This is a genomic window from Gemmatimonadota bacterium (assembly GCA_016713785.1).
GTDB lineage: Bacteria > Gemmatimonadota > Gemmatimonadetes > Gemmatimonadales > GWC2-71-9 > JADJOM01.
In genome coordinates this window covers 566989-624659 of the sequence record JADJOM010000001.1, presented here as the reverse complement: position 1 = coordinate 624659, position 57671 = coordinate 566989, and the positions used below count along the sequence as shown (strand labels likewise).

Here is a 57671-nt window from a genome sequence, read left to right as displayed (position 1 = left end):
CGGGCTGCTGCCGGGGCGGCACACCGGGGTGGTGGTGCTCGGCAACCTGGACCACGCGGAGTTCCGCCATGCCCTGATGCTCCGGGTCTTCGACCTGGCCATCGGCGGCCCGGCGCGGGACTGGAGCACCGAGCTGCTGGCGCTGTACACCGCGCGCCGGGGCGCGCCGCCCGACCCGGCGGCGGGGCGCGTGCCGGACACCCGGCCCTCGCTGCCGCTGGCGGCCTACGCGGGCCGGTACGTCCACCCGCTCTGGGGTGACATCGTGATCACCCTCGCGGGCGAGGCGCTCACCTTCCGCATGGGGGTCTCGAGCGAGCTCGCCGGGCCGATGGAGCACCTCCACTACGACACCTTCCTGGCCCGGCTGGGGGATGGCCGCGACCCGCCGCCCAGGGTGGTGTTCGGACTCGGCGGGGACGGCACGGTGGCCGAGCTGCAGGTGCCCGACTACGGCCTGGAGGGGTTCCGCCGCGATCCCTGAGGCGGGGGACCGGATATTGCAGCGTTGGGGGGGCGGACCCCTCCCGCGGATGTGCAATGACGTTACGTCGAACGATCTGGCCCGCGCTCGCTGTCCTGGCGTGCCTGGTGACCTCCCTCACAGCCCAGCAGTCCCGTGGTTCCGCACTGCAGGCCTCCGGTTCCGCGCGCGTTCGCTACGAAGGCTGGAGCTGGTTCGACCCCGGCAGTGCGGCGCCCACCGTCCCCGGCGCCAACAGCTACGGCTACGGCGCCGCACTTCTCAAGGGGGGGCTGCGCTTCGACACCCGGCGCTGGTTTGACGCCACACTCGAACTGCAGCACACCACGCTGCTTGGCCTCCCCGAGGATGCCCGCGGTCCGGCGCCCATCGGCGAGATGGGGGGCGGCGCTTCCCACTTCACCCCGCACGCCAAGTCGAACGACAGCCGGATCTTCGTCAACCAGGCGTTCCTAACCCTCAAGCGCCCGGGCCGCGGGGCCACCTACCTGCGGGCGGGCCGCTTCGACTACATGGACGGGACGGAGGCGCCGACCCCCGACCCGACGCTCGAGTGGCTGCGGCGCAGCCGGGTGGCGGGGCGCCTGATCGCCAACTTCGGCTTCAGCCACGTGCAGCGCACCTTCGACGGCGGCGCGGCGGCGCTCGACGGCACGGGCGCCAACCTGACCCTCTTCGCGGCCCATCCGCGGCAGGGGGGCTTCGAACTCAACGGTGGCCAGGACATGTCCGAGGTGGACATCGCCGCCGCCACCCTGACCGTGAAGCCCGCGCGGCTTGGCGGGAAGGCGGAGGCGCGGCTCTTCGCGATGTACTACGCCGACCGGCGCTCCCCCGCCGATTCGGTGGTCATGGTCGACAACCGGCCCGCCCCGGTGCGCAGCGCCGACAGCGCCGGCCTCTCCATCCCGATGATCGGCGGCCACTACCTGCGCCACGGTCCCCTGGGCCGGGGCGAGTGGGACGCGACGCTGTGGGGCGTCTACCAGGCCGGCAACTGGGGCGCGCTCGACCACCGCGCCTGGGCCGTGGCCGCCGAGGGCGGCTACCAGTTCTCCCGGGCGCCGTGGAAGCCGTGGCTCCGGGTGGGCTACAACCGCTCCTCCGGCGATGACGACCCGAACGACGGCACCCACCGGACCTTCTTCCAGGCCATGACCACCGTGCGGCCGTTCGCGCAGTTCCCGTTCTTCAACCTGATGAACACCGAGGACCTCTTCGCGCAGCTGGTGCTCCGTCCGGTGCCGGGGCGGCTCACCCTGCGCACCGACGTGCACCGGATCCGCCTGGCCGAGGCCGGCGACCTCTGGTATGGCGGCTCGGGCGCGTTCCAGCGGCGGGGGTCCTTCGGGTTCGGCGGCCGCCCCAGCGGTGGCCACCAGGACCTCGCCACCCTGGCCGACCTCTCGGTGGACTATGCGGTGCGGCCCTGGTGGAGCCTCTACGGCTACGTGGGCCACGCCTTCGGGGGCGCGGTGGTGCGCGGGACCTACGCCGGCGACGCCGCCACCCTGGCGTATGTGGAGGTCACCTTCCGCCGCCCATGACTTGAGCGTCTCGCCCTGCGGCCCCCGGATCTGGGCAGTCCGGTGGGCCGTCGGTATCATTCAGCCATGATCATTGCCACCCTCTTCCTCGCGGCGGTGCAGCTTCCCGCCGCCGCCCCGCATGCCCCCTACTGGCAGCAGGGCGTCCGCTACGAGATCCGCGCCCGCCTCGATGAGGCCAGCGGCGTGCTCGGCGGCCAGCAGCAGGTGACCTACATCAACCGGTCACCCGACACCCTCACCACCTTTGCCTTCCACCTGCACCTCAACGCCTTCCGTCCCGGCTCCCGGTGGGCGGACGCTGACTCGGTGGAACGGCGGCGCCGGTTCAACGACCTCACGGACCCCGACTTCGCCTTTGCCCACGTCCGCAACGTCCGGATGATGGGGCAGGCGGTGACGCCGGTGTTCCCCTTTGCGCCGGACAGCACCATCGCGCGGTTCACGCTGCCGCGGCCGCTGGCGCCCGGCGACTCGATGGTGGTGGACCTCGACTTCGACGCCCGCCCCTCGACCACGCCGCGCCGCCAGGGCCGCCGGGGCCGGGCCTTCGACTTTGCCCAGTCGTATCCCAAGGTGGTGGTCTACGACAGGCACGGGTGGAACGAGCAGCCGCTGTATCCGGGCGGGGAGTTCTACGGGGAGTTCGCCACCTACCTGGTGGAGCTCGACCTGGCCCGCGACCAGGTGATCGGCGCCACCGGGGTGCCCATCTGCGGCGACCCGGGCTGGGAGTCGGCCAACCAGGTCCCTGACCGGCCCATCCAGTACCAGCGCGATCATTACCCCAACGCCCCGCGATACACCGCGGTGGGCACCGAGTGCGTGCGCGCCGTGGACGGGCCGCCGCGCGACGTGGCGCTGGTGATGGGCCGCAAGCGGGTGGTGTGGTACGCCGAGGACGTCCATCACTGGGCCGCCAGCCTCAATCCCGCGTACAAGTACGAGGGCGCGGCCTTCGGGCCGGTGGCGGTCCACGTGCTGTACCAGCCGGGCGACACCGCCAGCTGGGGCCGCGGGGTGGCCACCCAGCGCACGGTGAAGGCGCTGCAGTGGCTCGACCACATCTTCGGGCCCTTTGCCTGGCCGCAGATCACCAACGTGCACCGCATCGAGGGGGGCGGCACCGAGTTCCCCATGATGATCATGGACGGCTCGGCGGGGCAGGGGCTCATCGTCCACGAGCTGGGCCACAACTACACCATGGGCATCCTGGCCAACAACGAGTGGCGCGAGGGGTGGCTCGACGAGGGCTTCACCAGCTTCCAGACCTCGCTGTTCAGCGCCACCCAGCAGGGGGGCACCGACGAGGACCCGGCCGACGACGCCTTCCTCACCGGCCTCGACCTCGACGGCATGTCCGAACCGGCCAGCCTGGTGAGTGACAAGTACCGCGACTTCACCAGCTACGGCATCAGCATCTACAGCCGGGGGGAGATGTTCTTCCACCGCCTGCGCTACGTGGTGGGCGACGCCGCGATGCTCCGCATCCTGCGCACCTTCTACGACCGCTGGAAGCTCAAGCACGTGGACGAGGCGGCCTTCCGCGCCGTGGCCGAGGAGGTGAGCGGCATGGACCTCGGCACGTTCTTCGGGCAGGGGCTGCATGGGACGGAGCTGGTGGACTACGCCGTCGGCCGGGTGAAGATCGAGGCGTCGAGCCCGGGAGCCGCCGGGGCGTCCGGCTGGGAGACGAGGGTCGAAGTGCTGCGCAAGGCCGACGGCAGGATCCCGGTCGAGGTCTGGGTGTTCGGCGCGTCCGACACCGCGATGGTCCGCACCGACGGGCTCGCCGCCGCCGAGTGGGTCACGGTGCAGACCCGCTCCAAGCCGCGCGAGGTGCGGCTCGATCCGCGGGTCCGCACCGGCGACTGGAACATGCTCAACAACACCTGGCGCAAGGGCTTTCTCGGCATCGTGACCCGGGAGCCGAAGCGGGAGCGGTACCTCGACACCGGGTTCAGCCAGCGCACCGCCCGCGACCGGCGCACCGAAGGCACCATGCCGGTGGCCTGGTACAACGACGCGGCCGGCATCACCCTCGGCCTCCGGACCCGGGAGGACTACTTCGGGCGGTTCGAGCAGAACCTCTCGATGTTCAGCTACGGCACCGGCTGGGAGTCCGATCGCGACGTGAAGGACTCCGACTTCCTGATCCGGATGCGCAACCCCACGGCGCTGCGCGCCCCCGGGCTGTCGCAGACCCTCGAGGGCTACAACGTCGAGGGCCGCTACGGCGCCCGGCTGGCGGTGGAGCAGACCCGCCGGCCGCACCTGAGCTTCGGGCCCACCCACACCATGGGCGCCTCGCTCACCTGGCACGTGCCCGACGACGCCCGCTACCTGGAGCCCGGGTACTACGACGATGCCGGGACGGTGGAGCTCGGGCTGGCCGCGGGCGTCACCGACCAGGTGAACGGCTGGAACCTCGCCAGCCGCTTCGGGGTGGCCGGCGGCCTGGCCTACAACCCGGACGGGCTCGCCGCCGCCACCGGGCGGACCGACCTCGATCCCGTCTACGGCCGTGGCACCCTGGAGCTGGAGGCCCGCCGGGCCCTCGGCGCGGCGGCGCCCGGCCGGCCGGCGCGCTGGAGCTTCGGGTTCCGGCTCTTCGGCGGGGTGAGCACCAGCGGCGCCTCGGCCGTGAAGCAGCGGCAGGTCTACGTCGCGGGTGCCGATCCGCTGGAGCGCTTCGGCAACCCCTTCCTGCGCTCCGACGGCGCGCTGCTGGTGCGTCCCGACGTGAACTACCACGCCCCCGGTGGCGGCAACCTGCGGGGCTTCGACCCGCGGCTCTCCGCCGACGGGCTGGTGGCGGTGAACCTCGAGCTGGAGCGCACCGTGCTGCTACGGCGCGGCGGGCACCTGTTCAACCGCGTGGGAATTGCGCTCTTCGGCGATGCCGGCCACACCTTCGATGACCGGGCCGCGGACCGGCTGCTGGCCGACGCGGGCATCGGGCTGCGGATCGACCATCGCATCGGCCAGACCCGGTTCACCACCCGGGTCGACCTGCCGCTGCTGGTCAACCGTCCCGCGCTGGCGCAGGACACCCACCCGGGATCGGACAAGGCGGGCTTCCGGTGGACCTTCAGCTTCACGCCGGCGTTCTGATCGTGGCTCGGCGGCTCGGCGGCCCGTGCTGATCCCCGGCCTGCCGGACTTCTCCGACCGCCGCGCGCTCTTCCGCGGCACCTTCGGCAAGTGGCTGGAGGATGTCGTGGAGAAGGCGGAGCGGAGGGTGTCGCCGGAACGGCACCTGCGGCCGCCCGGGGCACTGCCGGAGATGGCGTTCCTGGCCGCCTGCACCCGCTGCGGCGAGTGCATCAGCGCCTGCCCGCCGTTCGCGCTGCGGAAGGTGCCGGCCTCCTCCGGGTTCGGGGCGGGGACGCCCTACATCGATCCCGAGCTGCAGGCCTGCACCGTCTGCGAGACCATGCCCTGCGTGGCGGCCTGCCCCACCGACGCCCTGACCCTGCCGCCGCAGGGGTGGGCTGGGTATCGTCTGGCGGCGCTGGAACTGGTCCCGGAGCGCTGCGTGACCTTTGCCGGGACGCCCTGCCGCGCCTGCGCCGACGCCTGCCCGGTCGGGGAGCGCGCCCTGGCCATCGATGCCGATGGGCACCCGGTGCTCAAGGCGGAGGGTTGCGTGGGGTGCGGGGTCTGCGTCCGCGCCTGCATCACCCGACCGTCCTCATTCCTGCTGCACCCCCTGGAGGGCTGATGGCCGAGGTGCCGTACCGCGTGGACAAGCCGTGGGGCTATGAACTGGTCTGGGCCCGCACCGACAAGTACGTGGGCAAGATCCTCCACGTGAAGGCCGGGCACGTCCTGAGCCTGCAGTACCACAACCGGAAGGACGAGACCATGCACGTCCTCTCCGGCGAACTGATCCTGCGCACCCAGCCGGGGGACACTCTCCTCGCGCGGCCCTTCAAGGCCGGCGAGTCGGTGCACATCCCGCCCACCCTGATCCACCAGATCGAAGCCGTGGTGGACACCGACGTGCTCGAAGCCTCCAGCCCAGAGCTGGACGACCTGGTCCGCCTCCAGGACCGCTACGGAAGGAGCTGACGACGATGCAGGTGATCATCCCCCTGGCCGGCAAGGGGACCCGCCTCCGCCCGCACACCCACCTGGTGCCCAAGCCCATGCTCAAGGTGGCGGGGCGGCCGGTGATGGACTGGGTGATGGACAAGCTCGCGGGCCTGTCCGTCTCCGAGATCATCTATATCACGGGCCACCTCAAGGAGCAGGTGGAGCAGTACGCCCGCGCCCACTACAAGTACCCCAGCCGGTTCATCGAGCAGCGGGTCCAGGACGGCACCGCCGGGGCCATCAACCTGGCGCGGCCCTACGTGAAGGAGCCGGTGCTGATCATCTTCGTCGACACGGTCTTCGAGGCCGACCTCACGCTGATCAACCGCACCACCGCCGACGGGATCATCTGGGCCAAGGAGGTCGAGGACTACCAGCGCTTCGGCGTGGTGGTGACCGACGGGGACGGCTTCATGACGAAGATCGTCGAGAAGCCCTCCACCCCGATCTCCAAGCTGGCCAACATCGGGCTCTACTACATCAAGGACACCGCCGCGCTGTGGCAGGGGATCGACCACGTGCTGCAGAGCCCGGCCAACAAGGGCGAGTTCTACCTGACCGACGCCTTCCAGCACATGATCGACCACGGCCGGAAGATCCTCACCGCCGAGGTGGGCGGCTGGTACGACTGCGGCAAGCTCGACACGCTGCTCGAGACCAACGAGATCCTGCTCCGGCAGGGCTCGGCCCGGCGGCGGGAGTTCCCCGGCGTCACCATCCACGACCCGGTGCTCATCCAGGACGGCGTCACCATCGAGCACAGCACCATCGGCCCGAATGTGACCCTCGAGGCCGGCACCCGGGTGGTCAACAGCCGGCTGGAGCACACCATCGTCGGCGAGCGGGGCAGCATCCTCGACAGCACCCTGCGCCACTCCATGCTCGGCGACCGCGTCGCGGTGCGTGGCTTCAAGGGGAGCACCACGCTCGGTGATGATTCCGAGGTCACCGGCGCCAGCTGAGGGGCCCGCGCGGCACGTCCGGGGAGCCGGTCCGGCGCAGGCCGGGCCGGCTCCCCGGCCCGTTCCCCGACGGCCCCCTCCGGTGTAGCCTTAGGCCCATCCATGAGCGCCACCGCCGACCTCTTCCAGGGCTACCTCGACCTTCGCTGGCACTTCGACCCCGCCGCCGCCAGCGGCCAGGGGGTCACCGCGCACGACCACCGCCTGGCCGACTACTCCCTGGACCGGATGCGGGAGCACCTGGTGGCCTTCAAGGCCATCGCGGCGGCGGCGGAGCAGATCGAGGTCGAGGATCCGCAGGAGGAGATCGACCGCACCGCCTTCCTCGACGAGGTGCGGATCACCATTGCGCGGTTCGAGCGGGAGCGCCCCCACGTCCACGACCCGAGCTTCTGGCTCGGCCACCTCTACGGCGCCTTCCAGTCGCTGCTGCGCCGCCGCAACGGCCACACCCGCGAACGCGGCCTCGCCCTGCTCGGCCGCCTCAAGGCCACCCCCGCCTACCTGCGCGCCGCGCGCGAGACCCTCAAGGACCCGCCGCGGGTATTCCTGGAGACGGCGAGCCAGCTCGCCGCCGTGGGGCCCCGGCTGCTGGCCGACGTGGCGGGCACGGTGCGCGACAGCGACCCCGAGCTGGCCGGCCCCGCCGACGACGCGCTGAGCGAGGCGGAGGGCGCCCTCACCCGCTTCTCCATGGCCCTCGGCGGCGACCTCGCCGCCCACCACGACGACCTCTCGTTTGCCATCGGCGAGGACCAGTTCAACCGCCGGCTGCACCACGAGCACGCCCTGCGCGCGGGGGCGCCCGAGCTGTATCGCTACGGCATGCACCTCGCCGACGAGGCCGCGGCCGAGGTGCGGACGCTCGCCGCGCAGATCGACCCGCGGGTCCCGTGGCAGACGGTGGTGGAGCGGCTCCGGGTGCAGTCCGCGCCGGGCCCCGACCTGGTCGGCGCCTTCCGCGACACCGTGGAGCGGGCCCGGCACTTCCTCGAGGCGCGCGACCTCGTCACCCTGCCGCCGCAGCCGCTCGAGGTGATCGAGACCCCGGCCTTCCTCCGGCCGCTCATGCCCTTCGCGGCGTACAGCCCGCCGGCCGCCTTCGGCGACTACCCCACCGGCACCTTCTACGTCACCTCGCCCGCGGCGGGCCAGCCCGCGGCCGCGGCCGGCTGCTCCCTGCACGAGATCGCCTCCACCGTGGTGCACGAGGCGTGGCCCGGGCATCACCTGCAGCTGAGCGTGGCCCGCAACTCCCCCTCCGACGTGCGCCGGGTGAGCTGGACGCCGGTCACGGTCGAGGGGTGGGCGCTCTACTGCGAGGAGCTGATGGCGGAGCAGGGATTCTTCGCGTCGGTGGAGGAACGGCTGTTCCAGCGGCTGCACCTGCTGTGGCGGGCGGTGCGGATCGTGCTCGACGTCGGGCTGCACACCCGCGGCATGACGCCCGAGCAGGCGGCCGACATCCTGGTGGACCGGGTGGCGATGGACCGCGCCAAGGCGCGGGCGGAGGTGAGCCGCTACTGCGCCTGGCCCACCTACCAGCTCTGCTACGCCGTGGGCCGGCGCGAGTTCCTGCACCTGCGCGAGGCCTGGCGCGGCGCCGCCGGCCCCGGCGCCCCCCTGCGGGAGTTCCACGACACGGTGCTCGCGTACGGCGGGCTGCCCGTCAGCCTCATCCGGTGGGGGATGGGCCTCGGCATCGATGAGTAGCCGGGGCGCCACCGCGCCTCCCCCGCCCGCCGCCGGGATCCCGGCCACCGTCAAGGGCCTCGCCCTGGTCTCGCTGTTCAATGACTTTGCCAGCGAGATGGTCTATCCGCTCCTCCCCGCCTTCGTGGTCGGCACCCTCGGCGGCAGCCCGGGCACCCTCGCCGCCCTCGACGGCGCCGCCGACCTCGCCGCCGCCGCCACCAAGTGGGTCAGCGGTGGCCTCGCCGACCGCCCCGGCTGGCGCAAGCCGCTGATCCTGGTGGGCTACGCCTCCGCCGTCCTCATGCGCCCGCTCATCGCCGCCGCCTCCGCCGCCTGGCAGGTGGTGGGCTTCCGGGTGCTCGACCGCGTCGGCAAGGGGCTCCGTACCCCGGCCCGCGACGCGATGATCGCCGACGCCACGCCCCCCGGACTCCGCGGCCGCGCCTTCGGTTTCCACCGCGCCGCGGATCACTTCGGCTCCATCCCCGGCGCGCTCATCGCCTGGTGGCTGGTGAGCCACGCCATGCCGGTCCGCACCGTGCTCAGCTGGAGCATCCTCCCGGGGCTGGTGGCTGCGCTGATCCTCGTGGTCGTGCTGCGCGCCGCCCCGTCGGGCCGAGCCGCGACCGAGCCCCCTTCGGGAGCGCGCCAGCGCGACCCGGGGGCGAGGGAGTCCTCCAGGGCCGCGCCGGTGGGCCACCGCGACTCCGACGCCACCGGCCGGACCTTCTGGGCCCCGGTCCTGGCGCTCGCGCTGCTGGTGCTGCTGCGGCTGCCCGAGACCCTGCTGCTGCTCCGGCTGCAGGACCTGGGCGTGGCCGTGGCCACCATTCCCCTGGTGTGGGCCGGCCTGCACGTGGTGCGGAGCCTCAGTTCCTACCCCGGGGGCTGGCTGGTGGACCACCTCGGCCCCCGCGGCACCGTGGCCATGGGCGGGGGGGCCTTCGGGCTCGCCGCCGCCGCGCTCGGTGCGACGCTCTCCCCCGCAGCGGCCATCGCCGTGTTCCTGTCGCTGGGGCTGGTGGCGGGGCTCACCGAGTCGGCGGAGCGGGCGCTGATCGCCCGGCTGGCGCCGCGCCGGACCGGCCGGGGATTCGGGGCCTACCACGCCGTGACCGGACTCGCGGCCCTCCCGGCGGCCCTCTGCTTCGGCGGGCTCTACCAGGGCTGGGGGGGCGGGATGGCACTTTGGGCCTCCGCCGGGGGTATGCTGGTGGCAACCCTCTGCTGGCTGGCCGCCGCCAAGGAGACCTGACGGATGTCCCGCATGCGCTGCACCGGGCTCGTGTTCACCCTCGCCGCCGCCGCCACGGCGTCGCTCCCCGCGCAGGTGCAGGTCCGGGTGGGCGACCCGGCGCGCACCCTCTACTCCGAGCTGCACGAGGCGCTGCGCGACGGCACCCCCGCCGCCGACTCGGTGCGCCGGATCCTCGGCGCCACGGACGGGGCCCCGCTGTGGGCGCTGCTGCGCGGCGCCGTCGCGGGGAGCGCCCCCTGGAACGACGGCCTGCTGGCCCTCACCCGCCTCGCGGAGCTGCGCGAGACCGCCGGCCGCGACAGCGTGGCCGCCTGGCGCCGCCGCCTCGAGGCCGGGGACCTCCGTCCGCCGCGCCCTGACGTGGACCTCGCCGACCTGCTCCCGGGCCTCCACGCGGTGGAGCTCGAGCTGGACCGCGCCGCCGGCGGCGACCTCCGCGTGCTCGCCGCGCTCCTCCCCCGCATCCCGACCGGCGACTACGACCTCGGCGACGCCTGGGTCTTCGGGCGCCTGGGCGCGGGCGCCGCCGACACCGTGGCCCGCCGCTTCCTCGAGACCCGCGACCGCAACCTCCGCATCCGCTACCTGACGCTGCTCTCGTTCTCGCGGGATACCGCGCTGGTCCCGCTGCTCGGCCGCATCTACTCGGCCCCCGACAGCTTCGACCTTCCCAAGCGCATCGGCATCCGCGCCTCCGACGGGCTACTGTGGATCGGCACCCGCCCCGCGGTCGAGGCGCTGCTCACCGCCCGGGACGCGGCCCGGACCCGCGGCACCTACGCCGATCCGCGCCTCAATCACGCCGAGCTGGACTTCCTGGGGAACGACAGCTCGGTGGTGATCAGCCGGACGGGGAAGTGGCTGACGGAGTGGCGGGGGGTCCTGCCCTGACGTTGAACTGACGGGAAGCGGGAAGCGGGAAGCGGGAAGGCGAGGCGGGCTTTCCCTGCCTTCCCTTTTCCCGCTTCCCGCTTCCCGTTTCCCGTTGTTCGCCCTACTCCCGGCTCACCTCCGCCACCCCCCCCGACACCACGAACGCCATCACCTTGGCGCTGGGCGCGGCCAGCGGCGTCACCCGTTCGCTCGGGAAGAGCAGCAGCTGCCCCGCGAAGCTGTAGGAGAAGGGCAGGTACACCGTCACGTGGTCGGCCATGCCCAGTTCATCGAGCGAGTCCTGGGTGAGGAAGCCGATCGCCTTGGAGCCGGCCACCGGGTCGATGGTCACCACCACCGGCTGGGAGAAGCGCTTCTTCTCGCCCACGAAGGCGCCGGTCACGTCCTTGATGCCGGTGTAGAGCAGCCGGATGCCGGGGAGCCGCTCCAGCATCTCGTCCATCCATTCGAGCAGCCGGCGGGCCAGGAAGTTCGAGGCCAGGAACCCCACCAGGGTGATCAGCGTGAGGGTGGCGAGGAACCCCAGCCCCGGGACGGGGATGCGGAGCCAGCCGTCCACCGTGGTGAAGATCGCCCACAACACGTACAGCGTGAGCGCCGCGGGGGCGGTGAAAATGAGGCCGTTGAGGAAGTACCCGACCAGGCGTTTCATCGAAGGGTTCCGGGGGAAGGGTCAGCAGCAGCGGGTGGGGCCGTCGCCGTAGCGGGCCGTCACGTACAGGGTATAGAACTCCCGCTCGGTGGGGAGCGGCCAGTCGGGGTGCGTCAGGCGCAGGTGGCGGAGGTAGCCCTGGTAGTCGGGCATCCCGGCCACCTGCCGGAAGGTGGAGACGCAGGCGATGGCCTTCTCCCGCAGCTGCACCCACAGCCCCGAGGGGGCCTGGGCCCACCCATCGGCCGGGCCGCTGGGCCATCGCGCCGCCGAGCTACGAGACATACGCCGACTCCACGAACGGGGTCTCCGCGCTCGTCACCGGCGTGCCGCCCCGCAGGATCCGGAGCCACTCGCGCAGCGACGACAGCACCACCGCCAGCACGATCACCACGAAGACCGACGCCATCACCGCGTTGAGCTGGTCGTTGAAGATGAGCCGCCCCCCGCGCACCGGGTCGAGGGTGCCGGCGGCGATCTCCGCCTTGAGCGCGGCGGCGTCGGTGAGGAACCCGATGCGGCGCTCCGGCGAGAAGACCTTCTGCCAGCTGGCCGTGAGGGTCACCACCAGCAGCCAGGCCAGCGGCAGCAGGGTGGCCCAGGCGTAGCGGGCGCGGCCGGCCTTGATGATCAGCGTGGTCCCCACGCACAGCGCCACCGAGGCCAGCAGCTGGTTGCTGATGCCGAAGAGGGGCCACAGGCTGTTGATCCCGCCCAGCGGGTCGAGCACGCCCTGCACCAGGAACCAGCCCCAGCCGAGCACCACCAGCAGCGAGGAGAGCACGATGCTCGGGTACCAGGAGGTGCGGCCGAGGGGCGCCCAGACGTGGCCCGCCAGCTCCTGCAGCATGAAGCGGCCCACCCGGGTGCCGGCGTCGATGGTGGTGAGGATGAACAGCGCCTCGAACATGATCGCGAAGTGGTACCACAGCGCCAGCAGGTGCTCGCCGAACGCGCCGCTGAAGAGCGTGGCCATCCCCACCGCCAGGCTCGGCGCGCCGCCGGTACGGCCCAGCAGCGAGGCCTCGCCCACCTGGCGGGCCAGGGCGTCCATCTGCTCCGGCGTCACCGCGAAGCCCCAGCCGCGGATCGTCTCCGCCGCCGCCACCGCGTTCCCGCCCAGCTTGGCCAGCGGCACGTTGATGGCGAAGTACACCCCGGGGTCGAGCACCGCCGCGGCGCACATCGCCATCACCGCCACGAACGACTCCATCAGCATCCCGCCGTAGCCGATCAGCCGCGCGTCTTCCTCGCGGCGCAGCATCTTGGGCGTGGTGCCCGAGGCCACCAGGGCGTGGAAGCCGCTGATCGCCCCGCAGGCGATGGTGATGAACGCGAACGGGAACAGCTTCCCGGCGAACACCGGCCCGGTGCCGTCGATGAACCGGGTGAGCGCCGGGAGCTTGAGGTCGGGCAGTTCGACCAGGATGGTCACCGCGAGCAGCGCGATCGTCCCGATCTTCATGAAGGTCGAGAGGTAGTCCCGCGGCGCCAGCAGCATCCACACCGGCAGCACGCTCGCCACGAAGCCGTAGGCCACCAGCGCCAGCGCCAGCGTCACCGGGGCCCAGGTGAACAGCGGCGCCAGCGTGGGCGAGGCCGCCACCTGCTGCCCGCCCACCAGCGCGAGCAGCAGCAGCACCACCCCCGCCCCCGAGGCCTCGAGGGTGCGGCCCGGCCGCCACGCCTTCATCCAGAAGCCCATCAGCACCGCGATGGGGATGGTGCACGCGATCGTGAACAGCCCCCAGGGGCTGTCGCGCAGGGCGTTGACCACCACCAGCGCCAGCACCGCGAGCAGGATGATCATGATGGCGAGGATGGCCACCATCGCCGCCAGGCCGGTGAACGCCCCGATCTCCTCCTTGGCCATCTGCCCGAGCGACTTGCCGTCCCGCCGCATGGAGCCCACGAGGATGGTGAAGTCCTGCACCGCCCCCGCCAGCACCACCCCGAAGACGATCCACAGCGTCCCCGGCAGGTAGCCGAACTGGGCCGCCAGCACCGGGCCGATCAGCGGGCCGGCCCCGGAAATCGCGGCGAAGTGGTGCCCGAAGAGCACCCAGCGGCTGGTGGGCACGAAGTCGCGGCCGTTCCCCAGCCGCTCCGCCGGGGTGGCGCGCCGGTTGTCGAGCCCGAAGACGCGGGTGGCGAGGAACCGGCTGTAGAAGCGGTAGGCGATGAGGTAGGTGCCGACCGCCGCGAGGATCAGCCAGGCCGCGCTGACGGTCTCGCCGCGGCCGAGGGCGAGCATCGCCCAGCCGGCGGCGCCGGCCAGGGCCACGAGGGACCACAGGAGGGGGATCATGCGGCTCAATCTAGGGCGCCCCACGCGGGAGGACAGGGCGCGGCCGGCCCGGCGCGTGGGTCCCTCTTCCGCCGCTCCCCCGGGTCCCGTAGCTTGAGCGCTCTATGTTCTCCGCCTACGAGAGCTACGGCAGCGGGGCCTGGGAGCCCGAACAGGAGCACACCGGCACCACGCTGGAGCAGCCCCTGCCCGTGGCCGTCACCCCCGGCTTCGCGGGAAAGGTCGCCGTGGTCACCGGCGGGGCCACCGGCCTGGGCCGCTGCATTGCCATGGAATTCGCGCGGCAGCGCTGCAAGGTGGCCTTCTGCTATGTGGAGCTCCCCGGCCGCGACGTCACCGAGCAGGCGCTGCTCACCGAGACCGCCTGCACCGCGATGGGCGCCGAGGTGTACGCCGCCCGCTGCGACGTCCGCGACCGCGGCTCGGTGGAGCGCTTCCTGGCCGACACGGTGCACCGCTTCGGCACGGTGCACTTCCTGGTCAATAACGCCGGGATCGCGATGGACGGCGCCCTCTGGCGCATGACCGACGAGGCGTGGCACGAGGTCCTCGACACCAACGTGACCGGTGCCTTCAACTGCATCCGCACCGTCTCGCCCATCTTCCGCAAGCAGCACTACGGCAAGATCGTGAGCGTCTCCGCCCACCAGGCCGGGCGTCCCGGCTTCGGAGTGGCCAACTACGCCGCCAGCAAGGCCGCGCTCGAGGGCCTGACCCGGGCCGCCGCGGTGGAGCTCGGCCCGGCCAACATCAACGTCAATGCCGTGGCCCCCGGCTTCATCCGCACCGAGCGCATGTCCATGCTCCCCCGCGAGGTCATCGAGCGGGCCCAGAAGCACAGCGTCCTCGGCCGGGTGGCCGAGCCCGAGGACGTGGCCCACGTCATCGCCTTCCTCTGCTCGGACGAGGCGCGCCACATCACCGGCCAGACATTGGTGGTGGACGGGGGCCTCTCCCTCGAGTAGCGCCCTACCGCCCTACCCCCCTTCCGCCTGACCGCCTGACCGCCTTCCCGCCCGTTCCCCGATCCCCATCGCCGGTTTACAATTCCCCCCGTGCCAAGCCGTCCGTTCCGGTTCTCCCCGCTCGTCGCCCTCGCGCTGCTGACCCTCGCCTGCGGGGGGACGCCCGCGCCCGCCGCGCCGTCGCCTGCGTCCCAGCATCCGACGGAGCCGGTGCGGCCCTTCGCGGCCGCGATCTTCGCCGGTCAGTCCATCGCCGTGCTGCCCCAGACCATGGTGCTGGCCGGGGACACCCTGGGCCGGGTGCCGCCGCTCGGCGACCGGGCCACCGCGCTCGCGTGGGCCGATTCGCTGGTCGGCGCCGAGCTGCTGGCCCGCGGTCCCGAGGTGAAGTGGGTGCTGCCGGCCGAGCTGCGCCGGGTGGCCCACCGGGCGCCCGCCGTGGCCCCCGACCCCGACCGCATGGGGCAGTCCCTGCTCCGGGCGCGCCAGCTGGAGGACGTCCCCGACCCGCTGCGCGGCCAGCTCCGCACCCTGATGGCGCTGCTGGGCGGCCGGTTTGCGCTGGTGCCCGCCGCGATCCAGTTCCTCCCCGAGTCCACCGGCACCATGCGGGCGGAGGTCTCGATGGTGCTGGCCGATGCCCGGACGGGGAAGGTGGTCTGGCGCACGGTCACCTGGGGCACCGGGGCCACGCCCGCCGAGGCCCTCACGCGCGCCATGCAACTCGTGCTTCCCGCTGGCCTGGATATCCGATGACATTCAACGTGACGCTCATCCCCGGCGACGGCATCGGCCCCGAGATCACGGCGGAGACCGTGAAGGTGCTCGAGGCCACCGGCCTCACCTTTGACTGGGACGAGCAGCTGGCCGGCGTGGCCGCCGTGGACGCCACCGGCACCCCGCTGCCCGATTCCACCATCGAGAGCATCCGGCACCGCAAGCTGGCGCTCAAGGGACCGCTCACCACCCCGGTGGGCACCGGCTTCCGGTCCGTCAACGTCCAGCTCCGCAAGGAATTCGAGCTGTTCGCCAACCTGCGCCCCGCCCGCTCGTTCATTCCCGGCGGGCGGTTCAGCGACGTGGATATCGTCCTGGTGCGGGAGAACCTCGAGGGGCTCTACGTCGGGGTGGAGCACTTCATCGCCATCGGCGGCGACCCCCGCGCGGTGGGCGAGTCCACGGCGATCGTCACCCGCGCCGGCTGCGAGCGGATCATCCGCTACGCCTTCGAGTACGCCCTGCGCCACGACCGCCGCAAGGTCACGATCGTCCACAAGGCGAACATCCTCAAGATGGTGAGCGGGCTGTTCCTCGAGGTGGGCAAGCGGATCGCCAAGGAGTACGAGGGCCGGGTGCAGTCCAACGACATGATCGTGGACAACTGCGCCATGCAGCTGGTGATGAAGCCGGAGCAGTTCGACGTCATGGTCACCACCAACATGTTCGGCGACATCCTGAGCGACGAGGTCTCCGGGCTGGTCGGCGGCCTGGGCCTGGCGCCCGGCGCCAACATCGGCACCCACGCCTCGATCTTCGAGGCGGTGCACGGCAGCGCCCCGGACATCGCCGGGAAGGGGATTGCCAACCCCGCCGCCCAGATGCTCGCCGCCGCCATGATGCTGGACCACCTGGGCGAGGTGGACCGCGCCAACCGGATGCGCGCCGCCATCGAGAAGACCATCGTCGAGGACAACATCCGCACCCGCGACCTGGGTGGCAGCGCCTCCACCCGGGAGTTCGGGGATGCGGTCGCCAAGCGGGTGGGCTGAGGTCCCCTGCGCCCGGTGCGGCGCGCGGGTGGCCGGCCTGGGGTGGGGCGAGCTGTGCCGGGAGTGCCGGGCCGAGCGGGCCCGCCGTGCAAACCGCCTGGCCAGTCGCATCTCCCTGCCGGCAACCCTGTTCGTCGGATGGTATGTCGCCTACCGCATGCCCCCGTTCCCCCAGGCCAGGATCTACGGGATCATCGCCGTGCTGGTGACCTACCTCCTGGTGCGGAAGGTCGTGCACCGGGTTGCCCTGGAACTGCTGCCCAGGTGACTACCCAACTCTGGAGTGCACGATGATCTCCCGCCCGCGCGACGGCTCGGCCGCCCAGCGCCTGCCCGCCGCCGCCGCCACCCTGATCGCGGTGACCCTCATGGCCAGCTCCCGGCTCGCGGCCCAGGCGCCGACCAGCCTCACCCTCTACAACGATGGCCGTGCCCTGGTGCGCTGGACCGTCCCGGTCGAGATCCTCAAGGGCCAGTCGCGCCAGCTCGCCGTCACCGGCGCCGCCGAGCCCGGGTCCATCTTCTCCACCGACCCCGAGATCACCGTCCTGAGCGGCGCCTACGACGGCGGCGTGAACGAGGGCGACGTGCTGCGCCGCGCCATCGGCCGCCGCCTCACCTTCCGGATCGGCAAGGACACCGTCGGTGCCACCGTGCTGGGCGTCAACCCCGAGCGCTACAAGCTGGCCGACGGCACCGTCACCTTCGCCGCCCCCGGCATCCCGCAGTATCCCGCCGACCTCGTCACGGTGGATCCCCGCTACGAGCTGCTGGTGCATGCCGCCCGCGCCCGGCGCGGCCTCCCGCTGGCCTACTTCACCAACGGCGCCGGCTGGAGCACCAGCTACCAGGTCATCCTCGGCCCCGGCGGCACCGCTCGCGTCATGGGGCAGGCGGTGGTCGACCCCGGGCCGCTGCGCTTCCCGGAGGCGGAGATCCAGCTGCTGGCAGGGCAGGTGAGCGTGGCCGCCCCGGCCGAGCGGCGGATGCGCGAGGAGGCCGTGATGGTGGCCCGCAGCGCCCCCGCGATGGACAAGATGGGCCCCTCGGAGCAGAAGGTGGGGGAATTCCACCTCTACACCCTTCCCGGGACCTGGGCCCTCGAGCCGGGCATCGTCCGCACCATCGGGTTGTTCGAGCCGGCGGAGGCCAAGGTGGTCCGCAGCTTCGAGCTGCGCGGCCGGATTCCGTACTGGGGCGGCCTGGCCCAGTACGGCGAGGAAGAGGAAACGCCGATCTCCGTCTACTACACCGTGCAGCGCGCCCGCAAGACCGACCTCGGCGACCGGCCGCTCCCCGCCGGCCTGGTGCGTCTCTTCGAGCCCGATAGCGCCGCCCGGCTGCAGCTGATCGGCGAGGCCATGATCGATCACAGCCCCGCCGGCGAGGACCTGCGGCTCAACGCCGGCACCGCCTTCGACCTCACCGCCAAGCGGGTGCAGACCACCTACAACACCCGGCGCGACAGCATCCCCCAGGGCGGCGGCTGGCGCTACACCGCCACCGCCGACTACCGCACCACCATCGAGAACGCCGGCGACGCCCCCGTCACCGTGGACGTGCTCGAGGAGCGCGGGGGCGAGTGGACCATCCTGGCCAGCAGCATCAAGGGCGAGAAGCTGTCTTCCACCCGCACCCGCTTCCGGGTGCCGGTGCCCGCCCGGGGCAAGGCCACCCTCACCTACCGGGTCCGGGTCGTCTGGTGACCGACGTCGTCATCGCGCACCTCTCGGATATCCACTTCGGGGTCCGCTGCGACATGGTCCAGCTGGCGGACCTCGAGGCCTTCCTTCCCAGTCTGCAGCCCACGGTCATCGTGGTCTCCGGCGACGTGGCGCAGCGGGCGCGCCACGGCGAGTTCCAGGGTGCCCGCCGCTACCTCGACGTCCTCGGCCGCGCCGCGCCCTGGCACCTCATCCCCGGCAACCACGACGTGCAATGGTGGCGCAGCCCCCTCGGCGTGCTGGGCCAGCGGGTCAAGTACGGCAAGTGGCGGCGGTACTTCGGCGAGGACCTCACCCCGGTGCTCGAGCTCGACCAGGTGGTGGTGGCCGGCCTGCTCTCCGCCAACGGCTTCTCCTGGGGCTCCCTCACCTACAACCCCAACGACACCACCGTGAAGGGGCACCTCCCCGCGGCGGAGGTGGCGCGGGTCCGCGCCCGGCTGGCGCAGGTGGCGCCGCACAAGGTCCGGGTGGCGGTGCTGCACCACAACGTGCTGCCCGGGGTGGTCTCGCGCCGCTGGGGCCTGGCGCGGCCCCACGCCGCGCAGCGCGCGCTGCTCACCCTCGACGCCGACCTGGTGCTCTGCGGCCACGACCACACCGAGGGGGCGGGGCAGCTCGACGGCCGCCTGGTGGTGAGCACCGCCGGGACCCACTCCGTCCGGACCCGCGGCGGGCGGCCATCGGCCTTCAACCTGATCCGTGTCACGCCGGACCAGGTGGCCATCGAGCACTACGTCTACGCCCGCGAGGCGCACACCTTCCGCCGCGGCGACGTCTCGCTCTTCTCCCGCTATCGCCGTGCAGCTGGCGCTGTGGGCTGAGCCGGCCGCGCTCCCGGCGCCGGCCCGCCGCCTGCCGGGGCCCCGAGCCGTCCCGCCGCGGCCGCCGGTCCCCGCCACCCCCGCCGACACCCTGCATGCCCGCCTCACGGCACTTGGGCTCCCGCCGGTGCCTCGCTTCGAGGTGCACCAGAACCAGCAGCTCATGCTCTCCTGGCTGCCGGGCCGCCGGCTCCGCATCCACGAGGGCTACGCCAGCGCCCCGGACGACGTGCTTCGCGCCATCGTGACCTTTCTGGCGCCCGGCGTGCGGCGGGCGGCGCGCCTCGCGGCGCGGCGGCTCTTCCTGGCCTTCCCGGTGGAGTCGCACGTCCCCGTGCGGCCGGCGCGCCCACCCCGCGTCCGCGCCGCCGACCGCCCGGTCCTCGCGCGGATCACCGCGCTGGTGGCGGAGCTCAACACCGAGCACTTCGACGGGGCGCTGCCCCCGCTGCCGATCCGGCTCTCCTCGCGCATGCGGCGCCGGCTCGGGGAGCTGCGGCTGGAGCGGACCAGCGGCCGGGCGGTGCATATCGGCCTCAACCGGCGCCACGTGCTGCATGACCCGTGGCCCGAGGTGCGCGACACCGTGCTGCACGAGCTGGTGCACCAGTGGCAGGCCGAGACCGGCCGCCCGGTGGACCACGGGGCCGAGTTCCGCCGCAAGGCCCGCGAGGTCGGGATCCAGCCCCGGGCGGTGCGGACGGACTGAGAACCGCCGGGAAGCGGGAAGAGGGAAGCGGGAAGCGGCGCTGAGGTTACATTCGGGGCGCAACCCGTTTCCCGTTTCCCGTTTCCCGTTTCCCGTTTCCCGCCCCAGGCCTATGCCCAACTTCTCCGGCGTCGACTTCTACGACATCAGCGGCCTCCTGACGGAGGAGGAGCGCGCCGTCCGGGACACCGTGCGGCAGTGGGTGGACGACCGGCTGATGCCCATTATCGGCGACTGCTACGTCGAGGGGCGCTTCCCGAAGGAGCTCATCCCCGGGATGGCGGAGCTCGGCATGCTGGGCGCCAACCTCCCCGAGGCCTACGGCTGCGCCGGGCTCAACAGCGTGGCGTACGGCCTGATCATGCAGGAGCTGGAGCGGGGCGACAGCGGGATCCGGTCGTTCGCGTCGGTGCAGGGGGCGCTGGTGATGTACCCCATCTACGCCTTCGGCTCCGAGGAGCAGAAGCGGCGCTGGCTCCCCGCGCTGGCCGCCGGCACCGCCATCGGCTGCTTCGGGCTGACCGAGCCCGACTTCGGCTCCAACCCGGCGGGGATGATCACGACCGCGCGCCAGACCGCCGATGGTTGGGTGCTCAACGGCGCCAAGATGTGGATCACCAACGGCTCGCAGGCCACCGTGGCGGTGGTGTGGGCCAAGACCGGCGACCTCGCCGACGCGAAGTCGGTGCGCGGGTTCCTCGTCCCCACCGACACCCGGGGCTTCTCCGCCCGTGACCAGAAGGGCAAGCTCTCGCTCCGCGCCTCCGACACCAGCGAGCTGGTGCTGGAGGACGTGCACCTCCCGAGGGAGGCGCTGCTGCCCGGCTCGGGCGGGCTCAAGAGCCCGCTCATGTGCCTCACCCAGGCCCGCTACGGCATCGCGTGGGGCGCCATCGGCGCGGCGATGGCCTGCTACGACGAGGCCCTCTCCTATGCCCGGCAGCGGGTGATGTTCGGGCGGCCGATCGCGCAGACCCAGATCCAGCAGGTGCGGCTGGCCGACATGCTCACCGGGATCACCACGGCGCAGCTGCTGGCGCTCCAGCTGGGCCGGCTCAAGGACCGGGGCACCATGACCCCCCAGCAGGTGTCCCTCGCCAAGCGGAACAACGTGGACATGGCCTGCGAGTGCGCCCGGGAGGCCCGCCGCCTGCTGGGCGCCAACGGCATCCTGGCCGAATATCACTCCATGCGCCACCTGGCCAACCTGGAGTCGGTCTATACCTATGAGGGCACGCACGATATGCACTCCCTCATCCTCGGTGAGACGGTGACCGGCCTCGCTGCGTTCTAGTGAATGTGACGGCGGGTGTGGCCGGTTTCGGCACCCCGCCCTAGCTTGGACGCAGGCCCTGGCCCCGGACGGACCCCCTGACCGACGAACCCATCCCCCTCCCGCTCCTCATCGCGGGGCGTTACGCCGTCGAGCGCGAGCTTGGCCGCGGGGGCATGGCCACCGTCTACCTGGCCCGGGATGAGCAGCACTTCCGTCAGGTGGCGCTCAAGGCGTTCCGGCTGGAGTCCGACGCCGGCGACGGCGCCGACCGGTTTCTTCAGGAGATCAAGGTGGTGGCGCGGCTGGCCCACCCCAACATCCTCCCGCTGCACGATTCGGGGCAGATCGACGGCTTCCTCTACTACGTGATGCCCTTCGTGCCGGGGGAGAGCCTCCGGCAGCGGCTGGAACGGGAGGGGGCCCTGCCGATCGCCGATGCCCTGGCCATCGCGGGCCAGGTGGCCTCCGCCCTCGCGTACGCGCACAGTCACGACGTCATCCACCGCGACATCAAGCCCGACAACATCCTCTTCCTCGCCGGCCAGGCGGTGGTCGCCGACTTCGGCATCGCCCGCGCCATCAGCGCCGGCGGCTGGAAGCGGAAGGACCTCCTGGAGGAACGGGTCGGGACGCCGGCCTACATGAGCCCGGAGCAGGCCAGCGGCGGCTCCCGCGCGGTGGACCATCGCAGCGACCTCTACAGCCTCGGCTGCGTGCTGTACGAGATGCTCACCGGCGAGCCGCCCTTCCGCGGCACCACGCCCGAGGACCTGGTGGTCCAGCACCTCGAGGCCGAGCCGGCGCCGGTCGAGACCCGCCGCGCCACCGTGCCCCCGGAGCTCCGGCGGCTGGTGGGGCGCGCCCTCTCCAAGAATCCCGCGGACCGCTACGCCACCGCGCATCAGTTCGCCGAGGCCATCGCGCGGGTGCAGCAGGGGGAGGCCGCCGCCGCCACGCCCGCCGAGCCCCTGCCGGTCCGGCGCGCCGCGATCCCGTGGCGCTGGCTGCTCCCCGCGGCCGCCATCGCGGCGGTGGTGTACGCCGCGTTCGTCACCGCCGCCACGCGGCGCGGGCTGGGGGCGGGCGCCACCGATCCCGGGCACCTGGCCGTGGCGCCGTTCGTCCACCACGAGGGGGCCGCGCCGCTGCTGCTCACCGGGGAGCAGTGCGCCCGCCTGCTGCGCGAGGCGCTGACCCGCTGGGACGACGTCTCGGTGGTGGATTCCCGCTGGTTCGACGACCGGATCGCCCGGCTGCCCGCGCCCGCGGAACTCGACGAGTTGCTGCGGCTGGCCCGCGAGGCCCGGGCCGGCCGGCTGCTCTCCGGCGAGGTCTGGCCCTTCCGCGACTCCGTCCGCATCCGCGGCGTGCTGTACGAGACCGGCCGGGGCGCGCGCGTGCTCCGCGAGCGGACGGTCACGGTGTCCGCCTCGCTCGAGGATCTCGAGGCCCGCTTCACCGAGCTGGCCGACTCGCTGCTGCTGCCCCGGCCTCAGGCCGCCGCCGCCGCCGGTGGCGTGCTCGGCACCCGGCTCATCGCGGCCTGGCAGGCCTACGATTCCGCCCACGCGGCGCTCGCGCGGTGGGACCTGCCGGCGGCGGCCACCGGCTTCACCGAGGCGCTGGACCGCGACCCGGGGTACGGCCTCGCGCACCTCTGGCTGGCGCAGACCCAGAACTGGCTGGGGCGCTCCCCCGACACCTGGAGAGACCACGCGCTCGCCGGCCTCGGCGCGCGGCCGGCCCTCCCGCCGCCGGAGCGTGAGTGGGCCCTGGCGCTCGCCGCCCTGGCCGAGCAGCACTACCCCGAGGCCTGCGATCGCTACGAGGCGATGATCCGCCGTGACTCCCTCGACTATCGGGGCTGGTACGGGCGGGCGGAGTGCCGCTCCCGCGACCCGATCGTCCTGGCCGATGCGGCGAGTCCCTCCGGCTGGCGCTTCCGCTCCAGCTACCAGGCGGCGATCAACGACTATCACCACGCGATGCTCCTCGTGCCCTCGGCGCACCAGGCCTTCCGGGGCGCCGCGTTCGCCCGCCTGACGCGCGTCTACTACGCCGAGACCAACATCTACCGGCGCGGCTCCCGCGCCGATCCCGCCGCGTCCGAGTTCGCGGCCTTCCCGGTGCTGTCGGGCGACACCCTGGCCTTCGTGCCGTGGCCGCAGGACCAGATCGGCAGCGGCGCCACGGCGGCCCGTGGCGGCGCCGCGGTCGACGCCATCGTCCGCAACCGCCGTCGCCTCACCCAGCTCACCGGCGAGTGGGTCCGCGCCTTCCCCGGCAGCGTCCCCGCGCTCGAGGCCAGCGCGCTCGCCCTCGAGCTCTCGGGGGAGTTCGGCGCCACCGGCGGGGCCGGTGATTCCGCGGTGCTGCGCATCCGCGACGCCGCCCGGCGTGCCACCGATCACGGCGACCGGGTGCGCCTGGCCAGCACGGCGCTCCGGCTGCTGGTCAAGCGGGAGCGCTTCACCGAGGCCGCCGCCCTGGCCGACTCCCTGCTCACCGCCACGCCCGATCCCACCACCGAGGAGGCTCCCTACCTCGCCGCCGCCGCCGCGCTGACCGGCCGTGCCAGCCTCGCCGCGGCGCTGGCGCGCCGCGCCGCGCCGGACGAGGTGATCTGGAGCCCCGAGGGGGCGGTGCTCCCGGTGCCCCTGCCGCTGCGCGAGACCGCGCTGGCGCTCGAGGCCTTTGCCGCGGTGGGCGCCCCGGCCGACTCGCTGGACGCCCTCCTTCAGGTCGCTCTCCGGCAACTCTCCGGCTACCTTGCCGGGGCGCGCCGCGAGGCGGCGGATGCCGCCCTCCTCGATCGCACCCGGGTGCTGCTCTTTCCGGACGATCGCTCCCGCCCGACCCCGCGCACCCGGAAGAGCGTGGACTACCTGGTGCTGCTGCACGAGGCCGTGCGGAGCCACCGGCCCGCGGAGGCCCGCGCCATGATGGCCCGCGTCGCCGAGCAGCGCCGCGACCGCCCCTTCGGGCGGGTGGCCGTCGAGGGGGCCATTGCCGAGGCGCTCGCGGAGCTGGGCATGGGAGATACCACCGCGGCGGTGGCACGGCTCGACGGATACCTCGACGGGCTCGGCGGGGCCGGGATCGACCTGACCGAACGCACCGTGGCCGCCGGCTCCCTGGTGCGCCTGCTGGCCCTGCGGGCCCGCCTGGCCGACGCCCAGGGCGACCGGCCGATGGCCCGCCGGCGCGCCGGCGATGTCCTGGCCCTCTGGGGCCGGGCCGACCCCGGGCTGGCGCCGGTGCTCGCCGAGATGCGGGCCCTTCGCGCCCGGCCGTCATGAACCTGCAGGACAACCACAGGAGACCCGGTGTCGCGCCTCATCCCCCGGACGCACGGACTGCTGCTGCTGGCCGCCCTCCTCGCCGGCGGCTGCCGCCTCGAGCGCACGCCACCCCCGGCTGAGACCCTCCCCGAGCCGCCCGTCCCGGTGGGGCTCGAGCCCGACGGCGGCCTCAACCGCAATCGCGTGATCGAGGCCGGCCGCGCCGGGCGCTACGACGTGAATCCCGGCAGCTCCCACCGCGCCATCATCGACGGCATCGCCGACCTGACCCTCGAGCCGCTGGAGGGGGCCTACCGCACCCCCAAGGAGTCCTTCGACAAGGGCGTGGTGGTGGCGCGCCTGGTCAACAACGGCGATTCGGCGCTCGCCCGGCTCGGCATCCAGCCGCGGTCCACCACCTTCTGGTTCGTCTACCGGAAGGATGGCGCATTCTTCTCCGCCTTCATCCCGGATGTGCCCACCGGCAAGTTTGATGTCCTCGACGTCCGGACCATCGGGCATCCCCCGACCCGCCCCTGGCGGCAGTCGGTGTCCCAGTGGCAGCTCCCGGGCGTGCTGGGCGAGAAGGTCGGCATGGGGGCCCTCGGCACGGTCCTTCGGACCGGCACCCTGCCCTGGGTCACCTGCGCGACCGATCTGTGCTGCAAGCCGGAGCCGCCGACCCGCTAGCCCCGCGAGGCGGGAGGTGGACCACCACCCCCCGCCGACTCGGCCCCGGTGTGACGTTTTCCGGCCTGCGGCGTATTATCTCTTCGTGATCCCCCCGCTCCCCGAGACCAGGCCGTCCGTCCGTGCCCCCGCCCCCGAGGCGGAGGGCCCATGGCCCAGGCGTGGTACGAGGCCTATGGCCGGGCCGTCTACAGCTACCTCCGGTTCCACCTCCCCAGCGCCGACGCCGCGGAGGACGTGACCTCGGAGACCTTCCTCAAGGTCTTCCAGGCCGCCGACCGCTACGACCCCGCGCTGGGCGAGCCCCGGACCTGGATCTTCCGGATCGCCCAGAACACCCTCCGCGATCACCTCCGCCGGGCCCGGGTGCGTCGCCACGTCTCCATCGCCACCATGCGCGATCTGGCCTGCTCGGCCCCCTCCCCGGAGGAGCGTCTGCTCTGGGAGGAGCAGGTGGCCCAGCTGCTCGGCGCGATGGCTGGACTCCCCGACCGCGACCGCGAGATCATCGGCCTGCGCTACGGCAGCGGGCTCGACAGCGCTGCCGTGGCCGAGGTGCTCGGCATCAAGGAGGCGGCGGTGCGCACCCGGCTGTGGCGGGCCCTGGCCCGCCTGCGGGGGCTGCTCGATGTCGAGGGGGGCGAGCCATGAGCCAGCCGCCGGAGGATCTCCGCGACCTCGACCGGCTGCTCCGGGGGGTCCGGTTCGAGCCCCGTGCCTCGCTCGGCCCCGAGATCGCCGGCCGATGGCGCCAGGGCGAGCGGCCGGGGCGCGGCACGCCGCACGTGCGGCGCTGGATCGGCATCGCCGCCGCGGTGGCGATGGTGGGGCTCGGACTCTTCATCTTCTGGCTGGCGGCCCTCCAGCCGCTCCGGGCCTACGCCGTCGACCACTGCTGCCAGGACCTCGACGGCGGGGGTGACGCCGATGACGGCCTGATGGTGGTCGCCCGGCGCGGCACCGAGGTACGGCGGCTGGCCATCTACGAGGACCGCGATGGCAGCCGCACCTTCACGCCCGGCGATGCCATCCGCTTTGACCGCACCGGGCGGCCGGTGGTCACCGCGCCGCTCCTGCCGGGCATCATCACCACCGAATTCTGCTGCCTGGACTACGACGGCGGCGGGCCCAGCGACGATGCCCTCGTGGTCATGGGCCTCCCCCCCGACCGGATCAGCATGGCCGCGATCTACGAGCGTGATGCTCTCGGGGAGTTGCGCTAGCGCGACCGATCCTCCATCGCCGCTCCGGCGCGCTCGCTTCCATTTCCCGTTTCCCTCACCCCGGTCCCATGCCCCTGCTCCGTCTGACCAGCGCCACGCTGGCCGTGGCTCTCGCCCTGCCGCTCGCGGCCCAGCAGCCCGACACCACCCGGCGTGACACCACCGCCGCGGTCGTGCTCAAGCCGATCGAGGTCGTCGGCTCGATCCTGGCCCCGACCGGCCCCAAGGTCGGGTCCGGGGTGCCGGCCCGCACCACGATCATCACCCGCGACCAGATCGAGGCCAGCGAGCCCCGGCTGCTCACCGACCTGCTGGTGAACCAGGCCGGCATCTCGAGCTATGACGATCTCGGCGCGAGCTACAAGCTCTCGCTCAGCTCCCGGGGCTTCTACGCCTCGCCGATCGTCGGCCTGCCGCAGGGCATCTCCATCTTCCTCGACGGGGTACGGCAGAACGAGCCCGACGCCGCCCAGGTGAACTTCGACCTGCTCCCGATGGAGCACGTGACCCGGGTGGAGCTGCTCTCCGGCACCGCCTCGCTGCTGGGCCGCAACTCGCTCGGGGGCGCCATCAACCTGGTGACCAACTCCGGCGGCGGCCCCACCCGCGGCGAGCTCGAGGTCTCCGGCGGCAACTACAAGACCTTCGGCGCCGATGGCTCGATCGCCGGCGGGTTCGGCGGCGGCAAGTGGAGCTACTACGCCGGCGGTGGCTACGACCGCGAGGATGGCTGGCGCCAGCTCACCGGCGCGGAGCAGTACAACGGCCTCTTCAACCTGGGCCGCCTCACCGAGACCTGGGGCATCCGCCTCCAGGGCACTGCGGCCAAGTCCCGCGCGGAGACGGCCGGGTCCCTGCCGCAGAGCGTCTTCAAGACCCGCCCGGATTCCAACCTGAGCTCCGGGGACTTCGAGGACCTCAACAACCTGCAGCTCGCGGTGAGCGGCTACCGCCGGTCGGAGCGGGGCCAGTTCTCCGCGACCACGTTCGTGCGGCGGCACCGGGCCGAGCGGTTCAACGTCAACCAGGAAGACGATCCCGACAACCTCGGCAAGTCGCGCAACCTGATGCTCGGCGGCTCGGCGGACTACCGCTGGCAGGCCACCGACCGGCTCGGCGTGCGCGTGGGCGCCGAGGGCTCGTCCAGCCGCACCGAGGTGGAGCTGTTCGCCGACTCCACCAAGTTCAGCGGACCCACGGTGCAGACCACCTTCGTGAAGAGCCCCACCTGGGACCTCGCGGGCTACCTGCTGGCCGACCTCACCGTGGGCCGCGCCACCTTCTCGGTCGGCGGCCGCTACGACTACGTACGGATCCCCTTCGAGAACCAGCTCGATCCCGCCCGCGACACCACCAGTTCCTACAGCCGGCTGAGCCCCAAGGCGGGCGTCAGCGTGGATGCCGGCCGCGGGTTCTCCCTGTACGGCTCGTTCGGTGCGGCGTTCCGTGCCCCGGCCGTCATCGAGCTGGCCTGTGCCGACGAGGCCGAGCCGTGCCCGCTGCCGTTCGCCCTGGGGGACGACCCGCCCATCAAGCCGGTGCGCGCCACGACCGTCGAGGTCGGGGGCCGTCTGGTGGTCGGGCAGGCGGTGTTCAGCGCCGCGGCCTACCACACCGACGTGAAGGATGACGTGTTCCTCTTCGCGTCCGACTCCTCGCCCAGCGGCTCCACTATCGAGGGCTACTTCGACAATATCGACAAGACCCGGCGCCAGGGCGTGGAGCTCTCGGCCCAGTTCTTCCTGAATGGCGGCCACACGCTGTACGCCAACTACGGCTACACCAAGGCCACCTTCCAGAGCGAGGCCGAGATCTTCAGCATCCGCGAGGACTTCGGCGGCGAGAACGAGGTGGTGGCCGGTGACGAGCTGCCGCTGGTGCCCAATCACCAGGTGAAGTTCGGCGGCGCGTTCCAGCTGCCCCGCGGGTTCTTCGTCGGCGCCGACGGCCGCTACACCGGCACCCAGTGGATGCGCGGCGACGAGGCCAACGAGGAGCCCAAGCTCGACGGCTACTTCGTGGCCGACGCCCGGCTCGGCTGGCGCGGCAAGGGCTGGGAAGTCGTGGCAGTGGGGAACAACATCTTCCAGAACAAGTACGCGACCTTCGGCACCTTCAACGTGAACCAGGGGGCGGGGGACGTGCTGGAACGCTTCCTGACTCCGGGGTTCCGCCGCGTCGTCCGCCTCGTAGTCCGGCGCAGCTTCGGGGGCGGCGACGACTGAGGGGAGTGTTTGAAAGTTTGTGTATGAGCCATATCCTAGGGAGGGAGGAGGGGATATGGCACGGAAGAAGCGCCCGGCCGCGGACCCGCAGGAGGCTGCGGCCCTGGAGACCCTGCTGGCCCAGGTGCAGACGCCGGAGCAGCTCGAGGCGGTGTTCCGGCGGCTGAAACAGCGGATGGTCGAGCGGGTGCTGCAGGCGGAGCTGACTGAGCACCTGGGGTACGCCCCGGGGGCCGGCCGCGGGCCCGACGGCAATGCCCGGAACGGGACCACGCCCAAGACGGTGCTGACCGACGAGGGGGCGCTGCCGCTGGCGATCCCGCGGGACCGGGAGGGGAGCTTCACGCCGGCCTTCGTGCCCAAGGGGGTGCGCCGGCTGCCGGGCTTCGACCAGAAGGTCCTGTCGCTCTACGCCCGGGGCCTGACGGTGCGGGAGCTGCAGGCGCACCTGGAGGAGTGCTACCAGGTGGAGGTGTCGCCGGCGGTGATCACGGCGGTGACCGACGCGGTGCTGGCCGAGGCGGCGGCGTGGCAGCAGCGGCCGCTGGAGCCGGTGTACATCGCCGTCGTGCTCGACGGGCTCCGCGTGAAGATCCGGACCGAGGGGCTGGTGCAGCAGCAGGTGATCTACCTGGCGCTGGGCATCCGGCCGAGCGGCGAGAAGGAGGTGCTGGGTTTCTGGCTCGCGGCGGCGGAGGGGCGGCCTTCTGGCAGCGGGTGCTGAGCGACCTGCAGGGGCGCGGGGTGCAGGACATCCTGATCGCGCTGGTGGATGGGCTGCCCGGCTTTCCGGACGCCATCCACGCGGTCTTTCCCCAGACGGTGGTGCACCAGTGCGTGGTGCACCTGGTGCGGCAGAGCCTGGCGCAGGTGAACTGGCGGGAGCGGAAGGCGGTGGCGAGCGCCCTGCGGGGATCTACCAGGCGCCAGGCGAGGCGGCCGCGCAGCAGGCCCTCGCCGACTGGGCCGCGAGTCCCCTGGGCCAAGCACATTCGGAGATCACGGCGCTGTGGCAGCGGCACTGGGAGCGGCTGGCCCCGGCGCTGGCGTACCCGGTGCCGGTCCGGCGGCTGCTCTACTCGACCAACGCGATCGAGAGCCTGCACCGGACGCTGCGGAAGAGCCTCAAGGTGCGGGGGCACTTCCCCTCCGCGGAGGCGGCGAGCAAACTGCTGTACCTGGCGCTGCGGAACGCGCAGGCGAAGCTCGGCACGCCGCAGCACTGGGTGGAGGCGCTGCGGCACATCCGGCTCCTCTTCGGGGACCGGGTCCCGGCATGGCAGTGAACCAGGCTCATACACAGAGAAACTGACACTCCCCGACTGAGGCACGTCCCGATGTCCTGACCTCCATCGGGCGGGCCAGTTCCACGCGGGGCAGGGAGCCACGGCTTCCTGCCCCGTGTGGCGTCCAGGACGCCCGGTCTCCCGCCTGTCCGGCCCGACCCCGTTGTCGGCCGGGTTGCAGTCATCGCCGGCGGACTTGTACTCGCTGCCAGCGGACCTGTTCGCATTGCCGGCGGACGTGTACTCACGTCCGGCGGATCCGGGACCACTGCCGCCCGACTTGTACTCACGTCCGGCGGACCCGGGACCAGTGCCGCCCGACTTGTACTCACGTCCGGCGGACCCGGGACCATTGCCGCCCGACTTGTACCCACGTCCGGCGGACCCGGGACCATTGCCGCCCGACTTGTACGCACGTCCGGCGGACCCGGGACCATTGCCGCCCGACTTGTACGCACGTCCGGCGGACCCGGGACCATTGCCGCCCGACTTGAACTCACGTCCGGCGGACCCGGGAGCATTGCCGCCCGACCCTGCGGCGTTGCCGGCCGATCCCGGAGCATTGCCGCCCGACCCTGCGGCGTTGCCGGCCGATCCCGGCGCACTGCCGTCCGACCCTGCGGCGTTGCCGGCCGATCCCGGACCATTGCTGCCCGACCCTGCGGCGTTGCCGCCAGTCACCGCCTCCCTCCCTTTTCCCTTTTCCCTCTTCCCTTTTCCCTCTTCCCGATTCCCTGCAGTTCTCGAGGTCGACAACTGTCCGCCCCGCCCCGACTTGGCTACCTTTTCGGCGGCCGGACGTCCCCGAATGACCCCCGAACGAGGTGTGCTGTGCGCATAGCGGTCTGCCTGAAGCGGGTGCCCGACACCACCAGCCGCATCGTGGTCGGCACCGACGGCAAGTCCATCGACGAGGCGGGCGTGAAGTTCGTCGTGAACCCCTACGACGAGTACGCCCTCGAGGAGGCGCTCAAGCAGAAGGAGGCGGCCGGGGCGGGCGAGGTCGTGGCGTACTGCCTGGGCAGCGACGCCGCGCAGGAGACCCTCCGCACCGCGCTCGCCATGGGGGTGGACCGGGCGGTGCTGCTGCAGTCGGCCGGGAGCGCCGACGGGCTGGAGGTGGCCCGCGCGCTGGCCGCCGAGCTCAAGGGCGCCGGCTACGACCTGGTGCTGTTCGGCAAGCTCGCGGTGGATGACTACAACCACCAGGTGGGCCCGATGGTGGCCGAGCTGCTGGAGCTCCCCTGCGTCACCTCCGTGGTGAAGCTCGCGGTGAGCGGTGGCGCGCTCGAGGCCGAGCGCGAGATCGAGGGCGGCGTGGAGGTGAGCACGGCCAGCCTCCCCGCGGTGCTCACCTGCGACAAGGGCCTCAACACCCCGCGGCTCCCCAGCCTCAAGGGGATCATGGCCGCCAAGAAGAAGCCGCTCGAGGTGAAGCCGGTGGCGCCGGCGGCCGGCGGCCTCACGCTGCTCGGCCTGACCCTGCCGCCCGACCGCAAGCCGGGCCAGATCGTCGGCGAGGGCGCCGACGCGGTGCCGGCCCTGGTGAAGCTCCTCCGTGACGAAGCGAAGGTGATCTGATGACCCGCATCCTCGCGGTGACCGAGCAGCGCGACGGCGCGCTGCGCAAGGTGTCCCTCGAAGTGGTCTCGGCCGCGCGGCGGCTGGCCGACGCCCTGGGCGGCACGGTGGACGCGCTGGTGATCGGCGGCGGCCCCGTGACCGGCACCGACGCGCTGGCGCGGGTGGGCGCCGACCAGGTGCTCAGCGCCACCCACGCCGACTTTGCGCTGTACCAGCCCGACGGCTACGCCGCCACGGTGGCGGCGGCGGCCGCGGGGGCCACGGTGGTGCTCTTCGCCTCGACCGCCACCGGGCGCGACCTCGCCCCGCGGGTGGCCGCCCGGCTCGGCGCCGCCCTGGCCACCGACGTCACCGCGCTCGAGGTGGAGGGCGGCAAGGTCGTCGCCACCAGGCCCATGTACGCCGGCAAGGTGCTGGCGCGGGTGCGGCTCGACGGCGCTACCGCCCTCGCCACCATCCGGCCCAACACCTTCGCCACCGCCGACGCGCCCAGGGCGGGCGCGGCGGGCACCGCCACGGTCCCGGCGTTCACCGCGCGGGTGAAGGTCACCGGGGTCAAGGCCCCCGCCTCCGCCGCCCTCGACGTGGCCGAGGCGCCGGTGGTGGTGAGCGGCGGTCGCGGGCTCAAGGAGCCGGAGCACTTCAAGCTGCTGGAGGAGCTGGCGGCCGCGCTCGGGAACGCGGCCGTCGGCGCCAGCCGCGCCGTCGTGGATGCCGGCTGGCGGGAGCATGGCGCGCAGGTGGGGCAGACCGGCAAGACGGTGAGTCCCAACCTCTACGTGGCCGTGGGCATCTCCGGCGCCATCCAGCACCTGGCCGGCATGCGCACCGCCAAGACCATCGTCGCCATCAACCGCGACAAGGACGCCCCGATCTTCAAGGTGGCCGACTACGGCATCGTGGGCGACCTGTTCGAGATCGTGCCCCGGCTCACCGCCGAGGTGAAGAAGCTCCGCGGCGAGGGATAACGCCGCTGGCCCCAGGGGCCGGCGGCGCGTACCTTGGCGTCGACCCCCTCGGAGCCCTCGTGACCGCACCCGCCACCCCCGCCGCCGCCCCCTCCCGGGGGCGGCTGCTCCAGATCCTCGGCGTGGCCTTCGGCCTCGCCGTCATCATCGGCAACACCATCGGCATCGGCATCCTCCGCACCCCGGGGGAGGTCGCCGCGCGCCTGCCGGAGCCGGCCTGGTTCCTCGGCGCCTGGCTGGTGGGCGGCCTCTACGCCCTGCTCGGCGCGCTCACCCTCGCCGAGCTCGGCGCCATGGTGCCCCGCTCGGGGGACAGTACGTCTTCGCCCGCCGCGCCCTCGGCGACTACGCCGGCTTCGTGATCGGCTGGAGCGACTGGATCTCCACCTGCGGCTCGATGGCCGTGGTGACCATCTCCATCGGCGACTACCTCGGCGTGCTGGTGCCCGGGCTCGCCCCGTACGCCGTGGCCGTGGCGGTCGGGGTGACCTTCCTCTTCGCCGGGATCCACGGCATGGGCATCCGCACCGGCGACCTCACCCAGCAGGTCACCAGCCTGCTCAAGGTGGTGCTGCTGGTGGGCCTCGCGGTGGCCTGCCTGCTCGCCGCGGCCCCGGCGCGCCCGGAAAGCGCGGCGGTGGTGCACGCCCTGCCCGGGCTCACCGCGGTGATCATCGCGTTGCAGGGGGTGATCTACACCTACGACGGCTGGAACGGGATGCTCTACTTCAGCGGCGAGGTGCGCGACCCGGGGCGGCAGATTCCCCGGGCCATGGCCGGGGGCGTGGTGCTGATCATCGTCATCTACCTGTTGCTCAACCTGGCCTACATGCGGGTGCTGCCGCTGGACCAGATGGCGGGACAGACGCTGGTGGCGGCCACGGCGGCGGGGGTGCTGTTCGGGCCGGCGGGGGAGGCGGCGGTGCGGGTGGTGCTCATCCTGTCGCTGCTCAGCGCCGCGAGCGCCATCCTGCTCATGGGGAGCCGGGTGCCCCACGCCATGAGCGAGGACGGCCTCTTCTGGGCCGGCGCGCGGCGGGTCAGCACCGGCGGCTCGCCCCTCGCCACGCTGCTCTTCACCGCCCTGATCACCACCGGGATGCTGGTCACCGGGACCTTCGACCAGGTGCTGGCGGTGACGGCGTTCTTCTTTGTGCTCAACTACCTGCTGTCGTTCACCTCGGTGATCGTGCTGCGCCGCCGCGAGCCCGACACCCCGCGCCCCTACCGCGCCCTGGGCCACCCCGTGGTCACCTGGCTGCTGGTGCTCGGCTCGGTGGGATTCCTGGCGGGCAACGTCATCGGCGACCCCGCCAACTCCCGCTGGGCCGTGGCGCTGCTGCTGGTGAGCTATCCGGTGTTCCGGCTGACGGTGCGGCGGTAGGGCGGCGACCGAGGGCCCTTCGGGAGCGACGCAGTCGCGACCCGGGCCCGAGGGAGTGGCGGTAGGGCGGTAGGGCGGTAAGGCGGTAGGCGGTAGGCGGTAAGGGCGGTACCGCCCTTACCGCCCCTACCGTTTCACCGTCCCCCCACCAGCCGCTGGATGCGGGCCACGCCCTCGGCCACCGACGCCTCCTCGGGGCCGAACGAGAGGCGGACGTACTGCCGGAACCGCGACGGCCGCCCGCTGCGCCGCTTGCCCGGGTTGATGTCGAAGAACTCCCCGGCACGCAGATCACCTTCTCCTTGACCGCCGCCTTGAAGAACGACATCCCGTCGTTGAGGCCGGCGGGCAGCGCGGAGACGTCGGCCCAGCAGTAGAAGGTGCCGTCGGGGTCGAGGTCGAGCCGCATCCCCGCCGCCTCGAGGCCCGACTTGAGGATCTGCTTCTTGCGCAGGAACGCCGAGCGGATGGCCGCGGTCTCGGCTCGCACCACGTCGGGGGCGAGCAGCGGCACCGCCGAGCGCTGCAGCGGCTTGCTGCCTCCGCCGTCGAGGAAGGAGCCGGTGCTGGAGACGGCGTCGATCACCGCGCGCGGCCCCACGATCCAGGTGCAGCGCCACCCCGGATAGCGCCAGTTCTTGGTGAGGCCGTCGAAGATCACGATCGGGTCGCGGTCCACGTCCTCGACGTAGCGCGCTGCCGAGACGATGGCGTCGTCGCCCGTGCCGGTCCAGACATAGTGGGAGTAGAACTCGTCCAGCAGCAGCGCGCAGGCCAGCTCCCGCGCCGTGGCCACCCAGCGCTCCAGCTCGCCGTCGCGGATCACCCGGCCGGTGGGGTTGTTGGGGTTGGAGAGCAGCACCGCGGAGAGGCCGCGGCCGGTGATCTCGCGGCGCAGGTCGTCCACCGAGAACTCGTACCCCCGGGCGCCGTCGAGCAGGATGGGGATCGAGCTGAACAGCTTGAAGATGTCGAGCAGCTCCTCGTACGCGGTGTAGTCGGGGAGGAAGTGCCCCAGGTTGATCTCGCCCAGCGCGGCCACCGCCCGGGTCAGCGAGGCCCGCCCCCCGCCGCAGATGCAGACGTTCTTCTCGGTGTACTGCGATGCCTTCCCCTGCCGGAACAGTTCGTTGTAGAGCGCCGCCACCGCCTGCCGCAGCTCGGGGATGCCGGGCACCGGGGCGTATTCCTGGTCGTCGAGGGCGATCTGCACCGACTCCACCCGCGGGGGCGCCCCCGGCAGCGGGCCGGTCTCCGGCATTCCCTGGCCCAGGTTGCACCACTCCGGGTGGCCGTAGCGGTAGCCGTGGCGCGCCGCCTCGGCCATGACGTAGATGACGCCCGTGAACGGGACGGGGCGGAACCCCGGGATCTGCGGTGCCTGCATGGCCTGGCCGGAATGAGGTGCGGGAGCGATCGAGTGCTGGATTATAGCGGGATGCGGTAGGGCAGCAGCTTGGGCACCCGCCGGCGATAGGCGTCGTATCCCGGGTAGCGGACCACCAGTTTCCGCTCCTCCGCGGCCGCCTTCCGGTCGAAGTATCCCCACGCCACCACCAGGGCCAGCAGGCCGGCGGTCCAGCCGGTCAGGAGCCAGCACACCCCCGCCAGGGCCAGGATCACCCCGGTGTAGATCGGGTGGCGGACCCAGCGGTAAGCGCCGGCCTCGATCATCGCGCCATCGGCCACGGGGGTGGTGGCCGGAGTCAGGTTCCGGCCCAGCGCCGCGGCGCCGGCGGCCGCGAAGCCCAGCCCGGCGGCCAAGGGGAACAGTCCGGGCCACCGGGGGCCGCCGGGGTGCAGCAGCCAGCCCGCCGGGCCCCCCGGCGGGGTCTGGCCGGCCAGCCAGGGCAGCCCCCCGCACAGCAGGGCCGCCAGCGTGAACTGCCCCCAGACCCACGGGTCCCGGAACGCCCCGTCCAGCCTCACGGGACCCCCCTCTGGATCACCTCGCCACCGGCCGATAGCACCTTATATTCCCCCACCCTTCCGGTACCCTCAGAGGAACGGCTACCCGTGACCCCGATTCTGCCCCGCCGGCACCAGCGCGGCCTCCCCCTCGACCAGCTCATCCGGACCGCCCCCCCCAGCGCCGAGGCGCTGGAGATGGACGTGGTCTTCGTGGGGGCTGGGCCCGCCGGGCTGGCCGGCGCCATCGAGCTGGCTGGCCTGGTGCAGCGCGAGCAGGCCACCGGCTCCGGCTTCCCCGACGTGAATATCGCCGTCCTGGAGAAGGCCGGGAGCCTGGGCGAGCACAGCCTGAGCGGGGCCGTGATCAACCCGGTGGCGCTCCGGGAGCTGTTCCCCGACAAGCCCGACAGCGAGTTCCCCTTCCGCCAGGCGGTCAGCGGCGAGGCGGTGTATTTCCTGACTGAGGGCGGCTCGCTCAAGATCCCCACCCCGCCCACCATGCACAACCAGGGATTCTACACCGCCTCCCTGTGCGAGGTGGTGCGCTGGCTTGGGGAGCAGGCCGAGGCGCTGGGGGTGAACATCCTCCCCGGCTTCCCGGCCGACGCGCTGCTGGTGAGCGGCACCGCCGTCACCGGCGTGCGCACCACGCCCAGCGGCCTCACCCGTGACGGCCAGCCCGGCGAGGGCTACCAGGAGCCCACCGACGTCACCGCGAAGATCACCGTGCTCACCGAGGGGACCCGCGGCACGCTGGGCCAGGCGTGGCGCGAGTGGCAGCAGGTGCGCTCCGACAACCCGCAGATCTTCGCGCTGGGCGTCAAGGAGGTCTGGAAGGTCCGCCGTCCGCTCGACCGGGTGATCCACACCCTGGGCTGGCCGCTGCCGAGCACCGCCTTCGGCGGCACCTTCCTGTACCCGCTCGGCCCCGAGATGGTCTCGCTCTGCATCGTGGTGGGGCTCGACTACCGCGAGGCCGCGCTCGACGTGCACCAGCTGCTGCAGCGGCTCAAGCGGCACCCGCTCATCCGGCCCGTGCTCGAGGGCGGCGAGCTGCTCGAGTGGGGCGCCAAGACCATCCCCGAGGGCGGCTACTACGCGCTCCCCTCGCGCCGCTCCGGCGACGGCCTCCTCATGGCCGGCGACACGGTGGGCTTCGTGGACGTCCCCTCGCTCAAGGGGGTGCACTACGCCATCCAGTCGGGGATCTACGCGGCGCGCGCGGCGTTCCAGGCGCTCAAGGCGGGCGACACCTCCGCCGCGCAGCTCGCCGGGTACGACCGGATGGTGAACGAGAGCTACATCGTGGGCGACATGCACCGCACCCGGAACATGCGGCTGGCGTTCAAGGATGGCCTGGTCCGCGGCGGGATCAAGGCGGGGCTCATGACGCTCACCGGCGGGGCCTTCCCCGGTGGCCGCATCGCCATGCACGAGGACGCCGAGCGTCCCCGTGAGCTCGAGCCGCCGAGCCGCCGGGCCGTCGAGCCGTCGCCCGATGGCATCCTCACCTTCAGCAAGCTCGACGCTGTCTTCAAGGCCGGCAATGCCACCCGCGACACCGTCCCCTCGCACCTGCTGGTGGGGCCGGACATCTCGCCCGAGGTGGCGGAGTTCTACGCCCATCTCTGCCCCGCCGGCGTCTATGAGCGGGTGGGCGACGAACTCCGGGTCAACGCCCCCAACTGTGTGGACTGCAAGGCCACCGACGTCCTGGGTCCGCGCTGGACCCCGCGCGAGGGCGGGTCCGGCCCCAAGTACCGGTTGATGTGACGTGACCCAGGGCTACCTCCACTCCCGACGCCGGTCCCGCGCCATCAGCATCCCCGAAGTGGTGCCGGTGGAGCCGGAGCTGCCGCTGTGGCGGCGGGTGGTACAGCCCCCCGACCCGCTGCAGATGGACGCCGGGGCGGAGGGGGAGCTGCTGGTGGCCCGGGTGCGCACGGTCCTCATCCTGCTGCTGCTCCCCATCCCGATCATCAACCTGGCGCTCGATCCCGCCAACCGCATGGCGGGGCTGGTGGGACTCGCGGCGGGGCTGGTGGGATTCGGGCTCGCGGTCGGCGCCCAGCTGCTGCTCCGCGGCGACTTCTACCGCCCCTGGCTCGGCCTGGCCACCAGCCTGCTCGACGTGAGCTGCGTCAGCATGGCGCTGGCGGCGTTCCTGACGGTGGGGCAGCCGCTCACCACGGTGAACAGCCGGCTGCTCTTCGAGGTGTACTTCGTGGCCGTCGGCGCCACCGCGCTCCGCTACGACACCCGCATCTGCCTGGCCGCGGGCGGGCTGGCCATGACGCAGTACCTCGCGCTGGTGCTCACCGCCCACTACCGCTTCGACCTCGCCGACCCCGCCCTCGACCAGTACGGCTACGGCGCCTTCGACTGGGCCACCCAGGTGTCGCGCCTGGTGCTGCTCGGCGTGGCCACGCTGCTCGCGGTGGCCATCGTGCTCCGGAGCCAGCGGCTGCGGGGCCAGTCGCGCATCGACCGGCTCACCGGGCTCCCCAACCGGAGCTACTTCGACGAGCGGGTCACCGCGGAACTGTCCCGGGCCCGCCGCTACGGCGAGCCGGTGGCGCTGCTGATGCTCGACGTGGACCACTTCAAGCACTTCAACGACACCCACGGGCACGCCGCCGGCGACGTGGCGCTCCAGGTGGTGGCCGGGGCGCTGCAGCGTGACAGCCGGGTCAGCGACGTGGTGGTACGCTACGGCGGCGAGGAGTTCGTGGCGCTCTTCCCCGGGATGCACCCCGACGCCGCCATGGAGCGGGCCGAGGCCATCCGGAAGATGGTCGACAGCCTGGCCATCGCGCTGCCGCGCCGCAGCGGGCTCGGGCACGTCACCATCAGCATCGGGGTGGCCGCCTACGGCTACGACGGCACCCGTGCGGAAGACCTGCTCGACCGGGCGGATGCCCGGCTCTTCGAGGCCAAGGAGGCCGGTCGCAACCGGGTGATCGGGCCGCCGCCGGCCGCCGCCCTGTTCGTACTCACCGGCCGGCCGTCAGGGGAGCAGGAGTCAGCCTCCTAATACGTTGCCAAGCAACAGCTTGGGAACGTGACCCGCGGCACCGCGCCACTCATCACTTCCTGTCACATTCTGCTACAGCCTTCGGGCCAAGCCGGTCGGTGCTGGCCCGGATCTTCCTTGTCTGCCGCCCCATGAGGCCGCCGATGCTCCCTTCCGCCCATGCCCCTGGGCTGGCCGCGCTGCTGCTCGGCGCCATGGTGCTGGCCGCCTGCCAGCGCGGTGACGACGCCGGCGGCGGCCCGGCCCCCACCGGGGTGAGCCAGGCCTATGGCCGCTGGACGCCAAGCCACTGGGATACCTGTACCAAGGAGATCCACGACGGCTACAGCGTGGTGGGTCCGGACGGGAAGCTCTACCCCACCTGGCACCCGCCGGTGGACGCGAAGACCGGCTGCACCTTCGGCCACGAGCACGGCCGCAACCCGAAGCACTCGACGCTGTACGGCACCACGGGGCCGATCCCGTTCGGGGTGGCCAACGAGGCGCTGGAGACCTGGGACCCGGCGGGCACCCGGCTCGAGGATCACGTGGGGCACAAGATCGAGTGGGAGAACGGGGTGGAGCTGCAGCGGACGGTGGGCGCCCAGCGGGTGAACATCGGGGTGCAGTGCGACTTCCTGACCAAGATCCACCAGGGGACGCACAGCAAGGACGCCTTCACCAACAACCTGCACGAGCTGGCGTACCACGTCCGGTGCACCGACGGCACCGAGCTGCACGCCACGCTCATGGTGGCCTTCGGGACGCCGGGGGAGTTCACCCGCTCCTGCGACAAGGCCACGGTGGTGGTCGCGGGCACCCCCGTGCCGGCCAACTCCCCGGCCGGGAGCGGGGTGCGGTTCATCCCCGACCGCTCCTGCATCACCGACTTCATCCTGGTGCCCGGCGGCGGGTTCTCCCAGTTCGGCGAGGGGCTCTACGAGGACTGGGTGAGCGGCAACTACCTGCGCCGGGGCGACGGCAGCCAGCTGGCCTACTTCGACCCGCACTTTGCCGTCTTCGCCCCCAGCCGATACTACGATGGGGGGCGCGGCGACCTGACCGGCCGCTCCCTCGACGCCTGCTACGAGGTGGAGCCCAACGGCGACCGCGCCGCCGGGGGCGCCTGCAGTGCCTCCACCGACGACGGCGGCGTCTCCGATGTCACGTGGGACGACCCGCGCTCCACCCTCAACGGGCTGGTGCGCGAGGTGTACTTCAACCAGACGGTGCTCAACAACGCCGGGGGGCCGAAGGTGTGGTACACCGATCCCTTCGGTGGCCACGCCGATACCGTGGCCTTCCCCGGCTCCGTGAAGCAGAAGCTGGCCTCGCTCGACAATACCCGCCCCTGGCCGCTGGAGTCGCAGGCGTTCGGGGCCACCCGGTCGTACGGAGGGAACGGTGTCCATGCCCCGAACTGACCTTGCCGGTCTCGTCCCGTGGCGCGCCCGCGCGGTGCTGCTGGCCACGCTGCTCGCCGCCTGCGGCGGCGGTGACGGCGGCGGCTCCGGCCCCGCCGGCTCGGGTCACCTCGCGGTCGCGGTGAGCGGCCTCCCCGCGGGCGCGGCGGCGCGGGTGACCGTGACCGGTCCCAACGGCTACGACAAGGATCTCTCCGCCTCCGCGATGCTCAACGGCCTGCAGGAGGGGACCTATCGCGTCTCCACCGGCTACGTGAACGCGCAGGCCCAGACCTGGACCGCGAGCGCGGCGCCCGACAGCGTGGTGGTCGCCGACGGCGACACCGCGCAGGTCGCGGTGGCGTACACCGGCGGCCCCGCCACCACCGTCAACCTGACGGTGGCCGGGACCCAGCTCATCCAGAGCAGCCAGCGGGCCGACGGCAGCATCCCGATGGTGGGCGGCCGGGACGCCATGCTGCGGGTCTTCGTGGTGGCGAGCGGCGCCAACGGCGCCCAGCCGGCGGTGCGGGTGCGGCTCTACCAGGGGGGCACGCCGGTGGACTCGCTGCTGGTGGCGGCGCCGCTGGTGCAGGTGCCGCAGGCGCCCGATACCGCTACCCTGTCCAAGTCGTGGAATGTGCTGATCCCGGGGGCGCGGGTGCTCGCGGGGCTGAGCTACCAGGTGGAGGTGGATCCCGGCGACGCCGTGCCGGAGACCAGCGAGTCCGACAACCGCTGGCCCGGCGGGGCGGGGACCCAGGCGGTGACGGTGCAGAACGTGCCGCCGTTCACGGTGCGCTTCGTGCCGGTCAAGCAGTCGGTGAACGACCTCACCGGCACGGTGAACGCCGGCAACAAGGCCGCCTTCATCGAGACCACCCGGCGCATGTTCCCGCTGGGGCAGGTCACCGCGGACGTCCGCACCACCTACACCACCGACGCGCCGGTCTACCAGGCCAATGACGGCAACAACGGCTGGGGCCAGACCCTGGGCGAGGTGGGCGCGCTCCGCGCCACCGATGGCAGCACCAGCCACTACGTGGGCATCATCCAGGTGACCTACGGCGGGGGCATCGCGGGGCTCGGCTACATCGGGGCGCCGGCGTCGATCTCGTGGGACAAGGTCTCCAGCGCGCCGGGCGTGATCGCCCACGAGCTGGGGCACAACTTCGGGCGCAACCACGCCCCCTGCGGCAATCCGAGCGGCCCCGACCCGGGCTATCCCTACGCCAACGCCACCATCGGGAGCTGGGGGCTCGACCTGACGGGCCTGACGCTCAAGTCGCCCTCGGGCTTCGTGGACCTCATGAGCTACTGCGATCCCGACTGGGTCAGCGACTACACCTACAGCGCCATCCTGGCCTGGCGGGGCACCGCCCCCGACCAGCAGGGGGCCGGTCCGCACCGGTACCACCGCCGGCCGGGGCCTGCTGCTGTGGGGCCGCATCGTGGCGGGGAACGTGATCCTGGAGCCGTCGTTCGTGGTGCAGGCGCCGGCGCGGCTGCCGGCCCGCCCGGGCCCGCACCGGGTGGAGGCGCTCGATGCGCAGGGCCAGCCGATCTTCGGCCTGAGCTTCGCCGGCGACGCCGTCCCCGACCTGCCCAACGGCGGGGAGGAGCACTTCGCCTTCGTGGTGCCGCTGAGCGCCGGCGAGGAGGCGCGCCTGGCGAGCCTCCGGCTGGTGGGGCACGGACTCACCGTGCTCCGGGCGCCCGCGGCGCAGCTCCGCGCCGGCGGCGCCGCCGCCGATCCCGCGCTCACCACCGTGCAGGCCAACGGCACCCTCGACCTGCGCTGGAACGCCGCCTACCCGATGGCGCTGGTGCGTGACGCCCGCACCGGCGAGGTGCTGTCGTTTGCGCGCGGGGGCCGGGCCCGGCTCCCCGACGCCGGCCACGGGGTGCGGGTGGAGCTGTCGGACGGGGTGCGCACGCTGCCGCAGGTGACGATCGTGCGGCCGTAGGGAGCCGCCTACCGCAGCAGCTCCTCCAGCCGCACCGCCGTGTCGGTCTTCTCGTCGCGGTACTTGATGATCACCGGGGCGTAGAGCGCGAGCCCCAGCGCCTGCCCCGGCCCGCTCGACACCGGGCGGCTCCCCGGCACCACCACCGCGCCGGCGGGGATCTCGAGGGGCCGGTCGCCGTCGCGGCGGTAGCGGGTGTTGCGCACCAGGTCGAACACCACGGTGCCCGCGGTCAGGATGGTCCCCGGCGCCAGCACCGCGCCCTCGCGGACGATCGTCCCCTCGTAGACCCCGCAGTTGCCGCCCACCAGCACGTCGTCCTCGAGGATCACCGGCAGCGCCCCCACCGGCTCCAGCACCCCGCCCACCTGGGCCGCGGCCGAGAGGTGCACCCGCTTGCCCACCTGCGCGCAGCTGCCCACCAGCGCGTGGCTGTCGACCATGGTCCCGGTATCCACGTAGGCGCCGACGTTGATGAACGCCGGTGGCATGATCACCACCCCCGCCGCCACATGGCAGCCATCGCGGATGGCGCTGCCCCCGGGCACGATCCGCACCCCGTCGCCGAGGGTCATCGGGCGGAGCGGCCAGGTGTCCTTGTCGAAGAAGGGGAACGGGCTGCCGAGCGCCATGGGCGTGACCACGCCGAGCCGGAAGCCGAGCAGGATGCCGGCCTTGACCCAGGGCTGGGCACGCCAGGCGCCGTCGGCGCCGCGCACCGCCGCGCGCACGGTGCCGGCGTTGAGCGCCACCTTGAGCTCCTGGAAGGCGGCGCGCGCCTCGGCCTCCGCGCCGGCCGGCACCCCGGCGGCGAACGCCCCGATCCGTGCCTCGAGGTCCCCGCTCACGGCGCCACCGCGCCCGCCGGCTCCACGCCGGCCTCCCGCAGCGCCGCGAGCAGCGGCGCGCGGCGCTGCTCGGAGAGCGGCACCAGCGGCAGGCGGAGCCGGTTCCCAATCCGGCCCATCGCCGCCAGCGCCGCCTTGACCGGCGCCGGGTTGGTCTCGAGGAAGTTGGCCTCGAGCAGCGGCAGCGCCTGGTAGAACAGCTCGCGGGCCTCCGCCATGCGGCCCCGCCGGCCCAGCTGCACCAGCCGCGTCATCAGCGCGGGGATCTCGTTGCCCGCCACCGAGATGAGGCCGTCGCCGCCGGCGGCCAGGATCGCCAGCGTCAGGTTGTCCTCGCCCGAGAGCACCGCGAACCCCTCCGGCCGCCCCAGCAGCAGGTGCTGCACCTGGGGCAGGTCGCCCGAGGATTCCTTGATGCCGATGATGTTCGGGTGCTCCGCCAGCCGGAGCACCGTGTCCGGCCGCAGGTTCACCGCCGTCCGCCCGGGCACGTTGTAGAGGCAGACCGGCACCGAGGCGGCGTCGGCGATGGCCGTGAAGTGCTGCACCAGCCCCTCGGGCGTGGGCTTGTTGTAGTACGGCGTGGCGGAGAGCAGCCACGTCACCCCGAGCCCGCTCATCCGCCGCGCCTCGGCCACGGCCTCGCGGGTGTCGTTGTGGGTGGCGCCCGCCATCACCGGCACCCGGCCGGCGGCGGCCTCCACCACCGTGCGCACCACCAGCATCCGCTCCTCGGCGGAGAGGGTCTGGGCCTCGCCGGTGGAGCCGCAGGGGACCAGGAAGTCGATGCCCTCCTCCACCTGCCAGGCCACGAGCTTCCGGAGCGCCTCGACGTCCACCGAGCCATCCGGCGCGAACGGCGTCACGAGCGCCGTCCCGCATCCCCCGAGCGTGGTCGTCATGGTGCCTCCCCGAAGAGCATCTGGTCGAACGTGTAGACTCCCTCGCGCCCCACCAGCCACGCCGCCGCCGCCAGCGCCCCGGCGGCGAACACTTCGCGCCCGCGCGCCTCGTGGGTGAAGCGGATGGTCTCGTACGGCGCGTCGTACGCCACGGTGTGCGTCCCCGGCACGTGGCCGGCGCGGATGCTGGTGACCGGAAACTCCCTCGCTGGGTCCCCGGCGCGCAGGGCGGCCGCCAGCGCCCGCGCGGTGCCTGAGGGAGCGTCCCGCTTCTGCGCGTGGTGGGTCTCCTCCACCCAGGCGCCGAAGCCCGGCCGCCCCGCGAACTGCGCCGCCAGCGTCCGGGCGGTGCGCAGGAAGAGCTGCACGCCCACGGAGAAGTTGGCGGCGTGGAGCAGCGCCGCGCGGTGACTGGTGACCGCGGCCTGCACCTCCGGCAGCCGGTCGAGCCACCCGGTGGTGCCGGTGACCGTCGGCACCCCGAGCGCCGCCAGGCGGAGCAGGTTGCCGGCCGCGGCCGCGGGGGCGGTGAACTCGAGCGCCACGTCCACCCCGGCCAGCCGCGCCGCGGTGAGCGCCGCGCCCCCGGCGTTCTCGTCCCCGGCGATGACGGTCACGATCCGGTGTCCCTCCGCCGGCGCCAGCGCGGCGAGGGCCCGGGACATCCGGCCGTCTCCCACCAGCGCCAGGCGGAGGCTCATCGCGCCACGTAGCCCCGCGCCACCAGCAGCTCGGCGTTCTGGATCGCGGCCCCGGCCGCCCCCCGGACGGTATTGTGGGACAGCAGCACCAGCCGGAGGTCGAGCAGGTTGCAGGGACGCACCCGGCCCACGGTGACGGTCATCCCCGCGCCGCGGTCGAGGTCGAGCCGCGACTGCGGCCGGTCCGGGCGGCGGTCGTACTCCACGGGGCGCGCCGGGGTGGAGGGGAGCTCCGCCACGCCGGCGGGGGCGCGGAACGCCTCCAGCGCGGCGATCGCCTCGTCCGGGGCCACCCGCCGCCCGAAGCCGACCGACACCACCTCGAGGTGGCCGTCGATCACCGGCACCCGGTTGGTGTGCGCGCTGGTGGTGATGGGCGCGGTCACGACCTGCTCCCCGGCGAAGCCGCCCAGGATCTTGGCCGTCTCCTGCTCCATCTTCTCTTCTTCGCCGCCGATGTGCGGGATGACGTTCCCCAGCGCGTCGAGGCTCGCCACGCCGGGATAGCCGGCGCCGCTCACCGCCTGCATGGTGGCCACGAAGAGCTTCTGGATCCCGAACGCCTGGTGCAGCGGGGCCACGCCGAGCACCAGCCCGGCGGTGGAGCAGTTGGGGTTGGCCACGATCCCGCCGCGCCAGCCCCGTGTCCGCTGCTGCCGCGGCAGCAGGTCGAGGTGCGCCGGGTTCACCTCGGGGATGAGCAGCGGGATGTCGGGATCCATCCGGTGGGTCTTGGTGTTGGTCACCACGTAGACCCCTGCCCGCGCAAGGGCCTGCTCCACCTCGCCGGCGATGTCGGCCTCGATGGCAGAGAAGGCGATGCGGCCCGGGATCCCCGGCGCCGCGGCGGCCACGGTCATCGCGGCCACCCGCTCGGGCAGGGGCGTGCTCTCGCGCCAGCGGACGACGTCACCGTAGCGCTTGCCCGCGCTCTGCGCGCTCGCCGCCACCGACGCGATCTCGAACCAGGGGTGGGCCTCGAGCAGCCGCACGAACTTCTGGCCTACGGTGCCGGTGGCACCGAGGATGGTCACCGGGATCTTCGCCGCCGTCATGGTGCCTCGCTCCGGATCAGGTCCTGCGCCAGCTTGGCGTAGAGCCGCACCCCTTCCCGCAGCTCCGCCTTGGCGATGCGCTCGTCCCGGGTGTGCGCCACCCGGATGGTGCCCGGGCCCAGCTGGAATCCCTGCCCCCACGCCTGGTGGAAGGGGAGGTCGCTGGCGTAGTGCACCACCGTGGTGTCCCACCCCGCCGGGGGCGGCGCGGTGTTCTTGAAGTACGGCAGCTCGGTGGGGAAGGTGACCGTCACCCCGCCGACCGCGCAGCCGGCGATCGCCTGCCGCATGGCGTCCGACGGCCCCACCAGCCGGAGCAGCAGCTCCGCCCGCCCCGACGGCGGGATGACGTTCGGGGCCACGCCGCCCTCGAGCACGCCCACGTTGAGCGTTCCCTGGCCCAGCAGCGGGTCGGTGGGCTGGGGCAGGGCGCGGATCCGTTCGAGGGTGTCGAGGATCGGCAGCAGCGCGGAGCGGCCCTCCTCCGGATAGGCGCTGTGGGCGGCGATGCCGGCGCACTCCAGCACCACCTTGAGCGAGCCCTTCTGCCCGATGCTCAGCCGGTTCTCGGTGGGCTCGCCGTTGATGAGGAAGCGCCCCTTGGGGCCGAGCTCGTGGGCGCACTGGGCGCCGTCGGAGCCGTTCTCCTCGCCCACCACGAACAGGAGCCCGATCCGCCGCTCGCCGGCGGCGGCGAGCTGTTCCGCGGCCGTCACCATCGCGGCGGCGAGGCCCTTGGCGTCGCAGGTGCCGCGGCCGTGCAGCCAGGTCTCGTCCTCGCGCAGCGGCACGTAGGGCGGCACGCAGTCGAGGTGGGTGGAGAAGACCACCACCGGGGGCTCGCGCCAGGCGTAGAGGTTGTCGCGGCCCGGGGTCACCGGCTGCCGCACCACCCGGTAGCCCAGGCGGCCCAGCAGCGCGGCCAGGCAGTCCACCGCCGGGCCCTCGTGGCCCGTGGGGGTCTCCAGCTGCACCAGCTCCCGCGTCAGGTCGAGGACGTCCACCCTGCCTCCCGGCCCTCCCGGGCCCCAGCAATGCAAAACCCCGCCGGCGTGTCGCGGGCGGGGCGGATCAGTCAGGCCTGTCGACAGCAGTTCAGGCTGGCCGTCGCTCCCCGCGCGCGGTCATGGGCTTCTTGGTGCGCGTGCCGGTGCCGGGCAGCGCGGGAGCGAACGGGGCGTGACGGGTCATGGCTCCAACATACGGAACGGTGAGAATTCATACAAGGGGCCGCGGGCGGCTCAGGCCTTCCCGAAGGCCCGCTTGATCTCCGGCCGGGTCAGGTAGTACAGCACGGTGCCGCTCACCGCGATGTCCACCCACCGCTCGGAGAGGATCCCCGGTCCGAGCACCGCCAGCAGCGACCAGGCCAGGATGCAGCCGTGGGTCACCGCGCCCAGGGTCCAGGCCCAGGGCTTCAGGGTGAAGGCGCCCCACGCAAAGACCAGCGACAGGATGCCGGTGACCAGGGCCAGGCTGCCGAAGACGATGGCCATGCCCCCCACCACCGCGCCCGCCACCGGGTTGGCGATGGCCGTGATCAGCGCCACCCCGCCGCCGATGCCGAACCAGGCCAGCGCCTTGAGCAGGCGCCACAGGCCTGACACCAGCGAGAGCACGCCGAGTACGGTGACGCCGAGCGGACGTTCCATGACCGCCTCCGGGGGGCGAGGTGAGGCGGGAAGCTAGGGGCATGCCCGTCCCCGCTCAAGCGCGGCGGCTTGACGGCCTCACGGGGCGCGGTGAACCTTCGGCCGTTGCCCTCGACTCCCGGAGCCCCGCCGATGCCCAGAAGCGCCGCCGCCGTGCCGATCCTCCTCGCCCTGCTGCCGGCCGCCCTCGGCGCCCAGCAGGTGGCCCGCACCATCTACGTGGCCGATGGCGAGGGCCGCCTGCTCACCGGCGACGGCGTGGCGGCCCAGGAAATCACCCGGGTGGAGGCCACCCTCTACCAGAACGGCGGGCTCGAGCTCGGGCTGTTCAAGGGCCGCAACCGCTGGGTGTTCATGGGCACCTGGTCGGGCGATCCGGTGGCCGGCTCGGTGGGCCTGCGGCTGGACGAGGCGTTCGACCGCGCCGCCGACGGCACCGGCCGGCTCTACCTCGACCGCACCGCGGTGGAGCGGCTCCGCTTCAGCGGCGGCAACCGCGACGGCCGCTTCGAATTCAGCTTCGAGGGGCGGACCAGCGGGCGCGACGACGGGCCCGCCGCCGGGCCGGGCGAGGTGGCCACCACGCGCAACGGCGAGGGCACCATCACCGCCGACACCACCGTGGTGCAGGTGACCCGCGCCCGGGTGCGGCTCTACAGGAACGGACGGGCCCAGCTTCGGATGTGGGGCACCGAGCTGTACACGGTGGACGGGCGGTGGACCGGCAACCTCGACGCCGCCTCGGTCCGGCTGTCGGTGCCCGAGTGGGACGACGACGAGGCCGACCTGCGCGGCACCGTGTCGCTCTCCCGCCGCAACGGCTGGGACCGGGTGGTGCTCGAGGGGCCCACCGACCACGGCCCGGTGAAGATCGACTTCACCGGCCGGAGCGTGGCGCTCGAGTACGACGACAGCGGGCCGCTGGTGACCAGCGTGGAGAAGACCATGCGCGGCACCGGCACCCTCATGGTGAACGGCGTAGCGCGCGACCAGGCGGTGCTGGTCCGGGTGCACCTCAAGCGGAACTGGGAGGCGGTGGTGCAGGTGCAGGGGGCGAAGGAGCGCTTCGCCTTCGCCGGCACCTGGCTGCAGCGGGGCCAGGAGCCGAAGCTCTCGCTCGACCTGACCAGCGGCTCGCTCGGCGGCGGGACCACCGGCACCGGCACGCTCGAGATGAGCGGCGAGGAGCGCTGGCGCACCCTCACCCTCACCGGCCGCCAGGGCAGCGCCAGCTGGGCGCTCACCTTCCGCGCCACCGACGGCGCGCGGCTGCTGTTCGACCCGGGCGACGAAGGCACCCCCGCGCTGGTGGCGGAGCTCACCACCGAAAAGGCGGGCACGGGGACGCTGGCCCTGCCCAACCAGGCGCCGCGCGCGGTGCGGAAGCTCCGGGTGGCGCTCAAGCCGGGACAGGACGCGGAGGTCACGATCGTGGAAGGGGATACCACCGCCACGCTCACCGGCCGGTGGCAGCCGGGGGAGCGGCCGGGGCGGGTGGAACTGACCCTCACCGGCGGGACCCTCAAGAGTTTCCGGGGCGCCGGGAAGCTCGACCTCGACGACGCGCTCGGCCTGGTGCGCCTGACGATCGAGGGGCGGGTCGTCACGCTGCGGAGCAAGCTCGAGTTCACCGCCCAGGGCGCGCCGCCGCCCCGCCGCTGATCAGGCCGCCTCGGCGGCCTCCGCCGCGCGCGCCGCGGCCTGCCCCTCGTCCACCCTGACGAAGTAGAGCAGCGCCCCGCCCACGATGAAGAACGCCACCACGGCCAGGATCGCGCCCCGGCTCGATCCCGTGGCCGTGATCACCCGGGCAAAGATCCACGGCCCGAAGATCCCCGCGAATTTTTCCACGACCGCGAAGAACCCGAAGAACTCCGCCGAGCGCTGCCGGGGGATCATGCTCGCGAACAGCGAGCGCGACAGCGCCTGCGTCCCGCCCTGCACCACCCCGACCAGCAGCGCCAGCACCAGGAAGTCGCGGGCGGTCTGCATCCGGTAGCCGAGCATGCTGATCACCATGTAGGCCACCAGCCCGAGGAAGATGGCGCGCTTGGCGCCGATCTTCCCCGCGAGGCCGCCGAACAGGAAGGCGAAGGGAATCCCCACGAACTGGGTGATCATGATCGCGGCGATCAGGTCCGCGTCGCCGATGCCGATCTCGCTGCCGTAGGCGGTGGCCATCCGGATGATGGTGCCGATGCCGTCGTTGTAGATCAGGAACGCGATCAGCATCAGCAGCGCCTGCGGGAACTTGCCGAGCTGCCGGAAGGTGTCGCCCAGCTCGCCGAAGGCCTTGCCGATGCGGATGCGGCCGTCGCCGGTGGGCGGCGGCTCCGGCACGTGGCGGAAGAGGGGGATGGAGAAGACCAGCCACCACACCGCCACCGAGACGAACGCCAGCCGGGTGGGGAGCGTGGCCTGCGCCGGGGTCAGGTCCGGCCCGCTCGGCAGCCCGAACCAGTGCGGCATCTTGATCCACGCCAGGTTGAACGCCAGCAGCACCCCGCCGCCCACGTAGCCCAGGGCGTACCCCGCGGTGGACACCCGGTCCATCTCGTCTCCCCGCGCGATGTGGGGGAGGAAGGAGTCGTAGCAGACGTAGCTCGCGTTGACGGCGATGTTGGCCACCACGAACAGCAGGCTCGCGAGCAGCAGGTCGCCCCGCTGGATCAGGAACATGAGCGCCACGGCGGAGACGCCGACGCCGAGGGAGATGCCGAGCAGCCGCTTCTTGACGCCGGCCCGGTCGGCGATGGTGCCCATGATCGGGGAGAGCACCGCGATGATGCCGAGGCCGATGGTGGTGATGTCGGCCAGGCGGCGGGTGGCCATCGCCGGCTCGAGGTCGGCGCCCGCCACGCGGACGAAGTAGATGGGGAACACCGCGGTGACGATCGTGGTCACCATGGCGGAGTTGGCCCAGTCGTACATCGCCCAGGCGCGCAGCTCACGGCGGTGCAGGCCCAGCCGGTCGAGGAGGCTCATGGTCCGAGGGGGGTGAGGGTGGTCAGCCGGGCGGCTTGCCGTAGCGGGCGCCGAGCCGAGCGGCCAGGGCGCGGGGCACCAGGCGGGTGCTCCACGCCGCCAGCCGGAAGGGGAGGAAGGGGAGCACGTGGCAGTCGTCGCGGGCGTAGGCGCGGAGCCCGCGGGCCGCGACCGCCTCCGCCGACTGCATCAGCCAGCGCGGCGGCCGGCCGGTGAGGCCGTTGGCGTCGAAGAACGGGGTGTCAACCGGCCCGGGCGAGACGCAGCAGCAGCGCACCCCGGTGCCGCGGAGCCCGCCCCACGTCGCCTCGCTCCAGGTGATGACGTACGCCTTGGAGCCGGAGTAGACCGGGAGCCAGGTGAGGCCCTGCCAGGCGGCGGTGCTCGCCACGTTGAGGATGCCGCCGCGCCGCCGCGCCACCATCCCGGGCAGGAACAGCCCCGCCAGCGCCGTCACCGCCCGCACGTTCACGTCGATCACGGGCAGCTGCGCCGTCACCGGCAGGTCCTGGAAGCGTCCCTGCGGCCCGATGCCGGCGTTGTTGATGAGGTGATCCACCGTGAAGCCGCGCGCGGCCACCGCCGTGGCCAGCCGTGCCGGCGCCTCGGCCGGGGCTAGGTCCGCCGGGAAGACCTCGGCCGACCCGCCGAGCTGCCGGACCGACGCGGCCACCCGCTCGAGGTCCGCGACGTGGCGCGCCACCAGGAGGAGCCGCGCGCCCCGCGGCGCCAGCAACCGGGCGAAGGCCGCGCCGATGCCGCGGCTGGCGCCGGTGATCAGGACCGTGGTGTCGCGAAAGAGATCGGGCATGAGGGGCCGGCGGGGCCGGACCCGCGAAAGATGCGCGCCCGGGGGCGGGAGTGCCACCCGGGCCCGGGCCTACGCCTGGTCCACCTGCCCGGGCCGGAGCAGCGAGAGGCCGATCGCGCCGGCGAGGATCGTGACGATCACCACCAGCGACACCACCGTGGAGGGGTGGATCCAGGCGCTGGCGATCATCTTGGCGCCGACGAAGAGCAGGATCAGCGCCACGCCGGGCTTGAGGAAGCGGAAGTTGTCCATCGCGCCCGCGAGCACGAAGAACAGCGCCCGGAGCCCGAGGATGGCGAAGAGGTTCGAGGCGTACACCACGAACGGGTCGCGGGTCACCGCGAAGACCGCCGGGATGCTGTCGATGGCGAAGACCAGGTCGCTCCATTCCACCACCAGCAGCACCAGCAGCAGCGGGGTGGCCATCAGCACGCCGCTCGCGTTCCGCACGAAGAAGTGCTGCCCCTCGTAGGCGGGCGTCACCGGGAAGACCTTCCGGGCCAGCCGCACCAGGGGGTTCTTCTCCGGCTCCACCCGCTCGTCCCCGCCCCGGAACATCTTGAGGCCGGTGAGCACCAGCACCCCGCCGAAGACGTAGACGATCCAGGTGAACTGCTGCAGCAGCAGCGCGCCGGCGCCGATCATCACCGCCCGCATGAGCATCGCGCCGAAGATGCCCCACTTGAGCACCCGGGGCTGCAGCGCCGCCGGCACCGCGAAGTACTGGAACACCATGAGGAAGACGAACAGGTTGTCGACGCTGAGCGAGAGCTCGATCAGGTAGCCGGCGTAGTACTCGAGCGCCGTGGTCGACCCCACCTCCCACCAGAGGAAGGCGCCAAAGAGGAGCGCCAGCGTGACGATGCTGGCGCTCCAGGTCAGGGCCTCCCGCTGCCCGAGGATGTGCGACTTCCGGTTGAGGACGCCGAGGTCGAGCACCATCAGGCTGCCGACGACCACGACGAACGTGAGCCAGACCTCGGGCGAATGGGTGGTGACGGGCACTCAGCGTCCCGCGGCCATCGCCTCGAGGCGCGCCACGCGCTCCTCGGTGGGCGGATGGGTGCTGAAGAGCCGCATTACGCCGCCGCCCATCGCCGCCAGCGGATTGACCTGCGCCAGCGGCGCCGCGGCCGGGGCCACCTGCATGGGGATCTGGTGCGCCAGGGAGTCGAGCCGCGTGAGCGCCCGGGCCAGCGGCAGGGGGCGGCCCAGGATCTCGGCGCCCACCCGGTCGGCCTCGAACTCGCGCTGCCGCGAGATGGCGAACTGGATCAGCATCGCCGCCACCGGCGCCAGGAGCACCAGCGCCAGCTCGCCGAGCGGGTTGCGCTGCTCGTCGTCCCGCGATCCGCCGGCGAACATGAGCAGCCAGGGCAGATTGCCGATCATGCCGGCGATGCCCGCCGCGATGGTGCTGATGAGCATGTCGCGGTTCTTGATGTGCGCCAGCTCGTGCGCGATCACGCCCTCGAGCTCCTCCTGCGGCATGGCGCGGAGGATGCCCGTGGTCACCGCCACCACGGCCTTGGCGGGGCTGCGTCCGGTGGCAAAGGCATTGGGCTGGTCGTGCGGGGCCACGGCCACCACCGGCATCGGGAGCCCGGCGCGCTGCCGCAGCCGGTCCACCATCCGGTAGAGCTCCGGCGCCTCCTGCTCGGTCACCACCTGCGCCCCGTACATCCGGAGCACCATGCGGTCGGAGAAGAAGTACATCACGAAGTTCATCCCCAGGCCCAGGATGGAGCCGAGGATGAGCCCGTTGGTGCCCCCCAGCACCTGGCCGGCGGCCATGAGCAGGGCGATCATGCCCGCCATGAGGACGGCGGTCTTCAGGTTGTTCATCGTACCCTCCAAAAACTCAGCGAGACCTCCGCGGCCGGACGGCACGCACCTGGTGCGCGCCGACGCCGCGAAGGTCTCGCTCTGCATGATGGACCAGAGGCTCCACCTGCCTGCCATCACCGTGCAGCGGGTGCCGGTTCTCCCGGCCCTGGGCTGCAGTCTTGACGATGAGGGCGTCCGCCGCGAGGCGGATAAGCTACTCCCCTTCAGGGGCGGAACTCTAAGGGCCGGAGCCCCGCGCGTCAACGGCGCCCCCGCCGGCGCCCCGCCCGGGGCTGTTCACCCTTCCGGCCGGCCGGGGGCGTGGACCGCGCGCACCAGCAGCCCGCCGTTCTGGGTACGGAACAGCTCCCGGAAGGGGAGCCCCGTGGCCCGCTCCAGCGGCATCTCGGGCACCAGCAGCGTCACCGCGAAGCCCGGCAGCCGCTCCCGGCACCGCTGGCCCAGCCGGGCAAAGAGGTCGCGCAGCTCGCGCCCCTCGCTCACCCGCACGCCGTAGGGCGGGTTGCTCACCAGCTGGCCCGGCCCCGCGTGGGCGTCGAGGTCGCTGACACTGCGCTCCACGAAGCGGATGTCGGCCGCCACGCCGGCGCGGTCGGCGTTGGCGCGGGCGGCCCGGATGGCGCCCGCGTCGCGGTCGCTGGCCACGAGCTCCGCCCCCGCCCGCGGCCGCTCGGCCGCGCGTGCCGCCGCGAGCAGCGGTGCCCACGACCCGTCGTCCCACGGCAGCCAGTGGCGGAAGCGGAAGGCGCGCCCGGCGCCGGGGGCGATGGCCCGCGCCAGCAGCGCCGCCTCGATGGCAACGGTGCCCGAGCCGCACATCGGGTCCACCAGCGGGGTGCCCGGGTCCCATTCGCCGGCCAGCAGCAGTGCCGCGGCCAACGTCTCGCGGAGCGGCGCCTTGGCGGTCTCCAGCCGGTAGCCCCGGCGGTGCAGCAGCGTGCCGGAGCTGTCGAGGCTCACGGTGACCTCGTCGCGCAACAGGCGCACCACCACCAGCTGGGTCCCCGGCTCGGGCTCCCCGTCGGGGCCCGCCGGGGGCGCCGCCGGGCACCCCGAGGCCCGGATCACGCGCTCGGCGATGGCCTTCTGGTGATAGAGCCGCGACTTGTGGCAGCTGACCCGCGCCTGCACCCGGGTGCCCGCCGGCAGCCACACCCCCCACGGCAGCAGCGCCAGCTTGCGCTCGAGCTCGCCGAGCGCGCGGGCGTGGAACGAGCCGAGCCGGACCAGGATCCGGCTCGCGGTGCGGAGGTGGAGGTTGGCGCGGGCGAGGTCGGGAAGTGCCGCGGTGAAGCTGACGCCGCCTGGCTCCGGTGCCTCGGGGGCCAGCCCCAGCGCCGCGAGCTCGGCGGCGGTGAGCGGCTCGAGCCCGGGCGCGGTGACGGCATAGCAGGAGAGCGCGCCGGCTGGGGAGCTCAGAATGGCGGGTCCGCCACGTGCACGCCGTCGTCGAGGAGGATGGCCTGCAGGGTGGCGCCGGCGGGGGTCTCGAACTGCCCCTCGGGCAGGATCAGCAGGGCGTTGGCCCGGGCCATCGAGCTCAGGATGCCCGAGCCCTGCGGGCCGGTGAGCCGGGCGACGGGGAGCGCGGCGGCGTCCGGCCAGGTGACCACCGCCCGCTGGAAGTGCTGCAGCCGGGGCCCGACGGTGATCGGCTCCTCGGTCCGCACCGGGATCGCGCGGCGGAAGGGCAGCGCCCGCCCCGCCATGAACCGGATGGCCGGCCGCACGAACAGCTCGAAGGTCACCATGGTGCTGACGGGATTCCCGGGAAGGCCGATCCACGGCAGGTCGCGGAGCAGGCCGAAGCCCACCGGCGCACCGGGCCGCATCCGGAGGCGCCAGAAGCGGAGGTCGGTGCCCAGCTCCTGCAGCACGGTGCGGACGTGGTCGTGGTCGCCGACGCTGATGCCGGCGCTGGTCACCAGCAGGTCGGCCTCGTCGGCGCGGGCCAGGTGCGCCCGCAGGCTCTCGGGGGTGTCGCGCGCGATGCCGAGGTTGACCGGCTCCCCGCCCGCCTGCCGCACCAGCGCGGCGAGGGTGTGGGTGTTGCTGCTCGCCACCTTGCGGCCGCTGAGGATCTGGTCCGGCTGGTCGATGTCCACGATCTCGTCGCCCGAGCCGAGGATCGCGATGCGCGGCCGGCGGTAGATGAGGGGCGTGGCCACCGCGAGCGAGGCGAGCACGCCGAGCTGCGCCGGGCCGAGCTCGGCGCCGGCCTCGAGCACCGTGGCGCCGCGGCGGATATCCTCGCCCGCGCGGCGGATGTTGCTCCCCGCGTCGCGGTCGCTGGTGATGGCCACCGTCTCCGCGCCGAGGTCGGTGTCCTCCTGCCGGATCACGCAGTCGGCGCCCTCGGGCACCGGGGCGCCGGTGAAGATCCGCGCGCAGGTGCCGGGGGTGAGGGCGCGGGTGGGGAAGGCGCCGGCGGCGATCACCTCGAGCACCGCGAGCCGGCGCGGGGCGTCGGCGCGGGCGCCGCGCACGTCCTCGCCGCGGGCGGCGTAGCCGTCCATCGCGGAGTTGGGCCAGGCGGGGATGTCGAGGGGACTGATGATGGTCTCGGCCAGCACGGCGCCGAGGGCGTCGTCGAGCGGGACCCGCAGGGCGGGCTGGCGGCGGAGGGAGGCGAGGATCCGGCCGGCCGCGTCGCGCGGGGCGAGCGGGGCGGTCAAGGCACCAGGGCCTTCTCCCACGCCAGGTTCGCCAGGAGCTGGAGCCACATCGTGTCGCGGAAGCGGAGCACGGGGCAGGGGGCGTGGAGCTTGTCGTCGTCGGTGACGATGGCCACCCACTCGCCCGCGTGGGGGTCGGTCGCCGTGTAGAGCGGCTGCTGCGCCGCCTCGAGGCGGTGGACCTCGATCTTGGGCAGCCGGGCCTGCTCCACCCCTTCGACCAGGATCAGGTCGGCGCCGAGTCCGGCGCTCAGCGCGTCGCCGATGGGATTCTGGCTCACGCGATCGGGGGTGACGTGCGCCACCCGGCGGCCCTTGCGCCCGAATTCCGAGACGAGCGCGGCGATGAGCGTGCTCTTGCCGGCGCCCGGCCTGCCGATCACCGAGAGGATGCGTGTCCCTGCCACAGCTGCTCCGCCGCCGCGAGATCCCCGGCCGTGTTCACGTTGAAGAACAACCGGCCCGGGTCGCCCAGGCCGCTCACCTGCCCGGGGGAGAGGATACCGACTTTCAGGCGATCATGGAAGCCGATGGCGCGGCGGTCCCCGGCGTCGAGGGCGGCGGTGATGGCGGGGCCGGCGGCGGGCCCGTACGCGGCGCAGAGGGGCTCGAGCCCCCTGGGCCCCCCGCTCGCGGGGAGGAAGGCATCCCAGTCGGCGAGGCCGTCGGCCAGGGCGGCGAGGAGCCCGGGCGTCACGAAGGGCATGTCCCACGCGGCCACGACCACGGGCGCGGGGGCCGCGAGCACCGCGGTATGGAGCCCGCCGAGGGCGCCCTGACCCGGGCGCAGGTCGGGAACCACCCGGAGCCCGGGGGCCCAGCCGGCGGCGTCGGGGGCGTTGGCCACCAGGAGCGGTGGCGCCCCGAGCGCCGTGGTGAAGGCGGCGATGAGGCGGTCGAGGATCCGCACGCCGCCCACCTGCAGCAGTCCCTTGGGCTGCCCGCCGTACCGGGTGGCGTCGCCCCCGGCGATGATCGCGCCCCGCATCAGTAGCGGCGGCCCCGCTTCCGCTCCAGCACCACGTCCACGCTCACCACGAAGCTGAGGAGGTGGTGGCCCTTGCGGCCGAGGCTCGGCTGGACCCCCTGGCGGCTGGTGGCGCCGGTGATCATCGGCAGCCGCACCCAGGTGTCGCGCACCTCCACCCGGGTCTGCCACCCCGGCGCGATCGCGGCCGCGAACCCGACCCCGAACGAGAGGTAGGGCGAGGTGGTGGTGACGTCCTCGTCGCGATAGACCGCGGCCACCGCCACCACGCTGTCGGGGGTGCGCACGAAGCCGTCGGTCGAGGCGAAGCTCTTCTGCGCGATGAGGATCCCCCCCATGGCGCGGGCGAAGGGCTGGATGCTGCCCCGCAGCCCCGGGCGGAGCATCACCCCGGCCGAGAGCGAGGCGGTGCTGGTGCTGGCCTCGTTGTTCTGGAGCGAGCCGCAGAGGTCGGAGGCGTAGAGCGTCGCGGCGGAGGAGCGGAGGCGGCAGTCGTCGCCGGTCCCCAGGCGGGTCACCAGCACCTCGCCGGCGAAACCGTAGTAGGTGCTCGGGAAGTACGCGCCGTGGAAGGAGAAGCCGAGCCCGCTCGTCAGGCGGCGGGAGATCCGCAGGGTGTCGATGCCGGCGCCGTCGAGGATCGGCTGGTGGCCCACCGACCAGAGCCGGCCCCCGCCGCTGGTGTGCAGCAGGCCCGCGCCGATGGTGAGCCGGGCCTCGTCGGCCTGCCGCTGGGCGGCGGCGGGGCGCGCCAGGCAGGGCCCGAGAAGGGCGAGGGCCAGCAGTCCGGCTCGGCGCATGAGGGAAGCCTCGTGGCTAGTAGCGTCGCCCGCGCTTGCGCTCGAGGACGATGTCGAACCCGATCAGGAAGGTGAGGAAGTGCTTGCCGACCTGGGTGGACGGCGGCTTCACGCCCTGTCGCAGCGTGGCGCCGGCCACCGACGGCACCCGGACCCAGTTGTCGCGCACCTCGGCCCGGAACTGGTAGCCCCGGCCCACCACCGCCACCACGCCGCCGCCCAGGGAATAGTAGGGCTGGATGCTGCCCGGGCTGTCATCGGCGTAGAGCGTCAGGTCCGCCGCGGCGGTGCTGTCGCTGTCGATGC

General features: G+C 73.0%; 51 protein-coding genes and 2 pseudogenes (2 of these 53 only partly in view). 32 read left to right on the top strand and 21 right to left on the bottom strand.

Translation table 11 applies throughout. The features are described from left to right. From IPJ95_02755 to IPJ95_02715, 9 genes are all read left to right on the top strand, one after another. Positions 1–484 carry the 3' portion of a serine hydrolase gene (locus tag IPJ95_02755; GenBank protein ID MBK7922534.1) on the top strand. 1037 nt of this gene lie to the left of the window's left edge, so the window shows 484 of its 1521 coding nt (coding positions 1038–1521); the start codon falls outside the window, past its left edge; its stop codon occupies positions 482–484. A 107-nt stretch (positions 485–591) separates the two neighbouring features. Then, entirely contained in the window at positions 592–2031 is a 1440-nt protein-coding gene (locus IPJ95_02750) for an alginate export family protein (protein ID MBK7922533.1), read from the top strand. A gap of 66 nt (positions 2032–2097) precedes the next feature. Continuing rightward, positions 2098–5145 carry a M1 family metallopeptidase gene (locus IPJ95_02745; protein MBK7922532.1) on the top strand — a complete coding sequence of 1016 codons (3048 nt, stop codon included), beginning with the start codon at positions 2098–2100 and terminating at the stop codon, positions 5143–5145. 25 nt (positions 5146–5170) lie between these two features. After that, positions 5171–5755, top strand: coding sequence for a 4Fe-4S dicluster domain-containing protein (locus IPJ95_02740; protein MBK7922531.1), 585 nt, complete (start codon positions 5171–5173; stop codon positions 5753–5755). After that, complete coding sequence (locus IPJ95_02735; protein MBK7922530.1) at positions 5755–6105, top strand: cupin domain-containing protein; 351 nt, start codon at positions 5755–5757, stop codon at positions 6103–6105. The genes IPJ95_02740 and IPJ95_02735 overlap by 1 nt, the downstream gene beginning before the upstream one ends. A gap of 5 nt (positions 6106–6110) precedes the next feature. Then, positions 6111–7091: an NTP transferase domain-containing protein gene (locus tag IPJ95_02730; GenBank protein MBK7922529.1), complete on the top strand. Its 981-nt coding sequence runs from the start codon at positions 6111–6113 to the stop codon at positions 7089–7091. Positions 7092–7193: 102 nt separating this feature from the next. After that, positions 7194–8804 carry a DUF885 domain-containing protein gene (locus IPJ95_02725; GenBank protein ID MBK7922528.1) on the top strand — a complete coding sequence of 537 codons (1611 nt, stop codon included), beginning with the start codon at positions 7194–7196 and terminating at the stop codon, positions 8802–8804. Next, positions 8797–10041 carry an MFS transporter gene (locus tag IPJ95_02720; GenBank protein ID MBK7922527.1) on the top strand — a complete coding sequence of 415 codons (1245 nt, stop codon included), beginning with the start codon at positions 8797–8799 and terminating at the stop codon, positions 10039–10041. Before IPJ95_02725 ends, IPJ95_02720 begins: the two co-directional genes overlap by 8 nt. A gap of 3 nt (positions 10042–10044) precedes the next feature. Continuing rightward, positions 10045–10935: a hypothetical protein gene (locus IPJ95_02715; GenBank protein ID MBK7922526.1), complete on the top strand. Its 891-nt coding sequence runs from the start codon at positions 10045–10047 to the stop codon at positions 10933–10935. Between the two features lie 103 nt (positions 10936–11038). Here the strand turns inward: IPJ95_02715 and IPJ95_02710 are convergent, their stop codons facing one another. The 3 genes from IPJ95_02710 to IPJ95_02700 are packed head-to-tail and all read right to left on the bottom strand — an operon-like array spanning position 11039 to position 13898. Next, positions 11039–11590 (bottom strand): DUF502 domain-containing protein, encoded by a 552-nt coding sequence (locus IPJ95_02710; GenBank protein ID MBK7922525.1) that lies wholly within the window; start codon positions 11588–11590, stop codon positions 11039–11041. A 21-nt stretch (positions 11591–11611) separates the two neighbouring features. Next, positions 11612–11875, bottom strand: coding sequence for a YbdD/YjiX family protein (locus IPJ95_02705; protein ID MBK7922524.1), 264 nt, complete (start codon positions 11873–11875; stop codon positions 11612–11614). Then, positions 11865–13898 (bottom strand): carbon starvation protein A, encoded by a 2034-nt coding sequence (locus IPJ95_02700; GenBank protein MBK7922523.1) that lies wholly within the window; start codon positions 13896–13898, stop codon positions 11865–11867. Before IPJ95_02700 ends, IPJ95_02705 begins: the two co-directional genes overlap by 11 nt. A 104-nt stretch (positions 13899–14002) precedes the next feature. Here IPJ95_02700 and IPJ95_02695 point away from each other — a divergent pair, with 104 nt between their 5' ends. The 17 genes and pseudogenes from IPJ95_02695 to IPJ95_02615 all read left to right on the top strand — a co-directional run bounded on the left by IPJ95_02695 (position 14003) and on the right by IPJ95_02615 (position 33806). Then, positions 14003–14863 carry an SDR family oxidoreductase gene (locus IPJ95_02695; protein ID MBK7922522.1) on the top strand — a complete coding sequence of 287 codons (861 nt, stop codon included), beginning with the start codon at positions 14003–14005 and terminating at the stop codon, positions 14861–14863. Between the two features lie 90 nt (positions 14864–14953). After that, on the top strand, positions 14954–15619 hold the full coding sequence (locus IPJ95_02690) for a hypothetical protein (protein MBK7922521.1): 666 nt from the start codon (positions 14954–14956) through the stop codon (positions 15617–15619). Beyond that, the gene (locus IPJ95_02685; GenBank protein MBK7922520.1) at positions 15616–16632 is read left to right on the top strand and encodes an isocitrate/isopropylmalate dehydrogenase family protein; all 1017 of its coding nucleotides are present in this window, start codon (positions 15616–15618) and stop codon (positions 16630–16632) included. The genes IPJ95_02690 and IPJ95_02685 overlap by 4 nt, the downstream gene beginning before the upstream one ends. Positions 16633–16660: 28 nt before the next feature. Continuing rightward, entirely contained in the window at positions 16661–16900 is a 240-nt protein-coding gene (locus IPJ95_02680; GenBank protein MBK7922519.1) for a hypothetical protein, read from the top strand. A gap of 22 nt (positions 16901–16922) precedes the next feature. Beyond that, entirely contained in the window at positions 16923–18338 is a 1416-nt protein-coding gene (locus IPJ95_02675; protein MBK7922518.1) for a hypothetical protein, read from the top strand. Next, on the top strand, positions 18335–19180 hold the full coding sequence (locus IPJ95_02670; GenBank protein MBK7922517.1) for a metallophosphoesterase: 846 nt from the start codon (positions 18335–18337) through the stop codon (positions 19178–19180). Before IPJ95_02675 ends, IPJ95_02670 begins: the two co-directional genes overlap by 4 nt. Continuing rightward, a complete protein-coding gene (locus IPJ95_02665) occupies positions 19158–19889 on the top strand; it encodes a SprT-like domain-containing protein (GenBank protein ID MBK7922516.1) in 732 nt (243 codons plus the stop codon). The genes IPJ95_02670 and IPJ95_02665 overlap by 23 nt, the downstream gene beginning before the upstream one ends. Before the next feature lie 112 nt (positions 19890–20001). Continuing rightward, a complete protein-coding gene (locus IPJ95_02660) occupies positions 20002–21183 on the top strand; it encodes an acyl-CoA dehydrogenase family protein (protein MBK7922515.1) in 1182 nt (393 codons plus the stop codon). A gap of 155 nt (positions 21184–21338) precedes the next feature. Beyond that, positions 21339–24464: a serine/threonine protein kinase gene (locus tag IPJ95_02655; protein ID MBK7922514.1), complete on the top strand. Its 3126-nt coding sequence runs from the start codon at positions 21339–21341 to the stop codon at positions 24462–24464. 27 nt (positions 24465–24491) lie between these two features. After that, on the top strand, positions 24492–25136 hold the full coding sequence (locus IPJ95_02650) for a hypothetical protein (protein ID MBK7922513.1): 645 nt from the start codon (positions 24492–24494) through the stop codon (positions 25134–25136). A gap of 150 nt (positions 25137–25286) precedes the next feature. Beyond that, positions 25287–25787 carry a sigma-70 family RNA polymerase sigma factor gene (locus tag IPJ95_02645; protein MBK7922512.1) on the top strand — a complete coding sequence of 167 codons (501 nt, stop codon included), beginning with the start codon at positions 25287–25289 and terminating at the stop codon, positions 25785–25787. Then, positions 25784–26359 carry a hypothetical protein gene (locus tag IPJ95_02640; protein MBK7922511.1) on the top strand — a complete coding sequence of 192 codons (576 nt, stop codon included), beginning with the start codon at positions 25784–25786 and terminating at the stop codon, positions 26357–26359. Before IPJ95_02645 ends, IPJ95_02640 begins: the two co-directional genes overlap by 4 nt. A 68-nt stretch (positions 26360–26427) precedes the next feature. Further along, on the top strand, positions 26428–28584 hold the full coding sequence (locus IPJ95_02635) for a TonB-dependent receptor (protein MBK7922510.1): 2157 nt from the start codon (positions 26428–26430) through the stop codon (positions 28582–28584). A 55-nt stretch (positions 28585–28639) separates the two neighbouring features. Further along, positions 28640–29870, top strand: a pseudogene (locus tag IPJ95_02630) (IS256 family transposase). Between the two features lie 831 nt (positions 29871–30701). Beyond that, a complete protein-coding gene (locus tag IPJ95_02625; protein ID MBK7922509.1) occupies positions 30702–31451 on the top strand; it encodes an electron transfer flavoprotein subunit beta/FixA family protein in 750 nt (249 codons plus the stop codon). Beyond that, positions 31451–32422, top strand: a complete 972-nt coding sequence (locus IPJ95_02620) for an electron transfer flavoprotein subunit alpha/FixB family protein (GenBank protein ID MBK7922508.1) — start codon at positions 31451–31453, stop codon at positions 32420–32422. The genes IPJ95_02625 and IPJ95_02620 overlap by 1 nt, the downstream gene beginning before the upstream one ends. A gap of 217 nt (positions 32423–32639) precedes the next feature. Continuing rightward, positions 32640–33806, top strand: coding sequence for an APC family permease (locus IPJ95_02615; protein MBK7922507.1), 1167 nt, complete (start codon positions 32640–32642; stop codon positions 33804–33806). Positions 33807–33940: 134 nt separating this feature from the next. Here IPJ95_02615 and IPJ95_02610 read toward each other — a convergent pair. Both IPJ95_02610 and IPJ95_02605 read right to left on the bottom strand, forming a co-directional pair. Further along, a pseudogene (locus IPJ95_02610) lies at positions 33941–35193 on the bottom strand (pyridoxal phosphate-dependent aminotransferase). A 41-nt stretch (positions 35194–35234) separates the two neighbouring features. Continuing rightward, complete coding sequence (locus IPJ95_02605; protein MBK7922506.1) at positions 35235–35735, bottom strand: isoprenylcysteine carboxylmethyltransferase family protein; 501 nt, start codon at positions 35733–35735, stop codon at positions 35235–35237. Positions 35736–35822: 87 nt separating this feature from the next. Between IPJ95_02605 and IPJ95_02600 the strand changes: the two genes are divergently transcribed. From IPJ95_02600 to IPJ95_02580, 5 genes are all read left to right on the top strand, one after another. Next, a complete protein-coding gene (locus tag IPJ95_02600; protein ID MBK7922505.1) occupies positions 35823–37490 on the top strand; it encodes a 4Fe-4S dicluster domain-containing protein in 1668 nt (555 codons plus the stop codon). 1 nt (position 37491) lies between these two features. Beyond that, on the top strand, positions 37492–38751 hold the full coding sequence (locus tag IPJ95_02595) for a diguanylate cyclase (GenBank protein ID MBK7922504.1): 1260 nt from the start codon (positions 37492–37494) through the stop codon (positions 38749–38751). A 143-nt stretch (positions 38752–38894) separates the two neighbouring features. Next, positions 38895–40154 carry a hypothetical protein gene (locus IPJ95_02590; protein ID MBK7922503.1) on the top strand — a complete coding sequence of 420 codons (1260 nt, stop codon included), beginning with the start codon at positions 38895–38897 and terminating at the stop codon, positions 40152–40154. Beyond that, positions 40141–41967, top strand: coding sequence for a hypothetical protein (locus IPJ95_02585; GenBank protein MBK7922502.1), 1827 nt, complete (start codon positions 40141–40143; stop codon positions 41965–41967). Before IPJ95_02590 ends, IPJ95_02585 begins: the two co-directional genes overlap by 14 nt. Beyond that, positions 41960–42100: a hypothetical protein gene (locus IPJ95_02580; GenBank protein ID MBK7922501.1), complete on the top strand. Its 141-nt coding sequence runs from the start codon at positions 41960–41962 to the stop codon at positions 42098–42100. The genes IPJ95_02585 and IPJ95_02580 overlap by 8 nt, the downstream gene beginning before the upstream one ends. A gap of 8 nt (positions 42101–42108) precedes the next feature. On the opposite strand, the gene IPJ95_02575 is transcribed toward IPJ95_02580, so the two are convergent. From IPJ95_02575 to IPJ95_02550, 6 genes are all read right to left on the bottom strand, one after another. After that, positions 42109–42948: a 2,3,4,5-tetrahydropyridine-2,6-dicarboxylate N-succinyltransferase gene (locus tag IPJ95_02575; GenBank protein MBK7922500.1), complete on the bottom strand. Its 840-nt coding sequence runs from the start codon at positions 42946–42948 to the stop codon at positions 42109–42111. Further along, a complete protein-coding gene (locus IPJ95_02570) occupies positions 42945–43850 on the bottom strand; it encodes a 4-hydroxy-tetrahydrodipicolinate synthase (GenBank protein MBK7922499.1) in 906 nt (301 codons plus the stop codon). The genes IPJ95_02575 and IPJ95_02570 overlap by 4 nt, the downstream gene beginning before the upstream one ends. Beyond that, a complete protein-coding gene (locus IPJ95_02565; GenBank protein MBK7922498.1) occupies positions 43847–44551 on the bottom strand; it encodes a dihydrodipicolinate reductase in 705 nt (234 codons plus the stop codon). Before IPJ95_02565 ends, IPJ95_02570 begins: the two co-directional genes overlap by 4 nt. After that, positions 44548–45606 (bottom strand): aspartate-semialdehyde dehydrogenase, encoded by a 1059-nt coding sequence (asd, locus tag IPJ95_02560; GenBank protein MBK7922497.1) that lies wholly within the window; start codon positions 45604–45606, stop codon positions 44548–44550. Before asd ends, IPJ95_02565 begins: the two co-directional genes overlap by 4 nt. Then, positions 45603–46610 (bottom strand): M20/M25/M40 family metallo-hydrolase, encoded by a 1008-nt coding sequence (locus IPJ95_02555; GenBank protein MBK7922496.1) that lies wholly within the window; start codon positions 46608–46610, stop codon positions 45603–45605. Before IPJ95_02555 ends, asd begins: the two co-directional genes overlap by 4 nt. A gap of 237 nt (positions 46611–46847) precedes the next feature. Next, complete coding sequence (locus IPJ95_02550) at positions 46848–47258, bottom strand: hypothetical protein (GenBank protein ID MBK7922495.1); 411 nt, start codon at positions 47256–47258, stop codon at positions 46848–46850. Positions 47259–47390: 132 nt separating this feature from the next. Between IPJ95_02550 and IPJ95_02545 the strand changes: the two genes are divergently transcribed. Further along, a complete protein-coding gene (locus IPJ95_02545; GenBank protein MBK7922494.1) occupies positions 47391–48920 on the top strand; it encodes a hypothetical protein in 1530 nt (509 codons plus the stop codon). Here IPJ95_02545 and IPJ95_02540 read toward each other — a convergent pair whose 3' ends face one another. From IPJ95_02540 to IPJ95_02495, 10 genes are all read right to left on the bottom strand, one after another. Next, a complete protein-coding gene (locus tag IPJ95_02540) occupies positions 48921–50243 on the bottom strand; it encodes an MFS transporter (GenBank protein MBK7922493.1) in 1323 nt (440 codons plus the stop codon). Between the two features lie 22 nt (positions 50244–50265). After that, positions 50266–51054, bottom strand: a complete 789-nt coding sequence (locus IPJ95_02535) for an SDR family oxidoreductase (protein MBK7922492.1) — start codon at positions 51052–51054, stop codon at positions 50266–50268. 69 nt (positions 51055–51123) lie between these two features. After that, positions 51124–51996 (bottom strand): TerC family protein, encoded by an 873-nt coding sequence (locus tag IPJ95_02530; protein MBK7922491.1) that lies wholly within the window; start codon positions 51994–51996, stop codon positions 51124–51126. Between the two features lie 63 nt (positions 51997–52059). After that, on the bottom strand, positions 52060–52899 hold the full coding sequence (locus IPJ95_02525) for a zinc metalloprotease HtpX (protein ID MBK7922490.1): 840 nt from the start codon (positions 52897–52899) through the stop codon (positions 52060–52062). Positions 52900–53178: 279 nt separating this feature from the next. Next, the gene (locus tag IPJ95_02520; protein MBK7922489.1) at positions 53179–54057 is read right to left on the bottom strand and encodes a hypothetical protein; all 879 of its coding nucleotides are present in this window, start codon (positions 54055–54057) and stop codon (positions 53179–53181) included. A 260-nt stretch (positions 54058–54317) separates the two neighbouring features. Further along, positions 54318–55577 (bottom strand): molybdopterin molybdotransferase MoeA, encoded by a 1260-nt coding sequence (locus tag IPJ95_02515; protein MBK7922488.1) that lies wholly within the window; start codon positions 55575–55577, stop codon positions 54318–54320. Further along, positions 55574–55984 (bottom strand): molybdopterin-guanine dinucleotide biosynthesis protein MobB, encoded by a 411-nt coding sequence (locus IPJ95_02510; GenBank protein ID MBK7922487.1) that lies wholly within the window; start codon positions 55982–55984, stop codon positions 55574–55576. The genes IPJ95_02515 and IPJ95_02510 overlap by 4 nt, the downstream gene beginning before the upstream one ends. Continuing rightward, positions 55957–56565 carry an NTP transferase domain-containing protein gene (locus IPJ95_02505; GenBank protein MBK7922486.1) on the bottom strand — a complete coding sequence of 203 codons (609 nt, stop codon included), beginning with the start codon at positions 56563–56565 and terminating at the stop codon, positions 55957–55959. The genes IPJ95_02510 and IPJ95_02505 overlap by 28 nt, the downstream gene beginning before the upstream one ends. After that, positions 56565–57365: a hypothetical protein gene (locus IPJ95_02500; protein ID MBK7922485.1), complete on the bottom strand. Its 801-nt coding sequence runs from the start codon at positions 57363–57365 to the stop codon at positions 56565–56567. Before IPJ95_02500 ends, IPJ95_02505 begins: the two co-directional genes overlap by 1 nt. Positions 57366–57381: 16 nt before the next feature. Beyond that, positions 57382–57671, bottom strand: the 3' end of a protein-coding gene (locus tag IPJ95_02495) for a hypothetical protein (GenBank protein MBK7922484.1). Its footprint extends 517 nt past the window's final position; 290 of the gene's 807 nt are visible here — the last part of the coding sequence; its start codon lies off the right edge, out of view; the stop codon is at positions 57382–57384.

Bases quoted from the DNA above. Each gene is read 5' to 3' on its own strand.
- IPJ95_02745 (MBK7922532.1), top strand. From the start codon at position 2,098: ATGATCATTGCCACCCTCTTCCTCGCGGCGGTGCAGCTTCCCGCCGCC.
- IPJ95_02735 (MBK7922530.1), top strand. From the start codon at position 5,755: ATGGCCGAGGTGCCGTACCGCGTGGACAAGCCGTGGGGCTATGAACTG.
- IPJ95_02730 (MBK7922529.1), top strand. From the start codon at position 6,111: ATGCAGGTGATCATCCCCCTGGCCGGCAAGGGGACCCGCCTCCGCCCG.
- IPJ95_02725 (MBK7922528.1), top strand. From the start codon at position 7,194: ATGAGCGCCACCGCCGACCTCTTCCAGGGCTACCTCGACCTTCGCTGG.
- IPJ95_02720 (MBK7922527.1), top strand. From the start codon at position 8,797: ATGAGTAGCCGGGGCGCCACCGCGCCTCCCCCGCCCGCCGCCGGGATC.
- IPJ95_02715 (MBK7922526.1), top strand. From the start codon at position 10,045: ATGTCCCGCATGCGCTGCACCGGGCTCGTGTTCACCCTCGCCGCCGCC.
- IPJ95_02710 (MBK7922525.1), bottom strand. From the start codon at position 11,590: ATGAAACGCCTGGTCGGGTACTTCCTCAACGGCCTCATTTTCACCGCC.
- IPJ95_02705 (MBK7922524.1), bottom strand. From the start codon at position 11,875: ATGTCTCGTAGCTCGGCGGCGCGATGGCCCAGCGGCCCGGCCGATGGG.
- IPJ95_02700 (MBK7922523.1), bottom strand. From the start codon at position 13,898: ATGATCCCCCTCCTGTGGTCCCTCGTGGCCCTGGCCGGCGCCGCCGGC.
- IPJ95_02695 (MBK7922522.1), top strand. From the start codon at position 14,003: ATGTTCTCCGCCTACGAGAGCTACGGCAGCGGGGCCTGGGAGCCCGAA.
- IPJ95_02685 (MBK7922520.1), top strand. From the start codon at position 15,616: ATGACATTCAACGTGACGCTCATCCCCGGCGACGGCATCGGCCCCGAG.
- IPJ95_02675 (MBK7922518.1), top strand. From the start codon at position 16,923: ATGATCTCCCGCCCGCGCGACGGCTCGGCCGCCCAGCGCCTGCCCGCC.
- IPJ95_02660 (MBK7922515.1), top strand. From the start codon at position 20,002: ATGCCCAACTTCTCCGGCGTCGACTTCTACGACATCAGCGGCCTCCTG.
- IPJ95_02655 (MBK7922514.1), top strand. From the start codon at position 21,339: ATGGCCACCGTCTACCTGGCCCGGGATGAGCAGCACTTCCGTCAGGTG.
- IPJ95_02645 (MBK7922512.1), top strand. From the start codon at position 25,287: ATGGCCCAGGCGTGGTACGAGGCCTATGGCCGGGCCGTCTACAGCTAC.
- IPJ95_02640 (MBK7922511.1), top strand. From the start codon at position 25,784: ATGAGCCAGCCGCCGGAGGATCTCCGCGACCTCGACCGGCTGCTCCGG.
- IPJ95_02635 (MBK7922510.1), top strand. From the start codon at position 26,428: ATGCCCCTGCTCCGTCTGACCAGCGCCACGCTGGCCGTGGCTCTCGCC.
- IPJ95_02620 (MBK7922508.1), top strand. From the start codon at position 31,451: ATGACCCGCATCCTCGCGGTGACCGAGCAGCGCGACGGCGCGCTGCGC.
- IPJ95_02590 (MBK7922503.1), top strand. From the start codon at position 38,895: ATGCTCCCTTCCGCCCATGCCCCTGGGCTGGCCGCGCTGCTGCTCGGC.
- IPJ95_02585 (MBK7922502.1), top strand. From the start codon at position 40,141: ATGCCCCGAACTGACCTTGCCGGTCTCGTCCCGTGGCGCGCCCGCGCG.
- IPJ95_02570 (MBK7922499.1), bottom strand. From the start codon at position 43,850: ATGACGACCACGCTCGGGGGATGCGGGACGGCGCTCGTGACGCCGTTC.
- IPJ95_02565 (MBK7922498.1), bottom strand. From the start codon at position 44,551: ATGAGCCTCCGCCTGGCGCTGGTGGGAGACGGCCGGATGTCCCGGGCC.
- asd (MBK7922497.1), bottom strand. From the start codon at position 45,606: ATGACGGCGGCGAAGATCCCGGTGACCATCCTCGGTGCCACCGGCACC.
- IPJ95_02550 (MBK7922495.1), bottom strand. From the start codon at position 47,258: ATGGAACGTCCGCTCGGCGTCACCGTACTCGGCGTGCTCTCGCTGGTG.
- IPJ95_02545 (MBK7922494.1), top strand. From the start codon at position 47,391: ATGCCCAGAAGCGCCGCCGCCGTGCCGATCCTCCTCGCCCTGCTGCCG.
- IPJ95_02540 (MBK7922493.1), bottom strand. From the start codon at position 50,243: ATGAGCCTCCTCGACCGGCTGGGCCTGCACCGCCGTGAGCTGCGCGCC.
- IPJ95_02535 (MBK7922492.1), bottom strand. From the start codon at position 51,054: ATGCCCGATCTCTTTCGCGACACCACGGTCCTGATCACCGGCGCCAGC.
- IPJ95_02530 (MBK7922491.1), bottom strand. From the start codon at position 51,996: ATGGTGCTCGACCTCGGCGTCCTCAACCGGAAGTCGCACATCCTCGGG.
- IPJ95_02525 (MBK7922490.1), bottom strand. From the start codon at position 52,899: ATGAACAACCTGAAGACCGCCGTCCTCATGGCGGGCATGATCGCCCTG.
- IPJ95_02505 (MBK7922486.1), bottom strand. From the start codon at position 56,565: ATGCGGGGCGCGATCATCGCCGGGGGCGACGCCACCCGGTACGGCGGG.
- IPJ95_02500 (MBK7922485.1), bottom strand. From the start codon at position 57,365: ATGCGCCGAGCCGGACTGCTGGCCCTCGCCCTTCTCGGGCCCTGCCTG.